47 protein-coding genes and 1 pseudogene are annotated in these 49,730 nt (G+C 70.0%); 21 read left to right on the forward strand and 27 right to left on the reverse strand.

The features are described 5' to 3' along the window. The 10 genes from VF592_RS02910 to VF592_RS02955 all read left to right on the forward strand — a co-directional run. The coding region (locus tag VF592_RS02910; RefSeq protein ID WP_331004147.1) for a 4Fe-4S binding protein at positions 1 to 179 on the forward strand (179 nt) is incomplete at its 5' end. A gap of 64 nt (positions 180 to 243) precedes the next feature. Continuing rightward, complete coding sequence (locus VF592_RS02915; protein WP_331004103.1) at positions 244 to 855, forward strand: NADH-quinone oxidoreductase subunit J; 612 nt, start codon at positions 244 to 246, stop codon at positions 853 to 855. After that, positions 852 to 1,157, forward strand: coding sequence for an NADH-quinone oxidoreductase subunit NuoK (gene nuoK / locus VF592_RS02920; protein ID WP_331004104.1), 306 nt, complete (start codon positions 852 to 854; stop codon positions 1,155 to 1,157). Before VF592_RS02915 ends, nuoK begins: the two co-directional genes overlap by 4 nt. Positions 1,158 to 1,161: 4 nt before the next feature. Next, positions 1,162 to 3,222 (forward strand): NADH-quinone oxidoreductase subunit L, encoded by a 2,061-nt coding sequence (nuoL, locus tag VF592_RS02925; RefSeq protein ID WP_331004105.1) that lies wholly within the window; start codon positions 1,162 to 1,164, stop codon positions 3,220 to 3,222. Positions 3,223 to 3,256: 34 nt separating this feature from the next. After that, the gene (locus tag VF592_RS02930) at positions 3,257 to 4,765 is read left to right on the forward strand and encodes an NADH-quinone oxidoreductase subunit M (RefSeq protein WP_414714142.1); all 1,509 of its coding nucleotides are present in this window, start codon (positions 3,257 to 3,259) and stop codon (positions 4,763 to 4,765) included. Continuing rightward, positions 4,765 to 6,228 carry an NADH-quinone oxidoreductase subunit NuoN gene (nuoN, locus tag VF592_RS02935; RefSeq protein ID WP_331004107.1) on the forward strand — a complete coding sequence of 488 codons (1,464 nt, stop codon included), beginning with the start codon at positions 4,765 to 4,767 and terminating at the stop codon, positions 6,226 to 6,228. The genes VF592_RS02930 and nuoN overlap by 1 nt, the downstream gene beginning before the upstream one ends. 5 nt (positions 6,229 to 6,233) lie before the next feature. After that, the gene (locus VF592_RS02940) at positions 6,234 to 6,932 is read left to right on the forward strand and encodes a biotin--[acetyl-CoA-carboxylase] ligase (RefSeq protein WP_331004148.1); all 699 of its coding nucleotides are present in this window, start codon (positions 6,234 to 6,236) and stop codon (positions 6,930 to 6,932) included. Between the two features lie 8 nt (positions 6,933 to 6,940). Next, positions 6,941 to 7,723: a type III pantothenate kinase gene (locus tag VF592_RS02945; protein WP_331004108.1), complete on the forward strand. Its 783-nt coding sequence runs from the start codon at positions 6,941 to 6,943 to the stop codon at positions 7,721 to 7,723. Between the two features lie 49 nt (positions 7,724 to 7,772). Further along, positions 7,773 to 9,410, forward strand: coding sequence for a ribonuclease J (locus VF592_RS02950; RefSeq protein WP_331004109.1), 1,638 nt, complete (start codon positions 7,773 to 7,775; stop codon positions 9,408 to 9,410). Positions 9,411 to 9,427: 17 nt separating this feature from the next. Next, the gene (locus VF592_RS02955) at positions 9,428 to 9,709 is read left to right on the forward strand and encodes a DUF1467 family protein (RefSeq protein ID WP_331004110.1); all 282 of its coding nucleotides are present in this window, start codon (positions 9,428 to 9,430) and stop codon (positions 9,707 to 9,709) included. A gap of 40 nt (positions 9,710 to 9,749) precedes the next feature. On the opposite strand, the gene VF592_RS02960 is transcribed toward VF592_RS02955, so the two are convergent. Then, on the reverse strand, positions 9,750 to 11,990 hold the full coding sequence (locus tag VF592_RS02960; RefSeq protein ID WP_331004111.1) for a hypothetical protein: 2,241 nt from the start codon (positions 11,988 to 11,990) through the stop codon (positions 9,750 to 9,752). Positions 11,991 to 12,095: 105 nt separating this feature from the next. On the opposite strand from VF592_RS02960, the gene VF592_RS02965 reads away from it, so the two are divergent. Genes VF592_RS02965 through VF592_RS02980 form a run of 4 tightly spaced genes read left to right on the forward strand, consistent with a single transcriptional unit; the run spans position 12,096 to position 16,108 of the window. Continuing rightward, entirely contained in the window at positions 12,096 to 12,392 is a 297-nt protein-coding gene (locus VF592_RS02965) for an Hpt domain-containing protein (protein ID WP_331004112.1), read from the forward strand. Positions 12,393 to 12,452: 60 nt separating this feature from the next. Continuing rightward, entirely contained in the window at positions 12,453 to 13,634 is a 1,182-nt protein-coding gene (locus VF592_RS02970; protein WP_331004113.1) for a hypothetical protein, read from the forward strand. A gap of 36 nt (positions 13,635 to 13,670) precedes the next feature. Next, entirely contained in the window at positions 13,671 to 14,774 is a 1,104-nt protein-coding gene (locus VF592_RS02975; protein WP_331004114.1) for a DUF2336 domain-containing protein, read from the forward strand. After that, a complete protein-coding gene (locus tag VF592_RS02980; protein WP_331004115.1) occupies positions 14,771 to 16,108 on the forward strand; it encodes a HAMP domain-containing sensor histidine kinase in 1,338 nt (445 codons plus the stop codon). Before VF592_RS02975 ends, VF592_RS02980 begins: the two co-directional genes overlap by 4 nt. Here VF592_RS02980 and VF592_RS02985 read toward each other — a convergent pair. The 3 genes from VF592_RS02985 to gltX are packed head-to-tail and all read right to left on the reverse strand — an operon-like array spanning position 16,085 to position 18,997. Continuing rightward, complete coding sequence (locus VF592_RS02985) at positions 16,085 to 16,276, reverse strand: hypothetical protein (RefSeq protein ID WP_331004116.1); 192 nt, start codon at positions 16,274 to 16,276, stop codon at positions 16,085 to 16,087. The two genes, VF592_RS02980 and VF592_RS02985, sit on opposite strands and share 24 nt — an antisense overlap. A gap of 4 nt (positions 16,277 to 16,280) precedes the next feature. Then, a complete protein-coding gene (locus tag VF592_RS02990) occupies positions 16,281 to 17,564 on the reverse strand; it encodes a citrate synthase (protein ID WP_331004117.1) in 1,284 nt (427 codons plus the stop codon). A gap of 20 nt (positions 17,565 to 17,584) precedes the next feature. Further along, positions 17,585 to 18,997, reverse strand: coding sequence for a glutamate--tRNA ligase (gltX, locus tag VF592_RS02995; protein WP_414714141.1), 1,413 nt, complete (start codon positions 18,995 to 18,997; stop codon positions 17,585 to 17,587). Between the two features lie 225 nt (positions 18,998 to 19,222). On the opposite strand from gltX, the pseudogene VF592_RS03000 reads away from it, so the two are divergent. Beyond that, positions 19,223 to 20,563 (forward strand): annotated as a pseudogene (locus VF592_RS03000) (ComEC/Rec2 family competence protein); the annotation flags it as partial. 559 nt (positions 20,564 to 21,122) lie between these two features. Here the strand turns inward: VF592_RS03000 and lexA are convergent. From lexA to VF592_RS03020, 4 genes are all read right to left on the reverse strand, one after another. Beyond that, positions 21,123 to 21,791, reverse strand: coding sequence for a transcriptional repressor LexA (gene lexA, locus VF592_RS03005; protein WP_331004119.1), 669 nt, complete (start codon positions 21,789 to 21,791; stop codon positions 21,123 to 21,125). A 68-nt stretch (positions 21,792 to 21,859) separates the two neighbouring features. Then, entirely contained in the window at positions 21,860 to 23,071 is a 1,212-nt protein-coding gene (locus VF592_RS03010; RefSeq protein ID WP_331004120.1) for a molybdopterin molybdotransferase MoeA, read from the reverse strand. Further along, positions 23,064 to 23,795 (reverse strand): fatty acid desaturase, encoded by a 732-nt coding sequence (locus tag VF592_RS03015; protein ID WP_331004121.1) that lies wholly within the window; start codon positions 23,793 to 23,795, stop codon positions 23,064 to 23,066. The genes VF592_RS03010 and VF592_RS03015 overlap by 8 nt, the downstream gene beginning before the upstream one ends. Beyond that, positions 23,792 to 24,289, reverse strand: coding sequence for a beta-carotene hydroxylase (locus tag VF592_RS03020; RefSeq protein ID WP_331004122.1), 498 nt, complete (start codon positions 24,287 to 24,289; stop codon positions 23,792 to 23,794). Before VF592_RS03020 ends, VF592_RS03015 begins: the two co-directional genes overlap by 4 nt. A gap of 126 nt (positions 24,290 to 24,415) precedes the next feature. Between VF592_RS03020 and VF592_RS03025 the strand changes: the two genes are divergently transcribed. Further along, positions 24,416 to 26,620 (forward strand): TonB-dependent receptor, encoded by a 2,205-nt coding sequence (locus VF592_RS03025; RefSeq protein ID WP_331004123.1) that lies wholly within the window; start codon positions 24,416 to 24,418, stop codon positions 26,618 to 26,620. A 7-nt stretch (positions 26,621 to 26,627) separates the two neighbouring features. On the opposite strand, the gene moaC is transcribed toward VF592_RS03025, so the two are convergent. From moaC to VF592_RS03045, 4 genes are read right to left on the reverse strand one after another with little or no spacing between them, the layout of a single operon-like run. Then, positions 26,628 to 27,098 (reverse strand): cyclic pyranopterin monophosphate synthase MoaC, encoded by a 471-nt coding sequence (gene moaC / locus VF592_RS03030; protein WP_331004124.1) that lies wholly within the window; start codon positions 27,096 to 27,098, stop codon positions 26,628 to 26,630. Continuing rightward, positions 27,095 to 27,877: an indole-3-glycerol phosphate synthase TrpC gene (gene trpC / locus VF592_RS03035; protein WP_331004125.1), complete on the reverse strand. Its 783-nt coding sequence runs from the start codon at positions 27,875 to 27,877 to the stop codon at positions 27,095 to 27,097. The genes moaC and trpC overlap by 4 nt, the downstream gene beginning before the upstream one ends. After that, entirely contained in the window at positions 27,874 to 28,869 is a 996-nt protein-coding gene (trpD, locus tag VF592_RS03040) for an anthranilate phosphoribosyltransferase (RefSeq protein WP_331004126.1), read from the reverse strand. Before trpD ends, trpC begins: the two co-directional genes overlap by 4 nt. Next, on the reverse strand, positions 28,866 to 29,468 hold the full coding sequence (locus tag VF592_RS03045) for an aminodeoxychorismate/anthranilate synthase component II (RefSeq protein WP_331004127.1): 603 nt from the start codon (positions 29,466 to 29,468) through the stop codon (positions 28,866 to 28,868). Before VF592_RS03045 ends, trpD begins: the two co-directional genes overlap by 4 nt. Positions 29,469 to 29,597: 129 nt before the next feature. Here VF592_RS03045 and VF592_RS03050 point away from each other — a divergent pair, with 129 nt between their 5' ends. Continuing rightward, the gene (locus VF592_RS03050) at positions 29,598 to 30,017 is read left to right on the forward strand and encodes a hypothetical protein (protein ID WP_331004128.1); all 420 of its coding nucleotides are present in this window, start codon (positions 29,598 to 29,600) and stop codon (positions 30,015 to 30,017) included. Positions 30,018 to 30,091: 74 nt separating this feature from the next. On the opposite strand, the gene trpE is transcribed toward VF592_RS03050, so the two are convergent. Further along, complete coding sequence (trpE, locus tag VF592_RS03055) at positions 30,092 to 31,612, reverse strand: anthranilate synthase component I (protein ID WP_331004149.1); 1,521 nt, start codon at positions 31,610 to 31,612, stop codon at positions 30,092 to 30,094. Continuing rightward, a complete protein-coding gene (locus VF592_RS03060; protein WP_331004129.1) occupies positions 31,609 to 33,546 on the reverse strand; it encodes a peptidylprolyl isomerase in 1,938 nt (645 codons plus the stop codon). Before VF592_RS03060 ends, trpE begins: the two co-directional genes overlap by 4 nt. Before the next feature lie 129 nt (positions 33,547 to 33,675). Here VF592_RS03060 and tpiA point away from each other — a divergent pair, with 129 nt between their 5' ends. Continuing rightward, the gene (gene tpiA, locus VF592_RS03065; RefSeq protein WP_331004130.1) at positions 33,676 to 34,422 is read left to right on the forward strand and encodes a triose-phosphate isomerase; all 747 of its coding nucleotides are present in this window, start codon (positions 33,676 to 33,678) and stop codon (positions 34,420 to 34,422) included. 209 nt (positions 34,423 to 34,631) lie between these two features. On the opposite strand, the gene VF592_RS03070 is transcribed toward tpiA, so the two are convergent. From VF592_RS03070 to rimO, 3 genes are read right to left on the reverse strand one after another with little or no spacing between them, the layout of a single operon-like run. Continuing rightward, complete coding sequence (locus VF592_RS03070; RefSeq protein ID WP_331004131.1) at positions 34,632 to 35,999, reverse strand: leucyl aminopeptidase family protein; 1,368 nt, start codon at positions 35,997 to 35,999, stop codon at positions 34,632 to 34,634. An 8-nt stretch (positions 36,000 to 36,007) separates the two neighbouring features. Continuing rightward, positions 36,008 to 37,390 carry a serine hydrolase domain-containing protein gene (locus VF592_RS03075; protein WP_331004132.1) on the reverse strand — a complete coding sequence of 461 codons (1,383 nt, stop codon included), beginning with the start codon at positions 37,388 to 37,390 and terminating at the stop codon, positions 36,008 to 36,010. A gap of 41 nt (positions 37,391 to 37,431) precedes the next feature. Beyond that, complete coding sequence (gene rimO / locus VF592_RS03080; RefSeq protein ID WP_331004133.1) at positions 37,432 to 38,781, reverse strand: 30S ribosomal protein S12 methylthiotransferase RimO; 1,350 nt, start codon at positions 38,779 to 38,781, stop codon at positions 37,432 to 37,434. 143 nt (positions 38,782 to 38,924) lie between these two features. Between rimO and VF592_RS03085 the strand changes: the two genes are divergently transcribed. Continuing rightward, positions 38,925 to 40,013: an anhydro-N-acetylmuramic acid kinase gene (locus VF592_RS03085; protein WP_331004134.1), complete on the forward strand. Its 1,089-nt coding sequence runs from the start codon at positions 38,925 to 38,927 to the stop codon at positions 40,011 to 40,013. 3 nt (positions 40,014 to 40,016) lie between these two features. On the opposite strand, the gene VF592_RS03090 is transcribed toward VF592_RS03085, so the two are convergent. Beyond that, positions 40,017 to 40,412, reverse strand: a complete 396-nt coding sequence (locus VF592_RS03090) for a hypothetical protein (protein ID WP_331004135.1) — start codon at positions 40,410 to 40,412, stop codon at positions 40,017 to 40,019. A 207-nt stretch (positions 40,413 to 40,619) separates the two neighbouring features. Here VF592_RS03090 and VF592_RS03095 point away from each other — a divergent pair, with 207 nt between their 5' ends. Next, positions 40,620 to 40,751, forward strand: a complete 132-nt coding sequence (locus tag VF592_RS03095; RefSeq protein WP_331004136.1) for a hypothetical protein — start codon at positions 40,620 to 40,622, stop codon at positions 40,749 to 40,751. Here VF592_RS03095 and VF592_RS03100 read toward each other — a convergent pair. From VF592_RS03100 to VF592_RS03110, 3 genes are all read right to left on the reverse strand, one after another. After that, entirely contained in the window at positions 40,741 to 41,010 is a 270-nt protein-coding gene (locus VF592_RS03100) for a hypothetical protein (RefSeq protein ID WP_331004137.1), read from the reverse strand. The two genes, VF592_RS03095 and VF592_RS03100, sit on opposite strands and share 11 nt — an antisense overlap. A 51-nt stretch (positions 41,011 to 41,061) precedes the next feature. Then, positions 41,062 to 42,240, reverse strand: a complete 1,179-nt coding sequence (locus VF592_RS03105) for a vWA domain-containing protein (RefSeq protein WP_331004138.1) — start codon at positions 42,238 to 42,240, stop codon at positions 41,062 to 41,064. A 130-nt stretch (positions 42,241 to 42,370) separates the two neighbouring features. Next, positions 42,371 to 43,462, reverse strand: a complete 1,092-nt coding sequence (locus tag VF592_RS03110; protein WP_331004139.1) for a hypothetical protein — start codon at positions 43,460 to 43,462, stop codon at positions 42,371 to 42,373. A gap of 120 nt (positions 43,463 to 43,582) precedes the next feature. Between VF592_RS03110 and VF592_RS03115 the strand changes: the two genes are divergently transcribed. Next, positions 43,583 to 43,849 carry a hypothetical protein gene (locus VF592_RS03115; RefSeq protein ID WP_331004140.1) on the forward strand — a complete coding sequence of 89 codons (267 nt, stop codon included), beginning with the start codon at positions 43,583 to 43,585 and terminating at the stop codon, positions 43,847 to 43,849. Between the two features lie 23 nt (positions 43,850 to 43,872). On the opposite strand, the gene VF592_RS03120 is transcribed toward VF592_RS03115, so the two are convergent. The 6 genes from VF592_RS03120 to VF592_RS03145 form a co-directional block, all read right to left on the reverse strand. Then, positions 43,873 to 45,174, reverse strand: coding sequence for a hypothetical protein (locus VF592_RS03120; protein WP_331004141.1), 1,302 nt, complete (start codon positions 45,172 to 45,174; stop codon positions 43,873 to 43,875). 101 nt (positions 45,175 to 45,275) lie between these two features. Then, positions 45,276 to 45,830, reverse strand: a complete 555-nt coding sequence (locus VF592_RS03125) for a CHAP domain-containing protein (RefSeq protein WP_331004142.1) — start codon at positions 45,828 to 45,830, stop codon at positions 45,276 to 45,278. An 86-nt stretch (positions 45,831 to 45,916) separates the two neighbouring features. After that, a complete protein-coding gene (locus VF592_RS03130) occupies positions 45,917 to 46,771 on the reverse strand; it encodes a MoxR family ATPase (protein ID WP_331004143.1) in 855 nt (284 codons plus the stop codon). An 80-nt stretch (positions 46,772 to 46,851) separates the two neighbouring features. Beyond that, positions 46,852 to 47,613, reverse strand: coding sequence for a DUF6975 family protein (locus tag VF592_RS03135; protein ID WP_331004144.1), 762 nt, complete (start codon positions 47,611 to 47,613; stop codon positions 46,852 to 46,854). A gap of 278 nt (positions 47,614 to 47,891) precedes the next feature. Beyond that, the gene (locus VF592_RS03140) at positions 47,892 to 48,599 is read right to left on the reverse strand and encodes a hypothetical protein (RefSeq protein WP_331004145.1); all 708 of its coding nucleotides are present in this window, start codon (positions 48,597 to 48,599) and stop codon (positions 47,892 to 47,894) included. Positions 48,600 to 48,702: 103 nt separating this feature from the next. Further along, the coding region (locus VF592_RS03145) for a TonB-dependent receptor domain-containing protein (RefSeq protein ID WP_331004146.1) at positions 48,703 to 49,730 on the reverse strand (1,028 nt) is incomplete at its 5' end.

The following is a 49,730-nucleotide window of genomic DNA, read 5'->3' on the forward strand; positions in this document are numbered from 1 at the left end:
ATTGCGGCCTCTGCCAGGAAGCCTGCCCGGTCGACGCTATCGTCGAGGGGCCGAATTTCGAATATGCGACCGAGACCCGGGAGGAATTGCTCTACGATAAGGCGAAGCTGCTCGCCAACGGCGACAAATGGGAGCGGGCGCTCGCGGCCAACCTTGCCGCCGATGCCCCCTACCGGTAGGCGCAGGCCGTCACGATGAGCAGCCGATTCATTTCCGTCATTCCCGCGAAAACGGGGCTCGTCGTTGATCCAGGCCATCGCCTTTTATCTGTTCGCGACCGTCGTGATCGCGTCCGCCGCGATGACGATATCGTCGCGCAACCCGGTCCATTCGGTGCTGTGGCTGATCCTGGCCTTCTTCAACGCCGCAGGGCTGATGGTGCTCGTCGGGGCGGAGTTCATCGCGATGCTGCTCGTCATCGTGTATGTGGGCGCGGTCGCGGTGTTGTTCCTGTTCGTGGTCATGATGCTCGACATCGACCTGGCGGAGATGCGCCGGGGCGTCGTGCGCTACCTGCCGCTGGGCCTCGCGCTGGCGGCGGCGTTGCTGGCGGAGATCATCATCGGCCTGGGTGCCTATGGCGCGGGCGGGATCGAGCTGGCCCGGCGGACCGCGCCGACGGTGGCCGGTATTCCCAATATCCAGGCGATCGGCGGGCTGCTCTACACCCGCTACCTGTTCATCTTCGAGGCGGCGGGGCTGGTGCTGCTGGTCGCGATGATCGGCGCGATCGTGCTGACGCACCGCCAGCGCGGGGGCGTGCGCGCGCAGAACGTATCGCGCCAGAACGCCCGGCGCCCGCAGGACGCAACGCGCAACACCAATCCGCCGATCGGGCAGGGAGTGCGACTGTGATCGGGTTGATCCACTATCTCGTCGTCGGGGCGATCCTGTTCACCATGGGGGTGCTGGGCATCTTCCTGAACCGCAAGAACCTGATCGTCATCCTGATGGCGATCGAGCTGATCCTGCTGGCGGTGAACATCAACCTGGTCGCCTTCGCCGCGCATCTGAACGACCTGGTCGGCCAGGTGTTCGCGATGTTCGTGCTGACCGTCGCGGCGGGCGAGGCGGCGATCGGGCTCGCCATTCTCGTCATCTATTTCCGCGGTCGCGGCACCATCGCGGTCGATGATGTCGACCGGATGAAGGGTTGAGCGCTTGATCCACCTGATCGTCTTCCTGCCGCTGCTCGCGGCCGTCATCGCCGGACTCGGCAACCGCAAATTCGGCGGGGTCGTGCCCAAGCTGTTGACTACGGGCGCGCTGTTCGCGTCGTGCCTGTTGTCCTGGCCGATCTTCCTGGGTTTCCTGGGTGGCGAGACGCCCTCCTATGTCGCCCCCGTCATGTCCTGGATCGTGTCGGGCGAGATGGACGTCAGCTGGGGCCTGCGCGTCGACGCGCTGACCTCGGTCATGCTGGTCGTCATCACCTCGGTTTCGGCGCTCGTCCACCTGTATAGCTGGGGCTATATGGACGAGGATCCGGACCAGCCGCGCTTCTTCGCCTATCTGTCGCTCTTCACCTTCGCGATGCTGATGCTGGTGACGGCGGACAACCTGGTCCAGATGTTCTTCGGCTGGGAGGGCGTCGGGCTCGCCTCCTACCTGCTGATCGGATTCTGGTACAAGAAGCCGTCCGCCAACGCCGCCGCGATCAAGGCGTTCGTCGTCAACCGCGTCGGCGATCTGGGCTTCATGCTCGGGATCTTCGGCGTCTATCTCGTCTTCCGCACCGTCTCGATCCCGGAGGTCCTGGCCGCGGCGCCGGGGATGAGCGGGTCGACGATCGGCTTTCTGGGGATGCGCGCGGACACGCTGACGGTGTTGTGCCTGTTGCTGTTCGTCGGCGCGATGGGGAAGTCGGCGCAATTGGGGCTCCACACCTGGCTTCCCGACGCCATGGAGGGGCCGACCCCGGTGTCGGCGCTGATCCATGCCGCCACGATGGTCACCGCGGGCGTGTTCATGGTCTGCCGCCTGAGCCCGTTGTTCGAGGCCGCGCCGGTAGCGCTCGGCGTCGTGACGGCGGTGGGCGCCGCGACCTGCCTGTTCGCCGCCAGCGTCGGGCTGGTCCAGACCGACATCAAGCGCGTGATCGCCTATTCGACCTGTTCGCAGCTCGGCTACATGTTCTTCGCGGCGGGCGTCGGCGCGTACGGCGCGGCGATGTTCCACCTGTTCACCCATGCCTTCTTCAAGGCGCTGCTGTTCCTAGGTGCGGGATCGGTGATCCATGCAATGCATCACGAGCAGGACATGCGCTTCTATGGCGGCCTGCGTAAGGCGATCCCGCTGACCTTCGCGGCCATGCTGATCGGCACGCTCGCGATCACCGGGGTCGGGCTGTACGGCGTGGGCGGTTTCGCGGGCTTCTATTCCAAGGACGCCATCATCGAGGCGAGCTGGGCGTCGGGCTGGCTGGGCGTGTCGATGGTGGGAATGCTCGTCGCCTTCATGACCAGCTTCTATTCGTGGCGGCTGATGTTCCTGACCTTCTGGGGCCAGCCGCGCTGGGCGGCGTCCGAGCATATCCAGCATGCGCTCCACGACGCGCACGGCCATGGCCATGACCAGCAGGCGCATCCCGCGGGCGAGGATAGCGGGCACACGCCGTCTACCCACGACGCCGCGCAAGGCCATGTCCCGCACGGCACCGGCGGCTATCATCCGCATGAAAGCCCCTGGTCGATGCTGGCGCCGCTGCTGGTCCTGTCGGTCGGCGCGATCGCGGCCGGTTTCGCCTTCCACCATTTCTTCATCGAGCCCGAGGCCGGGGCCGAGTTCTGGCGCAGCAGCATCGCCTTTCGCGAGCATTTGATGCACGAAATGCACGAGGTGCCGCTGCCGGTGAAGCTGTCGGCGACGATCGCGATGCTGGCCGGGCTGGCGCTCGCCTGGGCGATGTACATCCGCTCGGCCGACGCGCCCGCCCGGACGGCGGACACCTTCCGCGTCGTCTATGACTTCGTTCTCCACAAATGGTATTTCGACGAGTTGTACCACCTCATCTTCGTCCGCCCCGCCTTCGCGCTCGGCCGCTTGTTCTGGCACCGCGGCGACGAGAAGACGATCGACCGTTTCGGCCCCAACGGGTCGGCCTGGGTCGTGCAGGCGGGCACGCGCGCGGCGGCGAGACTTCAGACTGGACACATCTATACCTATGCCTTCGTCATGCTGATCGGGCTCACCGCCGCGGTGACCTGGGCCATCGCGGGTTGACCCGGTGACCGGAGGCTATCCCATCCTGTCGCTGATGCTCGGCGTGCCCACGCTCGCCGCGGTCGCCTGCCTGTTCGTGTCCGCGCGCGAGGCGCGCTGGCTGGCGCTGGCCGCCACGCTGGTCGACCTCCTGCTCGGCATCCTGCTCTGGACGGGGTTCGAGACCGGCGGGGCGCAGTGGCAGTTCGTCGAATATCAGCCGGCCTTCGGGCGCTTCGCCTGGGCGCTGGGCATCGACGGCTTCGCGCTGCTGCTGATCATGCTCAGCGTCTTCCTGATGCCGATCTGCATCGGCGCGAGCTGGAACGCGATCGAGAAGCGCGTGCCCGAATATATGTCCGCCTTCCTGCTGACCGAGGTGCTGATGATCGGCACCTTCGCGGCGCAGGACATCTTCCTGTTCTACATCTTCTTCGAAGCCGGTCTGATCCCGATGTTCCTGATCATCGGTATCTGGGGCGGCGCGAACCGCATCTACGCCAGCTACAAGTTCTTTCTTTACACGCTGCTCGGCTCGCTCGTGATGCTGATCGCGATGCTGTACATGACGCGCGCGGCGGGGACGACCTACATCCCGCAGCTGATGGCGCACGACTTCGACCGCCAAGCCCAGACCTGGCTGTGGCTCGCCTTTTTCGCGTCCTTCGCGGTCAAGATGCCGATGTGGCCCGTCCATACGTGGCTGCCCGACGCCCACGTCCAGGCGCCGACCGCCGGGTCGGTCATCCTGGCGGGCGTGTTGCTGAAGCTGGGCGGCTATGGTTTCCTGCGCTTCTCGCTACCGATGTTTCCCGAAGCGTCGGGGCAGCTCGCCTGGATCGTGTTCGCGCTGTCGGCGGTCGCCGTGATCTACACCTCGCTCGTGGCGCTGGTGCAGGCCGACATGAAGAAGCTGATCGCCTATTCGTCGGTCGCGCACATGGCGATCGTGACGATCGGGCTGTTCGCGTTCAACCGGCAGGGGATCGAGGGCGCGATGATCGTCATGCTCTCGCACGGCCTCGTCTCGGCGGCATTGTTCCTGTGCGTGGGCGTCATCTACGACCGGCTCCACACGCGCGAGATCGCGGCCTATGGCGGCGTCGCGAGCGTGATGCCGACCTTCGCGGTATTTTTCCTGCTCTTCACCATGGCCACGATCGGCCTGCCGGGGACCAGCGGCTTCGTCGGCGAGTTCCTCAGCCTGCTCGGCAGTTATCAGGTATCGACCTGGACCGCCTTGCTTTGCACCACCGGCATCATCCTGGGCGCGGCCTATTCGCTCTATCTCTATCGCCGCGTCGCCTACGGTGAGATCGGGTCGGACGCCGTGCGCGCCATGCCCGATCTCAGCCGCCGCGAGCTGTGGCTGCTCGCGCCCATCGCGGGCGTAGTGTTGTGGATGGGCGTCTATCCCGAGAGTTTCATGGCGCCGATGCGCGACGATGTCGGCCGGCTGCTGGCGCGGATCGAGCGCGCGACTCCGGTCAGCGACTCCCGCCCGACCGCCGGGCGACCCGTGGCCGTGACCGCGCCCGCCGCGGCGCATGAGGGCGCGCATTGATGACCTATGCCGACAACCTGTTGATGACCCTGCCCGAACTGGTGCTGTCGCTCGGCGCGATCGCGCTGATGCTGGTCGGCGCCTGGGGCGGGCAGAAATCGACCCGCGCCGTATCGTGGACCGCGATCGCGATCATCGGCGGCGCGGCAGTGGCGCTCGCCGGTCCGGCCTCGGGCGGGGGCACGGCGTTCGGCGGGCTCTACCGCGCCGACGCCTTCGCCGCCTTCGCCAAGGTGCTGATCTATCTCGCGTCGGCGGTCGCCATCGTCATGGCGTCCGGTTTTTTCGAGCGGACCTCGGGCGACGATCTGCGTCCCGAATATCCGGTGCTGATCCTGCTCTCCACCGCGGGCGCGGGGATGATGGTGTCGGCGGGCGACCTGCTGACGCTCTATGTCGGACTCGAGCTGCAGAGCCTGTCCTCCTATGTGCTGGCGAGCTTCATGCGGCGCGACACGCGCTCGGCGGAGGCGGGGCTGAAATATTTCGTGCTGGGCGCGCTCGCCTCGGGCATCCTGCTCTACGGCATATCGCTGGTTTACGGGTTCAGCGGCACGACGCTCTTCACCGGCATCGCCGACGCCTATTCCGTGCCGCGCGCCGAGCTGTCGACGGGGCTGCTGTTCGGGCTGGTCTTCGTCTTCGCCGGCATCGCGTTCAAGATCGCCGCCGTCCCGTTCCACATGTGGACCCCCGACGTGTACGAGGGAGCGCCGACGCCCGTGACCGCGCTGTTCGCGACCGCGCAGAAGGTCGCCGCCGTCGCGCTGGCGGTCAGGGTCGCGATGGAGGCGATGGGGCCGGCGGTGTTCCAGTGGCGCCAGATCGTCATCTTCGCCGCGCTCGCCTCGATCGCGCTCGGCGCGGTGGCGGCGATCGGCCAGACCAACATCAAGCGGCTGCTCGCCTATTCGTCGATCAACAATGTCGGTTTCGCGCTGATCGGGCTGGCCGCCGGATCGGTCGAGGGCGTGTCGTCGGTGCTGACCTATATGGCCATCTATATCGCGATGACGATGGGCAGCTTCCTGGTCGTGCTCCAGATGCGCGAGCCGGACGGCACGCCCGTCGAGAGCATCGCGTCGCTGGCGGGCATGTCGCGCACCCGTCCCGCGCTGGCGGCGGCGCTGGCGATCTTCATGCTGTCGCTGGCCGGCATTCCGCCCTTGTTCGGCTTTTGGGCCAAGTTCGTCGTGTTCGACGCGGCGGTCCAGGCGGGGTTGTTCCCGCTGGCGGTGATCGGCATCGCGCTGTCCACCGTCGGCGCCTATTACTACCTGCGCATCGTCAAGCTGATGTATTTCGACGAGCCGGCGGGCAGCTTTCCCCCGATCACCAGCCGGATCGAGGGTGGGCTGATCGCCGCGACCGCGTTGTTCGTGTCGCCGATCGGCTATTTCGCGATCGTGCCGCTGGGCGTCTGGACGATGGCGGCGGCGCGGTCGCTGCTCCCGCTACCCTGACGGCGATCCGTACCGTCGCGGAGACGGGATCGACCAATGCGGACATGGCGGCGCTGGCCCGGAGCGGGCTGGGCGAGGGGGTGTGGCTGCGCGCCGAACGCCAGACCGCCGGGCGTGGGCGCCAGGGGCGGAACTGGGCATCGCCGCCCGGCAACCTATATGCGAGCACGCTGGTGCGGTTGCGCCCCACCGACCCGTCGCCGGCCACGCTGGGGCTAGTCGCGGCGGTCGCGCTCGACGAGGCGGTGCGCGTCCATGCGCGTGACGTGCCGCTGGCGATCAAATGGCCCAACGACCTGCTGCTGGGCGGCGCCAAGCTGTCGGGCATCCTGCTGGAGCGGGTAGAGGACGCCGTGGTGCTCGGCATCGGCGTCAACCTGGCGCATCATCCCGACCTCGCCGATCGGCCGACGACCAGCCTCGCCGAGCACGGCGCCGTCGTCGACCCCGGTGATTTCGCCGACACGCTGGCGGAGGCGGTCGCGCGCTGGCTGGCGACGTGGCGCGGGGGTGGGCTCGCGCCGATCCGCGCCCGCTGGCTCGACCGCGCGCATCCGCCTGGCACCGCGCTCGCCGCGCGCCTACCCGATGGAAGCGTGCTGGAGGGGCTGTTCGCGGGGCTGGACGGCGACGGCGCGTTGACCCTGCGCTTGGCGAGCGGCGGCACCCGTGTCATTCACGCGGCCGACGTGTTCCAGGTTTAGGACGGAAGATGCTGCTCGCCATCGACGCCGGCAATACCAATGTCGTCTTCGCGCTCGTCGAGGGGCGGCGGATCAGGGCGCGGTGGCGGATCGCGACCGATCCCCGGCGCACCGCCGACGAATATGCAGTGTGGCTGAGCCAGCTGCTCCAGATCGAGGGCTATCAGCGCGGCGACGTGCGCGCCGTGATCGTCGCGACGGTGGTGCCGCGCGCGCTCCACAACCTCCAGGTGCTGGCCCAGAAATATTTCGGCACCGACGCGCTGATCGCGGGCCGCGCGCCGCTCGAATGGGGGATCGCGATCGATGTCGACGAGCCGCAATCGCTCGGCGCCGACCGTGCGGTCAACACGATCGCCGCGCACGAACTTCATGCCGGCGACCTGATCGTGATCGATTTCGGAACGGCGACGACCTTCGACGTCAGCGATTATAACGGCGCCTACAAGGGCGGCATCATCGCGCCGGGGATCAACCTGTCGCTCGACGCGCTCGTTACCGCCGCCGCCAAGCTCCCGCGCATCGCGGTCGAGGCGCCCGCAAGGCCCGGCGTGATCGGGCGCAACACCGTCGACCAGATGCAGATCGGCATCTTCTGGGGTTATGTCGCGATGATCGAGGGACTGGTCGCGCGCCTCAAGGCCGAGGTCGGGCGGCCCGCCAAGGTCATCGCCACGGGCGGGCTGGCGACCCTGTTTCAGCCGCATACGGCGCTATTCGACGCGATCGAACCCGACCTGACCATACAGGGGCTGGCGATCATGGCCGAACGCGCCCATATCCACCCCTGACATCTCCGCGCCCCGAAACGGCGCCTCCAGTATAAACCGAAAGAACTGAATGACTCCGGCAAACGAACTACTTTTCTGCGCCCTCGGTGGATCGGGCGAGATCGGCATGAACGTCAATCTCTACGGCGCGAACGGCAAATGGGTGATGGTCGATTGCGGCATCACCTTCGCCGATGCGGGCTATCCCGGCATCGACGTGATCCTGCCCGACCTGTCCTTCATCGAGGACCGGCGCGAAAGCCTGGTCGGCGTCGTGCTGACTCATGGGCATGAGGACCATATCGGCGCGCTGCCCTATCTGGCCGAGGATCTGGGTGTCCCGCTCTACGCCACCCCGTTCACCGCCGGGCTGATCCGCGGCAAGCTGGAGGAGGAGGGGATCGCGAACCGCGTCAAGCTGCGCGTGATCCAGCCCGACCAGCAATTCGACGTGGGGCCGTTCGGCTTCCGCTTCGTGCCGCTGTCGCACTCCATCCCGGAGGCGAACGCGCTGCTGATCGATACGCCGTACGGCCGTGTCTTCCACACGGGTGATTGGAAGCTCGACAGCGATCCCGTGATCGGCACGCCGGCGACGCCCGAGCAGCTCCAGGCGATCGGCGACGAGGGCGTGGACGTGATGGTCTGCGACTCGACCAACGTGTTCAACGACACGGCGTCGGGGTCGGAGGCGAGCGTGTTCGGCGGGATGCTGGAGGCGGTCGACGCCGCGCGCGGACGCGTGGTCGTGACCAGTTTCGCGTCCAACGTCGCCCGGCTGTCGACGATCGCCAAGGTCGCGGTCGAGACGGGGCGCTCGCTCTGCGTCGCGGGCCGGTCGCTCGACCGCATCCTCAAGGTCGCGCGCCAGTGCGGGTATCTCAAGGACTTCCCGAACACCGTCTCGCCCGAGGAGGCGATGCGGCTGCCGCCCAAGCAGGTATTGGTCGTGGCGACGGGCGGGCAGGGCGAACCGCGCGCCGCGCTCGGCCGCATCGTCGATGGCAGTCACCCGCTCGCGCTCTCCGCTGGCGACAGCGTGATATTCTCGTCGCGTCAGATCCCCGGCAACGAGGTCGCGATCGGTCGCATCCAGAACATCCTGGCGGCCAAGGGCGTGTCGATGATCACCGAGCGTCAGGCGCATGTCCATGTGTCGGGCCATCCGGGTCGCCCCGAGCTCGCCCAGATGTACCAGTGGATCCGCCCCAAGCTGCTCGTGCCGGTGCACGGCGAGGCGCGGCACCTGATGGAACATGGGCGCTTCGGCCTGTCGGAGGGTGTGCCCGAGACGATCGTCCAGACGAACGGCGACATCGTGCGGCTGACGCCCGGCTCGGCCAAGAAGGTCGGCCATGCGCCCGTCGGGCGGCTGGTGCTCGACGGCGACGTGATCCTGCCCGCCGACGGCACGACGATCAACGAGCGCCGCAAGATCGCGATCAACGGCCAGATCTCGGTCGCGATCGCGATCGGCCGCAACGGCGCGCTAATGGGCAGCCCCCAAGTCCGCATCCAGGGCATCCCCGTCGAGGAGGACCGCGTACCGTTCATCGAGGACACGGTCGCCGCCGTCGCCGCGGCGGTGAAGGGCGGCAAGCGCCAGCCCGACCGCGTCCGGGAGGATGTGCGCCTGGCGGTCCGCAAGATCGCCACGCGCTGGACCGGCAAGAAGCCGATCGTCGACGTGCTGCTGATCCAGGCCTGATCGGGGGCTGATCCGCGATGCAATGGACCTCGGCGCTCGCGATCTACCTGCTTTTCTGGTCGTTCTCCGTGTTCGTCGTCCTGCCCTTCGGGGTCAGGACGACGCATGAGGTCGGGGGGCAGCATGTCCCGGGCCAGGCCGAAAGCGCCCCGCATGAATTCGACCTGCGCCGCCTGTTGCTGCGCGCCACCGTCGTCGCGACGGTGACGTTCGCGGCCTATTATCTGAACTACGTCAATGGCTGGATCACGCCTGAATCGGTGAACCTGTTCCTGCGCAGGCGGGCCGATCTGGACTGACGGTCGATCTGGATCGACGGGAAAGGGGCGGGGCCGCGCCTTATCGCAGCCGTTCGATCGCCTGCGCCAGCGCGACGTACAGCTTGCCCATGTCCGACGACAACAGGGTGATACTCAGCGACGACCCATCCGCCTGTTGCAGGATGGTGCGCAGCATCGCCTCGAAGTCATGGATATACCGGTTGACCGACTCGCGGAACGCCGCGTCCGCGTCGTAGAGCCGCGCCACGTCGCGCGCGTCGCCGCCGTCCAGCAGCCGCACCGCCCGCCGGGTGAACACCCCCCGATCGCCCTTCAGATAAGCCGCCCAGGCGCTGTCCGACACATCGGGGCCGAGCATCTTAGTGACGTCGATCGAGGCCGAGTTGAGCGCCTCGATCAGCCCGGCGACCCGCCGGGACAGCGTGTCGCGATCGCCCTTTTCCCGCTCGTCACGCGCTTGTTCGATCCGGGCTTCGACGATCGCGGTCTGGTCGGCGATCGCCTGGCACTCGCGCGCGACGCGCTCGGCGGCGTGGGTGGCGGCGGCGACCGCTGCCTCGGTGGCCGTGCCGAGCGCCTCTACCTGGCGCTCGACGGTCGACGAGGCGGCACGGCGCAGCGCGTCGGTTCCCGCCGCCTCCAGTCGGGCGACCGCGTCGGGCACGATCGCGGCCAGCGTCTCGCGCGCATGATCGGCGGTGGCGGCGGCGCTGTCGCGCACGCGGAGCAGCGCCTGGACGAGCTGGGGCGCCGCCTCGTCGGCGAAACGCTGCGTGCGGGCGATCGCCTCGTCCACCGTATGCCCCAGCGCATCCGCCTTGGCGCGGCCCGTCGACAGCGTGTCGAGCAGCTGTCCCGACAATTGGTCCAGCGTCCGGCGCTGCTCGGCGATCACGCCCGCGATGGCCTCGATCGCGTCATGGGTGCTTTCGGCGGCGGTGACGAGCGCGAACAGCTCGGGCTTGGCCTCGCCGATGATCCGCTTGCTTCCCGCGATCCGGGCGTCGAGTCGCGTCAGCGCCTCGGGCAGCGTTTCGTCGATCTCGCGCGATGCGGAGTCGAGCGCGATCAGCAGCGACTCGGTGGTGCCGATCGTGTGGGTCGCCATGGCGTCGCCCGCCCGGAGCGCCTCCGTCATCGCGTCGGCCGATCCGCCCAGCACGCTGATCGACGCCGCCAGCGTCTGCGCGCGCTCCGATCCTTGTTCGTGCAGCCGGTCGAGCTGGACCTCGACGTCCGCGATCCCCGTCTGGAGCCGGTCGACGATCAGGTCGCCCGAAGCGCGCTGCGCGTCGAGCCGGCCCGATACGCGCTCGATCAGCGCCTCGATCGATCCGATCCGCGCGGCCAGCGCGTCGGCGCTGTCGCGCGCCGCACCGTCGAGCCGCGACTGGTGCGCCGCGACCGTCGCGACCATCGCCTCGCCCTGCGCGGCGATGCCTTGACGCGCGCCGTCGACGGTCGCGGTGGTGCGCGCGATCAGCTCCTCGACGGTGTGCGACAATTGGGCGCCGACCGTTTCCAACCGCGCGCCCGCCGTGTCGCTGCGCGCTTCCATCTCCGCGAGATGCTGGGCAAGACTGCGCGCGGCGTCCCGTGCCAGCGCGTCCGCCTCGCGCCCGCGCTCCGCCAGCGCGGTGACCCGCATATCGAGGTCGGCCGCATGTTCCGCGGCCGAATAGCCGGTGCGGTCGAGCAGCCGCGCCGCTTCCTCCACCCCCGCCTGGGTGGCCGGCAAGGTGGCGAGCAGCGCGTCGACGCTCCCGCGCGCAGCCGTCGCGGCATCGGCCAGCCCGCGCGCATGGGCGTCGATCCGCGCGACCTCGGCGCCCACGTCGCGCTCGATCCCGCCGAGCCGGGCATGGGCCGCGTCGCCCATCGCCAGCAACGCGTTCACCTGCTCGGTCAGCTTGGCACGATTGGCGTCGATCGCGCGCGACAGGCCCGCCACCGTCCGTTCCAGCTGAGCCGCCTCGTGGCGCATCGCCCGCGCGGTCTCGCCGAAGCGGCGGCCCTCGGCGCGGCTGGTACGCTGGGCGAGCAGCCAGATCGCCGCGATCAGGATCGGCACGACGCACAAGGCGGCGATGAACTGCAGGATCTGGACGGCGTCCATGCCGCCCAGCCGGGGCCAGGCGAGCCATAACGATAGCACAAGCCATGCGAGCACCGAGCCGCCGGCCACATAGGGCCAGACCGAGCGCGACGGCTCGGGCTCGTACGCGTCCGGTGTCTCGGCGTGATCGCTCCAGCCAGCGGCCGCAGCGAAGCCCTCCTCGGCGCGTAGTTCCACGGTCATTCCCCCTGTTGCGTGCCGGTTTACCATGTTTCGGACGCGCGACAATGCGTCGGCGCGGCACGCGGGTTACCGGGCGTTAACCCGTTCGGCGCTACTTCCCCGTTCATGGCATATGACCCGGGAGCGATCGAGGCGGCACTGGCGGCGGCGGTGGGCGACGAGCCCGGACTGATCGCGGAACTGCGCCTGGCTTTTCACGACAGCGCCGACCGCGCGCTGAATGCCCTGACGCAGGCGGGTGACGAGCCCGCATGGCGCGAGGCGTGCTGGCGACTCAAGGGGTTGGCGGCCAGCTTCGGCGCGGTCCGGTTGATGGTGCTCGCCTCCGACGCGGCCGATCAGCCCCCCGGCGACGCGGTCAGCCTGCGTCGACTGCGTCGGGCGGTCGAACGCCTGGCCTGACGCCCCGGAGCGAGGCCGCGCGGCTAGACGGGACGTACCGCCCGCGCCTAACAGCGGCCCATGCTCGCCGGATTATTGTTCGCCATCCGTGACGCGGAGGACCGGCCCGATCGGCTTACCGCCACCCTGCCGTTCGCCGGAACCAGCCTGATCGAATATCAGGCGCGGCTGCTGATCGCGGCGGGCGCGTCGCAGATCGTCGTCGTTGTCACCCGCCTGACCCCCGACCTGCTCGGCGCGATCAGCCGGATCGGCCGGCGCGGCGTCGCCGTCGATGCGGTGCGCGGCGCGGCCGAGGCGGCGGAAAAGCTGCATCCGCTGTCCCGCGTGCTGGTTCTCGCCGACGGGCTGGTCACGACCGAGGCGCTGCTCTGGCCGCTTGCCGGAGACGGGCCCGACACCTTGCTGGTCCTCGGCGAGCAGGAGGCCGGATCGGCCCATGAGCGGATCGGCGGGCGAATGGCCTGGGCCGGGATCGCGCGGCTCGGCCCCGCGCGCCTGCGCGACGTGGCGGCGATGCCGCGCGACTGGGACATGCAGTCGGCGCTGCTGCGCGCGGCGTCGCAGGGTGGCGCGGCGCATCTGTTGCTGCCCGCCAATGCAACGGCCGAGGGACATGGGATCGAGCATCGCGCCGCCACGCTGGACGCGCGGGGCCGCGTGGTGCTGTCGGGGGCGATCGCCGACCGGCAAGGGTGGTTCGATCGCTGGATCGCCGCTCCGGTGGGCCGGCTCGCGCTGCCCGTGCTGGTCGCGCGCGGCGTGTCGGCGGGCGCGGTCGCGATCGGGGGCGGTGTGCTGGGAATGGGCGGGCTCGCGGCGATCCACGCCGAGTGGATCGTGAGCGGCCTGTTTCTCACCCTGTGCGCCGTCGTCGCCTGGACGGTGGGGGGAACGCTTGCCGCGCTGCGCGACGAGGCGACGCTCGCGCGGGGTCAGGTAGGGGCGGCGTTGCTGATGCCCGCGCTGTCGGCGCTGTTGCTCGCGCTCGGCATCGGCACCCGCTCGGGCGAGCCGAGCGCGCTGGTCGTCACGATCGCGCTGTTGACGCTCGCCGGCCTTGGCGAGCGCACGATCCTGGGCCGGGAACGGCGTCTGTTCTGGGGCGGCGCGGGCGCCTATCTCCTACTGGTGCTCGCGGGCGCCGCGTTCGGCGTTCCGGCGGTCGGGCTCGCGATCGCGGCGGTTTACGCGGCGGCGACGCTGGGCGCCGCGATCGAGGTCCTCCGCCGAAAGGCTTAGTTCGCCCTTAACCGTGAAGCGGATAAAGGGGGCCGAATGGCGTGCGAACTTCCCCCCGGCGAATTCTCCCCTGGCGGCGATGAGGTGTCTCGGTCGGGTCATGCCCGCGCGGCGGCGGCGGATGCCGATACCGACCGGCGGCTGCATCACGCGATCGGCGACTTGTTCCTGCCCGAAGCGGCACGGCTGGACGAACGCACCCGCGCCACCATCCACCATCTGCTCGCCGGCATCGTCGCCGGGGCGGAAGCCGAGATGCGCCGCCATGCCGCGCGGCTCCTCACCGCGCGCGGCGCGATCCGGGCCGCCGAAACGCTGCTCGGCGGGCCGCCCGTGCTCGCACGGCTGACCGACGCCGGGTTGCTTCGCGATCCCGAGCTGATGGAGGAACTGATCGCGCGGGTCGAACTCGACCTGTTGTTCGACGCGCTGCCGCCGTCGGTCGCGACGCCCGACCGCGCAAGCCTGTTGGTCCGCTGGGCGGACGCGCCCGACGGCGTGGTCGCGGACGCGTCGCTGGCGCTGATGGCGGCCGATAACCGCCGGCGCGGGGCCAGCGCGGGCACGGGGCCGATCCGGAACGAGCTCCCCGCCGAACTTCACCAGCGCCTGCTCTGGTGGGTCGCCGCCGCGCTCCGCGACCAAGCCACGGAGTCCGACGGCATGGCCGAACGCGACCGCGCGCTGGCCGATGCGACGCTGCGCAGCCTGGGCGCCCATGACGAAGGCGACCGATCCGAGGCCGTCGCCGCTCGGCTGGCGAACGCGGTCGACGCGCAAGCGGGCGAACTCGGCCCGCTTCTGGTCGAGGCGGTCGCGGACCGCCGCGCCGCCCTGTTCGTGGCCCTTCTGGCCCGTGCCGGCGGCATCGATCAGGAACAGGTGCGTCACCTGACCGTCGACCCGCGCGGCGACCTGCTGATCCTGTTGCTTCACGCGGTCGGCGTCGAGCGCGATCGGATCGCCCGGATCGGGGTGGCGCTTGCCGGGGCCGATTCGCGGCGCGACCTCGATCGACTCGCCGACGCGATCGACTGGGCGGTCGCCCATGATCCGCGCCAGGCCCGCGCGGCGCTCGCTCCGCTCGCCCTCAACCGCGATTTCCGCGCCGCGGTGCGTCTGCTGGCGCGCGGACGATGAGCGTGGCGGAGATCGCGCACGGCGTCGTCGATGGCGAGGGTCGCCTGGTCGAGGCGGACGACGCGCTGCTCGGCCTGGTCATGCGCGCGGGCGGCGGGCTGGGCCAGCTGCTCGCCGTGCCGCAGCTGGCGACGCTGGCGCGGCTGGCGCGGCGGCTCGCCGTGCCGATCGCGCGCGGCGTGATCGTCGCCGACCGGGATGCCGATATCGAGCTGTTCGTCCGCGCCCAGATCGACGGCGCGACCGTGCGGCTGTCCGTCGCGGGCTGGACCGAGCGCCAGCCCTGGCGCCCGGCGGGCGAGCGCGCGCGCTTCGACCTGTTCGTCGCCGATGCGGAATGGCGCTGGGAATGCGACGCGGCGCTGCGCTTGGGGGCGGTGTCGATCGAGGCGGGGGCGCGGCACGGTTTCGACGCGGTCGGGCTGCTCGGCCGTCCGATCACCGACCTGTTCGGGTTCGAGCCCGACGGCAATGAGCGCCTGCCGATCCTGGAAGCCCTGGCGGAGCGTCGCCCCTTTTCCATGCAGCCCGCCAAGTTGCGCCCGTCCGGGGCGCCCGTGCTCGTATCGGCGCTCGCGCGGCGCGATGCGGCGGGCGAGTTCGCCGGGTTCACCGGCGGCGTCCGCTCGATCGACCTTCCCGAAAGCGGGACCGCGCCCTCGGTCGCGGTGACGCTCGGGGATCGCCTCGAACGCGCGTTGCGGCGTCCGCTCGGCCAGATCATCGCCAATGCCGACAGCATCGGCGCGGAAGGCGAGGGCGCGCTGAGCACCGACTATGCGGGCTATGCCGCCGATATCGCCAGCGCCGGGCGTCACCTGATGGCGTTGATCGACGATCTGGCCGATCTCGAGGCGGTGGAACGTCCCGACTTCATGCCGATGATCGAGCCGATCGACCTGGCCGATGTCGCGCGCCGGGCAGCCGGGCTGTTGTCGGTGCGCGCCGCCAATGCCGGCGTGACGATCACCCGGCCGCCATCGGACCGGCATGTGCCGGTGCGGGGCGATTTCCGCCGCGTGCTCCAGATCCTGGTGAACCTCGTCGGCAATGCCGTGCGCTATTCGCCGAGCGGGAGCAGCGTCGTCGTGTCGGTCGACGAGCAGGGCCGCGCAACCGTCGCCGACACCGGCAGGGGGATCGCGCCCGGGGATCAGGCCCGCGTGTTCGAGAAATTCGAACGCGTCGACGTGACCGAGCCGGGCGGGAGCGGGCTGGGCCTGTACATCGCCCGCCGCCTCGCCCGCGCCATGGGCGGGGACATCGCGGTGGAGAGCACGCCCGGACAGGGTGCGCGCTTCACCCTCTCGCTACCGCCGGACCCGCCGCGCTAGCAGGATCAGCACCAGCCCGACCACCGCGAGCACCGCGCCGCGCGTGATCCAGACGTCGACGCCGATCATCGGGCTGGGTAGGAAGGTGACGATCCCCAGCCCCTGGCCGATCCACAACAGCCCCATCAGCGTGGCGAGCACGCCGACGATCAACAGCGCGGTGCGCACCCGCTCAGCGCTCGCCGACGGGGAGGTAGGTGCGCTGCGTCGGACCCGAATAAAGCTGGCGCGGGCGGCCGATCTTCTGGTCGGGATCGGTGATCATCTCGTTCCACTGCGCCACCCAGCCGACGGTGCGCGCGAGCGCGAACAAGGCGGTGAACATCGAGGTCGGGAAACCGATCGCCGACAGGATCACCCCCGAATAGAAATCGACGTTCGGGAACAGCTTCTTGTCGACGAAATACGGATCGTTCAGCGCCATCTCCTCCAACTGGAGCGCCACGTCGAACACGGGGTCGGAGACCTTGAGCGCGTCGAACACCTCGCGCACGGTCTTCTGCATGACGGTCGCGCGCGGGTCGTAATTCTTGTACACGCGGTGGCCGAAGCCCATCAGCCGGAACGGGTCGTTCTTGTCCTTGGCGCGCGCGATGAACTCGGGAATGCGGTCGGGCGTCCCGATCTCGCGCAGCATGTTGAGCGCGGCCTCGTTGGCGCCGCCATGCGCCGGACCCCAGAGGCACGCGATCCCCGCCGCGATGCACGCGAAGGGATTGGCGCCCGACGATCCCGCGAGCCGCACGGTCGAGGTCGACGCGTTCTGCTCGTGATCGGCGTGGAGGATGAAAATGCGGTCCATCGCGCGCTCGACGACCGGGTTCACCTCATAGGGCTCGGCCGGCACGCCGAAGGTCATGCGGAGGAAATTACCCGTGTAGCTGAGCGAATTGTCGGGATAGAGGAAGGGCTGGCCGACGCTGTACTTATACGCCATCGCCGCGATCGTCGGCATCTTGGCGAGCAGCCGGTGGCTGGCGATGGTGCGCTGGACCGGGTCGTGGATGTCGGTCGAATCATGGTAGAAGGCCGACAGCGCGCCTACCACGCCGCACATGATCGCCATGGGATGCGCGTCGCGCCGGAACCCGCGAAAGAAGGTCGCGAGCTGCTCGTGGACCATGGTGTGGCGGGTGATGGTGGTCGAGAATTTCGTGAGCTCGTCGGCGCTGGGCAGCTCGCCGTTGAGCAGCAGGTACGACACTTCCATGAAGGTCGACTGTTCGGCCAGCTCGCCGATCGGATAGCCGCGGTGGAGCAGCACGCCCTGGTCACCGTCGATATAGGTGATCTTGGACTGGCAGCTCGCGGTCGAGGTGAAGCCGGGATCGTAGGTGAAGGCGTCGGTATCGGCATAAAGCTTGCGGATATCGACCACGTCGGGCCCGACCGTGCCGGACATGACCGGATAGTCGAATTGCTTGCCGCCGAGGTCGAACTTGGCCGTGTCGCTCATTCCCGTAACTCCCAAAAAATTCAGGCGGCCATCCGGTCCGCGATCCGCGCCAGGCTTTCCTCCCGGCCGAGCAGGACCAGGACGTCGAAGATGCCGGGCGAGGTCTTGCGACCCGTCAGCGCGGCGCGAAGCGGCTGGGCGACTTGGCCGAGCTTGACGCCCCGCTCTTCGGCCACGCGCCGTACCGCGCCTTCGAGCAACTCCGTATCCCAGGACGGCGCGGCGTCAAGCGCGTCGTGCACCGCAGCAAGAAGCGCCGGCGCGTCGCCCGCCAGCAGGGTCCGCGCCGCGTCGTCATAGTCGAGCGGGCGGGTCGCGAACAGGAAGCGCGCGCCCTCGCCCAGATCGTTCAGATTGGCCGCGCGCACCTTGAGCACCGGCATGGCGCGCGCGAGCAGCGCGACATCGTCGGACCCGATCCGGGGTGCCACCAGATCGGCCAGCCGCGCGTCGTCCGCCTCGCGCAGATAATGGCCGTTGAGGTTCTCCAGCTTCTTGGTGTCGAAGCGCGAGGGCGACTTGCCGACCGCGGCCAGGTCGAACCAGCGCACCGCATCGTCGCGCGATATGATCTCGGCGTCGCCATGCCCCCAGCCGAGCCTGAGCAGATAATTGCCCAGCGCTTCGGGCAGGATGCCCAGCTCGTCGCGATAGGCTTCCACGCCGACCGCGCCGTGGCGCTTGGACAGCTTGGCGCCGTCCGCGCCGTGGATCAGCGGGATATGCGCATAGACCGGCTCGGGCCAGTCCATCGCCCTGTAGATGGGCAGCTGGCGAAAGGCGTTGTTGAGGTGGTCGTCCCCGCGGATGACATGCGTCACGCCCATGTCGTGGTCGTCGACGACGACCGCGAGCATATAGGTGGGCGTCCCGTCCGACCGCAGCAGCACCATGTCGTCCAGCTCGGCATTCCGGACGGTGACGGGGCCCTGCACCCGGTCGTCGATCGTCGTCGCCCCCTCGCGCGGGGCCTTCAACCGCACGACGAAGGGCTGCCCTGCGGGGGCACCGTCGGCGCGGTCGCGCCATGGGCTGCCCGCGCGCACGGGACGCTTCTCCGCCTCGGCCTCGGCGCGCTGGGCCGCGAGTTCCTCGGCGGTCATGTAGCAGCGATAGGCGTGGCCGTTCGACACCATGTGATGCGCGACCTCGGCATGGCGATCGGCGCGCGCGAACTGGAAAACAGGTTCGCGGTCGGGCTTCAGCCCCAGCCAATCCATGCCGGCCAGGATGGCGTCGATGGCCGCCTGGGTCGAACGGGCGCGGTCGGTATCCTCGATCCTGAGCAGGAACTCGCCGCCATGATGACGCGCGAACAGCCAATTGAAGAGCGCGGTACGCGCCCCGCCGAGATGGAGGAACCCGGTCGGTGACGGCGCGAAGCGAGTCACCACGCGGCCGGTATTGGTTTCCGTTGCGCTCAACCGCGCCACCTCCCAGAATGCTCGACGATGGCCAGCTCAGCCGCTCGCGCCCCTAGCATGCCCTTTCCGCGGCGAACAATGGGCGAGTGGCGGCGCGATCTCGGCATGGCCGTCGAGCACGCGCTGGAAGCGGAGCGCGAACAGCTCGCCTTGTGGGTGCCGGTTGCGATCATGGCAGGCATCACGATCTGGTTCCTGCTCCCCGACGAGCGCGCCTGGGGCGCGGTGCTGCTGATGCTCGTCTCGGCGGCCGGGCTCGGTGCCGCGCGCGCGCGAGGTGGCCGCGCGGCGGCCGTGGTGGCGTGCGGCGCGCTCGCGGTGGCGTTGGGACTGGGCCTGATCTGGTGGCGTGCGGAGCGGGTCGCCGCGCCGGTCCTGTCGCGCCCCGCGATCGCCGCCTTCACCGCCCGCGTCGAGCGCGTCGAGCGCGTCGAGCCGCTGCCGGCCCGTGCGTTGGTGCGGCTGACCTTGGCCCCCGAAGCGATCGCTGGCCTGCCGCCGCGGGTGCGGGTGAATCTTGCTAGAGACGACGCGCCGGCCAGGCTGACCCGTGGTGCCGTGGTGCGCCTGCGCGCGCGGTTGATGCCGCCGCCCGAGGCCGCGCTGCCGGGTGCCTATGATTATGCGCGGGTGGCCTGGTTCGCGGGGGTGGGCGCGACGGGGCGGGGCTTCGCGCCGGTAACGGTGCTGCGCGCCGGGGACGACGCGTCGACGCTGCGCGAGCGCCTCACCCGCCATATCGAGGGACGGCTGGAAGGGAGCGTCGGTGGGATCGCCTCGGCGCTCGCGACCGGCGACGAGGGCGCGATCGCCGAGGACGACGCGGAGGCGATGCGCCGCGCCGGGCTCGCGCATCTCCTGTCGGTCAGCGGGCTCCACATCACCGCCGTGGTCGCGGCGACGATGGTCATCGCGCTGCGGCTGCCGGCGCTCAGCCCCTGGCTCGCGCTCAATCTCAGGCTACCCGTCACCGCCGCCGGTGCCGGCGCGGTGACGGCGATCGCCTATACTTGGCTGACGGGCGCGGAGGTGCCGACGATCCGGTCCTGCGTGGCCGCGCTGCTGGTGCTCGCGGCGCTGGCGATGGGTCGTCAGGCTCTGACGCTTCGCCTGGTCGCGGTTGGAGCGCTGGCCGTCATGCTCGCCTGGCCCGAGGCGGTGGCGGGGCCGAGCTTTCAGCTCTCCTTCGCGGCGATCGTCGCGATCGTGGCGCTTCACGAGCAGCCGGTGATACGGGCCTGGTTCGCACCCGGGGATGAGCGTTGGACCCGGCGGTTCGGCCGCAATGTCCTGTCGCTCCTGTTGACGGGCATCGCGGTAGAGGTCGCGCTGATGCCGATCGCCGTTTTCCATTTCCATCAGGCGGGGCTCTACGGCGCGCTGGCCAATATCGTCGCCATCCCGTTCACGACCTTCGTCATCATGCCGTTGGAAGCCGCCGCCCTGCTGCTCGATCCGCTCGGGTTGAGTGGACCTGTCTGGTGGCTGGTCGGCCACGCGATCGGCCTGTTACTTGGCAGTGCGCAGTGGGTCGCGGCGGCACCGGGTGCGGTCGCGGCGCTGCCGGCGATGCCGAGCGGCGCCTTCGGGCTGATGGTAGCGGGTGGGCTGTGGATCGCGTTGTGGCGGACGCGGTGGCGGCGATGGGGCGTCGTGCCGGTGCTGGCGGGCGCGGTCTGGGCGCTCTCGACACCGGCGCCCGAGCTGCTGGTCACCGGCGACGGGCGCCATGTCGCGATACGGTTGGGAGACGGGCGGCTGGCGATGCTGCGCGACCGCGCGGGCGATTATGTCCGGGACATGCTCGCCGAGAATGGCGGCGTCGATGGCGAGCCCATACTGCTCGCCGAACAGGCGGAAGCGGACTGCAACCGCGACCTGTGCGCGGTGCGGGTCGCGGGCTACCGCGTGGCGGCGACCCGGAGCGCCTATCTAATGCCGATCAACGAGGTGACGGCACTGTGCCGTACGGTCGATATCATCATCAGCGAGCGAAGACTGCCGCGAACCTGCCGACCGACATGGCTCAAGCTCGATCGCCCGGTGCTGGCGCGGACCGGCGGGGTAGCAGTCAGCCTAGCGACGGGCCGGATCGCCACCGTCCGGTCGTCCGGCGACCGGCATCCGTGGCGGGTCAGTCGTATCGGCGCAGGATTCCCGACAGCTTACCCTGTACCCGCACCTGCGACGGGGCGTAACGCTGAGGATCATAGGCGCGGTTTGCCGGATCGAGCCGGACCATCGCCCCCTCGCGGCGGAAATATTTGAGCGTCGCTTCCGAATCCTCGATCAACGCCACGACGATCTCACCGTCGCGTGCATCTTCGGTCCGGCGGATCAGCGCGTAATCGCCGTCGAGGATCCCCGCCTCGACCATCGAGTCGCCCGACACCTCCAGCGCGTAATGCTCGCCCTGGCCCAGCAGCGCGGCCGGGACGGAGAGCATTGTCGATCCCTCGAACGCCTCGATCGGCACACCGGCGGCGATACGACCGTGCAGCGGGATCTCGACCACGTCGTTGGCGGGGCGGGGAAGCGGGACGGCCTCGCGGATCGGCGCCTTGGCACGCGCCGGCTTCTTTTCCGACCGCTCGGGCATCCGCAATATCTCGAGCGCGCGGGCCCGGTTGGGCAGGCGGCGGATGAACTGTCGCTCCTCCAGCGCGGAGATCAGGCGATGGACCCCGGATTTGGACTTGAGGTCGAGCGCGTCCTTCATCTCCTCGAACGAGGGGGAGATGCCCGTATCGTTCAGCCGGTCGTTGATGAAGCAGACTAGTTCGTGCTGCTTGCGCGTGAGCATGGTGGTCCTCCGCTGGGAACAGACTCTCAGAACAGACTGGGAACCAATATGGAACACATTCTGCCTTGTCAACCGAGGTCGAGGATTTCCGCCGAGTCGCCGGCGCTGGCCGGGGGAGCATGGGGGGCGCGCACGATCAGGCAGGTCGCGCGCGCCAAGGTCAGCAGCATCGAGCTGTCCTGGATCGTCGAGGCATAGGCCCGGCCGTCGCGCAGCTCGGCCCGCAGATAGTCGGTGCGCTCGCCATTGGCGGGCAGATACTCGCCCAGCACCGCGGGCGCCGGCCGGGGCAGCGGATCGGCCGCGCCCGCCAGTCGCGCGATCACCGGGCGGACGAACAGCAGGGCGGTGACGAAGGCCGATACCGGGTTGCCGGGCAGCCCGAGCACGAGCGCCCTGCCGAGCCGTCCCGCCATCATCGGCTTGCCCGGCCTGAGCGCGATCCGCCAGAAATCGATCGCCCCTCCTGCCGCCTCCAGCGCGGGACGGACGAGATCATGATCGCCGACCGAGGCACCGCCTGTGGTGACGATCAGGTCGGCGCAAACACCGGCAAAGGCGTCGCGCATCGTTGGCAGGTCGTCGGGCACGACACCCAGATCGACGACCTCGACCGGGAGGTCGCGAAGCATCGCCGCCAGCATCACGCCGTTCGATTCCGGCAGAGCGGCGGACGCGGCCGACCAGTCGCGCGATCCGGGCGCGACCAGTTCGTCCCCAGTCGCGGCGATGGCGACGCGGACCGGGCGGCGGACGGGCAGGGCGGCATGACCCCCAATCGCCGCCACCGCGACGCGCGCCGGGGTCAGGCGCTCGCCCGCCGCGATCAGCCGGTCGCCGGCATGGAAGTCGAGCCCGCGGGCGCGGGTGTTGCGGCCCCGATCGGCCGGGCCTTCGCCGGTCAGCCGGAGGAGCGACGCCTCGCGCCCGGCCTCTTCTTGGACCAGCACGCTGTCCGCGCCGTCCGGCATCACCGCTCCGGTGAATATCCGCGTCGCCTCGCCCATGCCGATGCTTCCGGCAAAGGCCCGCCCGGCCGTGCTCTCGCCGATCACCGTCCAGGGGCCGGGCAGGTCGGCGAAGCGGATCGCATAACCGTCCATGGCCGACAACGCGACCGCGGGCTGGGTACGCAGCGCCGTGACGTCTTCCGCCGCCCAGCGTCCCGCAGCCTCGGCAAGCTCTACCCATTCGACCGCGACCGGCCGCGCGAGCGCGAGCAGCCGTGCCTGCGCCTTGGCGACGGGGAGGAGGCTCACCGCGCGGTCAGGATCAGGCATTCACCGGCCGCAGGCGGGGCAGCGCCCACCAGGGGGTGTTCGGCGACAGGTGATGCTCATGGTGATAGCCGCCGAAATGATAGCAGGTCAGGAGCGAAAGCAGCGGCCCGACCCTTGTCGATCGCGCGCGGTGGCGGTCGGCGAAGGGCTCGTCCTCGTGCCGGTGGGGCAGATAGGTGCCGAACAGGAACAACTGCCCGAGCGCCAGGAATGCGGGCACCGCCCAGAAGACCGCGATATCGAGGAGCGAGGCACCCAGCAGCATGTAGACGAGCGCCACCACGGTGATGCGCGCGATCTGCGCATGCGAATAATAGCTGCGGAAAAAGGCCAGAAACCAGCGCAGCGCCGATCGCGGGTGGTCCGCGCTGAAATCGGGGTCGTCCGCGGTCCCAACATGGCGGTGATGGAGGTGGTGCTTGGGTTCGAGCCGGCCATAGGAGAGCCCGGCATAAAGGGCGAGACACATCGTCCCGACGGTTCGATTCACGCCCGGCCGCCCGGGGGCGAGCGCACCGTGCATCGCGTCGTGCGAGACGATGAACAGCCCCGTGCTCAACCACGCCTGGACGATCACCAGCACCGCCGCCACTGCCGCGCTCGTCGGCGTCCAGGTCCAGAAGAAGATGCCGGCGACATGGATCGCGATCCACGCGCCGGAGATCAGCGCGGCGAGGGTCAGCCCGACCCGCGTCTGCCGCTCTCTCGGGGTCGCCAGCGTCAAGCGTCCGCCGCCTGGTCGAGCCGCGTCCGGTCCCCGCTCGCGCGCAGCTGTTCCTTGAGCCTTGCCGGGGAGGCGGCGAAGAGGAAGCCGTGGCTGACCGTGCCCTCGCGGCCCTTGACCGCATGGTGGAGGCGATGTGCCTGGAGCAGCCGCTTGGCGTAGCCGCGCTTGGGCACCCAGCGGAACCCGAACCGCTGATGCACCAGCATGTCGTGGACGAAGAAGTAGATGAGCCCGTAAACGGTGACGCCCAGCGCCGCCCACCAGATGCGCTCATACCAGATGCCCGCCGTGAACATCGCGGTGACGATGACGGAGAAGACGACCGCATACAGGTCGTTCTTCTCGTACAATCCGTCATGCGGTTCGTGATGCGACCGGTGCCAGCCCCAGCCGAGCCGCCCGTGCATGACGTAGCGGTGGGTGCCCCAGGCGAAACACTCCATGAACACGACCATCCCGACCACCCAGGCGGCCTTTTCAACCCAGCTCATGCGCGAACCCTTCCACAACCACCATCATAGGGACGGCGGGCAGGAATCGCGAGACCATGAACCGACTACGCTTGTAGTACACAGCCGCCTGTGTATTGGTGCAGTACGACAGTGGAGGGCGTGAGAATGGGGTTGATCGGTCAGGTGGCGGCGCTCGGCTTGAACGCATTGAGCCCGGTCATGCCCGCGCAACAGGTCGACCGGCCGGCCTCTCCTGCCGCCGATCCGGCGACGACGCGCTCCGACGAGCCCGCGCCGACCGCACCGGCCGACGACCCGGCGACCGCGCCGATCAGCGACACGGTCCCGAGCCCGAGCCAGACCCCGGTCGCGGGACGTGTGGCGGGGGCGGGGAGTGGGGGGGACGGGCGACTAACCTATGATGCGGCGTTTTTCCGTGCCTTCTCGCCCGCCAACGCGTTGCAGATCGTCGAGCGGACGCCCGGCTTCCAGCTGGAGATCGGCGACGAGGAGGTGCGCGGCTTCGGCAATGCGGCGGGCAATGTCGTCGTCAACGGCCAGCGCCCGAGCAGCAAGAGCGACACGCTCGACACCATCCTGCAACGCATCCCCGCCAGCCGGGTGCTGCGCGTCGAGGTCGGGCGCGGCGACCTGTTCGGGGCGGAGTTCGCGGGCAGGCCGCAGGTGCTGAACCTGGTGCTCAGCGCAGGCGGCGGGCTGGCCGGATCGGTCGAAGCAAGCCTGCGCCGCGATTTCACGGGGCGCGTGCTGCCCGAGGGAAGCGCGTCGGCCCTGGTCCGGCGCGGGCGATCGAGCCTGAACCTGGCGGTCGGTTTCGACAACGACCAGACGTCGGAAGAGGGATTCGACCGGCTCACGCGGCTGTCGGACGGGGCGGAGCTGGAATTCCGGCGCAAGTTCAACCGTATCGCCAACCCCAATGGCTATCTGTCGGGGGCGTATGAATGGAATGGCGGCGCCAACGACACCGCCCATCTGAACGCGCGGATCGCCCGCGACCGGTTCGACCTTCGCCAGACGAACGACGTGTCGCTGCTCGGCGGCGCGGTGCGCGACGACCGATTGGCCCAGCTGTACAAGCTCGACAGCTATGAGCTGGGCGGCGACTATACCAAGCCCTTCGCCGGGGGCGGGTTGAAGCTGATCGGGCTCGCCACGCGCAAGCGGCGCGACAATCAGGACGAATCCTTTCTGCGCGTCACCGGCGACGTGATCGGCGGGTTCACCCAGTCCCGCCAGGACCGGCGCGACGAGACGGTGGTCCGCGTGGTGTGGAACCGTTCCGACCTGGGCGGCTGGAGCGTCGAGACGGGGGTCGAAGGCGCGCTCAACAAGCTCGTGAGCGATGTCGACCTGTTCGGGCTCGGGGCCGGCGGGGTGGCGACGCGCATCGACCTGCCCGTCGACCAGGCCGTGGTGGAGGAATATCGCGGCGAGGCGTTCGTCAACGCCGGACGGCCGATCACCGGCAAGCTGCGCGTCGACCTGGGTGCGACCTTCGAGGCGTCCGAGCTGACGGTGAGCGGCGATGCGAGCGCGAACCGCGCGCTGCGCTTCATCAAGCCGCGCGCGACGCTCGACTGGCGCTTCGGCAAGGGCTGGCACGCGCAGGGTTCGATCAAGCGCACCGTGGCGCAACTCCAGTTCGAGGATTTCATCAGCGTCGCCGAGCTGGCGAGCGAGCGCGTCAACGGCGGCAACGCCGAACTGCTTCCGCAACGCGCCTGGGAGGCGACCGCGTTCGTCGAGCGGCCGATCCTGGGCGACGGGCTCGCGCGGCTGGAGGCGGGCTATCACCGGATCGCGCTGGTCCAGGACCGCGTGCCGACGCCCGAGGGGTTCGACGCGCCGGGCAATCTGGGCGATGGCGAGCTGTTCCTGCTGCGCGGGCGTCTCGACGCGCCGCTCGCCCGCTACGGGATCAAGGGTGGGCGGGCGACCTTCTACGCTTCCTATGTCCGCGCCCGGGTCGAGGACCCCTATACGGGCGAGCGCCGGCCCTTTTCGGGGAATTCGCCGCTGATCGTCACCGGCAGCTTTCGCCAGGACGGCCGGAAATTCGCCTGGGGCGTCGATGTCGAGGGCGGGGCGCCGACGATCTTCTATCGTCGGAATGAGCTGGACCGGAATTACCAGAACACCCCCTATGTCAGCGCCTTCGCCGAATATCGGCCCACGCCGCGCACGACGATCACCGCCGGGCTGGACAATGCGACCGCGCGCCCCGCCTTTCGCCGCCGCACCTTTTTCGAGCCCGACCGACGGACGCGCGAGGCGTCGGTAGTCGAGCTGCGCAAGCGCAACCAGCAGGTCGTGCCCTATCTGACGGTGAAGCACAGCTTCGGCTGAACGGGCCCTAGCCGGCGGTCCAGTCGCCCGAGCGGCCGCCCGATTTCGCGAGCAGGCGGACCCCGTCGATCGTCATCGCGCGGTCGAGCGCCTTGGCCATGTCGTACACGGTCAGCAGCGCGACCGTGGCGGCGGTGAGCGCTTCCATCTCGACCCCGGTCCTGCCGTCGGTGCCGACGGTCGCGGTCGCGGTGACGCCCCGGTCGTCCAGGTCGAGGTCGAGCGCGACCCTGGTGATCGGCAACGGATGGCAGAGCGGGATCAACTCACTGGTGCGCTTGGCCGCCATGATCCCGGCGACCCGCGCGACCGCCAGCACGTCACCCTTCCTGACCGCGCCCGCCCGGATCGCGGCGGCGGCGGTAGTGGACATGGCGATGCGGCCGGTGGCGGTCGCCTGGCGCGCGGTGACCGATTTGGCGCCGATATCGACCATGTGCGCGGCGCCCTGCGCGTCCAGATGGGTGAGGTCGCTCATCCGACCAGCGCGCGGGTGGCGGCGGCGATGTCGGGCCGGCGCATCAGCGACTCGCCGATCAGGAAACAGCGAATGCCATGGTCCGCCATCGCGTCGAGATCGGCGCGGGTGGACAGGCCGGACTCGGCGACGAAAGTGCATCCCGCTGGGGCGTGGTCGACGAGTTCATAGGTGCGCGCGAAATCGACGCTGAAGTCGCGCAGATCGCGGTTGTTCACCCCGATCAGCCGCGACCGGAGACGCGCCGCGCGGTCGAGCTCGGCACGGTCATGCACCTCGACGAGCACGTCCATGCCCAGATCGAGCGCCACCGCCTCGATCTCGGCAGCCGCCGCGTCGTCCAGCGCCGCCATGATGAGCAGTACGGCGTCGGCGCCCAAGGCGCGCGACTCGGCGACCTGCCAGGGATCGATCAGGAAATCCTTGCGGATCGCGGGCAGCGCCACGGCCGCGCGGGCCGCGACGAGATGGTCGTCGGACCCCTGGAAATAGTCGACGTCGGTCAGCACCGACAGGCAGGCGGCACCGCCCTCCGCATAGGCGCGGGCATGGGCGGGCGGGTCGAAATCGGCGCGGATGACGCCCTTGGACGGGCTGGCGCGCTTGATCTCGGCGATCAGCGCATAGCCGTCGGCGCCACGCCGATCGAGCGCCGCCTTGAAACCGCGCGGGGGCGCCTGCGCGGCGATGCGGCCGTCGAGATCGGACAGGGTGGTCGCGGCGCGGCGTGCGGCGACTTCCTGCCGCTTGGTCGCGAGGATCCGGTCGAGCACGGTCATGGATAGGCGATCCACGCGTCGAGCAGCCGCGCGGCGGCACCGCCGTCCAGCGCCTCGGCCGCGACCGCCGCTCCAGCGCGCAGCCCGCTCGCCTGGCCGGCGACGAGCAGCGCGGCGGCGGCGTTGAGCAGCACCGCGTCGCGATAGGCGCCCTTCGCACCGCCGAGCAGCGCGCGGAGCGCCGCCGCGTTCGCCGCCGAGTCGCCGCCGCGGATCGCGCTGATCGGGTGGCGGGGCAGGCCCGCGTCTTCGGGCGTGACGGTGGCGTGCAGGGTCACGCCGCCCACCGCGACGACCTTGCTCGGCCCGGCGCAGGACAATTCGTCGATTGCCTCTTTCCCCGAGACGACCAGCGCGGCCTCGGTGCCGAGCTGGGCGAGCGCCTCGGCGTAGAGGGTCGCGTAATCCGGGCGGGCGATGCCCAGCAACTGCCGCGTGACATGCGCGGGATTGGCGAGCGGGCCCATGAGGTTGAAGATCGTTCGCCGCCCGAGCCGCTGCCGGATCGGCTGGATGCGCTTCATCGCCGGATGGTGATTGGCCGCGAACAGGAAACAGATACCCAGGTCGCGCAGGCTCGCCTCCGCGCTCGCGCCGGCCCGGTCCATGTCGAGGCCCAATGCCTCCAGCGTGTCCGCCGCCCCCGCCTTGGACGAGGCGGCACGGTTGCCGTGCTTGGCGACGGGCACCCCCGCCGCCGCGACGACGAGCGCGACCGCGGTCGATACGTTGAGCGTGTGATGGCCGTCGCCCCCCGTCCCGCACACGTCGATCGCGCCCGGCGGCGCGTCGATCGGGATCAGCCGCTCGCGCAGGGAACGCGCCGCCTCGGCGATCTCCAGCGACGTCTCGCCGCGATCGGACAGCGCGACGAGGAAGGCGCCGATCGCCGCCTCGCTCGCGCGGCCGTCGAGGATGTCGGCGAACGCCGCGCGCGCCGTCTCGCGCGACAAGGGCGAGATCGGGTCGGGCAGCAGGGCCAGCCCGGTCACGCCTGCACCCGGTCGAGGGGGTGCGGCGCGACCGCGATGCCGGCCGCGCGCAGGAAATTGGCGAGCATCGCATGGCCGTGCTCGGTGGCGATCGATTCGGGGTGGAACTGGACCCCGTGGATCGGCAGGTCGCGGTGGCGGACCCCCATGACGGTGCCGTCGGCGGTGCGCGCGTTGACGACCAGCTCGTCCGGCACGTCGCGCACGATCAGCGAATGATAGCGCGTCGCGTGGAAGGGGGAAGGCAGGTCGGCGAACAGACCGGTGCCGTCATGCTCGATCAGGCTGGTCTTGCCGTGCATCAGCCCGCCGCGCCCGACGCGCCCGCCGAAATATTGCCCGATCGCCTGGTGCCCCAGGCATACGCCGAGCAAGGGGCGGCGCTGGTCGACACAGGCGGCCACGAGGTCGAGGCTGACCCCCGCATCGTCGGGCGTGCGCGGCCCCGGCGAGATCAGGAACGCGTCCGCCCCACTCGACAGGGCCTGGCCCGCCGAGATGGCGTCGTTGCGCACGACCACGACCTCCACGCCCAGCTCCTGGAGATAGTGGACGAGGTTCCAGGTGAAGCTGTCGTAATTGTCGATCACGAGGATCATGGTGGGGCGGCTTTAGCGACTATGGGCGGGCACGCAAATATTCGTTGCGCGCCGTTCAGCCGGGAGCAACGAGAGATGGCGGACGTTGAAGCGCACGCGGACGTTGAGGCGTACAAGGAGAATGGACCCATGCGGTATCTGGTGATGGCGGCGGCGTTGATGGCATCGGGTGTCGCTGTGGCCCAAAGCACCCTTCAGGCGGAAACCGGCCAGCCGCCGCAGCGCATCCGCAGCGTGACCCTGGCGGCGGGCGAGCGCTGCCCGCCGTCGAGCGGCGACGAGGTCGTGGTCTGCTATCAGGGCGGCAACCCGTATCGCATTCCCCCGGCGCTCCGCGAGACCGCGCCCAGCGCCGCCAACCAGAGCTGGGTCAACCGCGCCGCCAGCATGGACCAGGCGAGTCGGGTCGCGGGCGGGTTGCCCGACACCTGCTCCGCGATCGGCACCGGCGGCCAGACCGGCTGCGCGCTGGCGCTGAACCGCGCCTATGCGGCGGACAAGCGGGCGCGGGCGGCGGAGGAGCGGGTGACCCCGGGCGGCGAGGAGTAAGGCGCGGGGCGAGTCTTGCGCCGCCCCGGCGCCTTCTCACGCCCCGCCGCGGCGAAGCCGCGTCGTCGGACGGGCTAGGCCCGCCGGCCGTGCTTGGGCGAGTCTTGCGCCGGGGCGGCGCAAGCCGCCCTGCGCACCGCATCGTGTGCCGCGGCCAGAATCGCCCCCGCCTTGGCCTCGCACTCGCGTTGCTCGGCCGCGGGGTCGCTGTCGGCCACGATCCCGGCGCCCGCCTGGGCGTGGATCATCCCATCCTTCACCACGGCGGTCCTGAGCACGATGCACGAATCCATCGATCCGTCGGGCGAGAAATAGCCGACCCCGCCCGCATAGGGGCCGCGCCGCTCGCCCTCCAGCTCGGCGATGATCTGGCAGGCGCGGACCTTGGGGGCGCCGGACACGGTGCCGGCCGGAAAGCCCGCGAACAGCGCATCGAGCGCGTCTTTCGCGGGATCGAGCGCGCCGACGACGTTGGAGACGATGTGCATGACATGGCTGTACAGCTCGACCGTATAGCTGTCGGTCACCCGTACGCTGCCCGGCACCGCCGCGCGGCCGGCATCGTTGCGGCCCAGATCGAGCAGCATCAGATGCTCGGCGCGTTCCTTGGGATCGGCGAGCAGGTCGGCGCGATTGGCCGCGTCCTCGGCGGCGGTGCGGCCGCGCGGGCGGGTGCCGGCGATCGGGCGGATCGTCACCTCGCCATCGCGTGCGCGCACCAAAATCTCGGGCGATGAGCCGATCAGCGCGAAACCGGGCAGGTCGAGATGGTAGAGAAAGGGCGACGGGTTGATCCGGCGCAGCGAACGGTAGAGCTCGAAGGGCGGCAGCGCGAAGGGGGCCGAGAAACGCTGGGCGAGCACCACCTGGAAGATATCGCCCGCCGCGATATATTCCTTCGCGCTCGCCACCATCGCGGCGTAGCGCTCGGGCGCGAGCGCGGGGGTGTAGTCGGGCTCGATCGCGTCGACGCGTACGGGCGGCGGAATGGCGGCGGACGCTAGCCGCGCCGCGACGACGTCCAGCCGCTCCTCGGCCTCCGCCACGATGGCGGCCGGATCGCGCAGCGGATCGGGCCAGGCGGGCGCCACCAGATACAATGCGTCGGCCAGCCGATCGAAGACCAGGATCACCGTAGGGCGCACGAACATCATGTCGGGCAAGCCGAGCGGATCGGCCGCGAGTTCGGGCAGCGTCTCGACCAGCCGCACCGTCTCATAGCCGAAATAGCCGACGAGGCAGGCCAGCGCGCGGGGCAGCTCGGCGGGAATCTCGGCCCGGCATTCGGCGACGAGCCGGCGCAACGCGTCGAGCGTCGGTGTCGGGCAGGGGGCGAAGCCCTCGCGGTCGTTCAGCCAGTCGCGGTTGACCTCCGCGCGCCCGCCATGCGCGCGGAACACCAGGTCGGGCGCGAGGCCCAGCAGCGAATGCCGCCCGCGCGTCGCGCCGCCCTCCACCGATTCGAGCAGAAAGTCGCCGCGCCCGGGCTCGAACAGCTTGAGCGCCGCCGCGACCGGGGTCTCGGTGTCGGCCACCTGCCGACGCCAGACCAGTGCCGGGCGGCCGGCCGTCAGCTGCGCCGAGGCGGTGCTTATCGCGCCTGTCCCTGCAGCTCGGCGCGGACGCGCGCCACGGCGTCGCGGTCGACCTCGACCCCCACGGCGTTGCGTGCGGCGCGGACGAACTGTTCGGCATATTCGCGGCCCACGACGCGGCCCAGATCGGCGCGGGTGGCGTTGATCAGCCCCTGATTGCCGCGCGCGTCGCCGGGCTGGACCCGGTCGAGCTTGATCACCAGCCAGCCGTCGCGCCCGGGCGGTTCGAGCAGCTTGGCGGTGCCCGGCGCCATCGAGAACAGAAGCGCCAAGGCGGGTTCGGTGCCGCGGGGGTTGGCGGCGATCTGCGAACGCGCGATGTCGAGCGGGCGTGGCGCGGGCAGGCGCAACCCCGTCGCGTCGAGCGCGCGGGGAAGGGGCGTGCCCTTGCCCGCCTGGGCGACGACCTGCGCGGCGATGCGGCGGGCCGCCTGACGCCGGCGATCCGCGATCAGGTCGCGCCCGACCTGATCCCCGATGGCCGCGAGAGGGCGCGGCGCGGCGGGCACGACATTGCCCAGCGCCACCAGCGCGAAGCCGCCATCCGTGCCGATCGGCACCAGCTGCGGCGCGTCGCCCGGCTCCACCGCGAAAGCCGCCTGCAGGATCGGCGCGAGCGCCGGGTCGGGGCGCGCGGCCGGGTTCTCGGGATCGGCGCCGCTGGCCAGCAGCGGCCGTGTCGAGCGGGCCTGGAGCTTACGGTCGGCGACCACCTCGTCGAAGGTCGCGTTGCCCGTCAACGCTTCGTCGATCGCGCCCTGCGCTTCGGACAACGCCTCGGCCGTTTTGCGTCTGGTCAGCGCGGCGACGATTTCCGGGCGAACCTGGGCCAGGGTGCGGCCGGCCGACAGCGTCACGTCCTCGACCCGCGCCACGACGAAACCGATCGGCCCCCGCACGGGACCGATCAGCGTACCCTTGGTGGCGGCGAAGGCGGCCGTGGCGGCGGCCTCCCCGGCGGTCGCGGCATAGGCGGCGCGGTCGACGGCGGCGCGCGTGGTCGCCTCCAGTCCGGCGGCGCGCGCGGCGTCCGCCACGCTCGCCCCCGCGCGCACCCGCGCGGCGAGCGCGTTCGCGCCGCCCTGGTCCGCGGCGACGACCTGCGCGATCGTGCGCCGCTCGCTGGGCGCATAACGGGCGCGATCGCGCCGATAAGCGGCGGCGATCTCGGCGTCGGTCGGCTGTGCCTGTGCCCCGACCGAGGCGGGCGTGACCAGCGCATAGCGGACCGTGCGCCGTTCGGGGACCGTGTAGCGCGCCAGGTTGCGGCCGTAAAAGGTCTGGAGTTCGGCCGGCGTCGGCGCCGCGCCCGCGGGAACCGACGAGGCGGGTATGAACCCGATCTGCCCCGCGCGACGCTCCAGCAGCAGCGAGGCATAGGGCAGGGCAAGCAGCGCGGGCACCTGGCTGGCGCCGACCTGGGGCGCGGTCAGGCGCTGCGCCATCAGTTCCTGCGCGAAATCCTTGCGAACCTCGGCATCGGTCAGCCGGCGTTGGGTGAGCAGGCTTTGGTACAGATTGGGGTCGAACTGGCCCGTCGGGCCCAGAAAGGCGGGAATGCTCGCGATCTCGCCGTCGATCGACCGCTTGCTGACGACCACGTCCTGCGTCTCGCCGAAACGCCACAGCGCCTGGCCGTTGACCAGCCGCTCGACGGCCTGATCGAGCCCGCCCGCTCCCAGATATTGCGCGATGTCGAAGCTGGGCTGGCTGCGACGGGCCGCTTCCACCTCGCTTTCGGCGGCCTGGCGCAGCTCGTTCGCGGTGATGCCTTCGCCGCCCACCTCCGCGATGTCGCCGCTCGCCACCGCGCCGCCCGGCGTCAGGTCGCCCACGTCGGCGGCGGCGAAGGCGAGCGCGATGGCGCCCAGCACCAGGAACGATATGATGATCCCCGCCCGCGACTTGGTGAAACGCCGAAACATCTGGAGCATGGGCTGGACGGGACCGATCGCGCTGAAAGAAGTGACCCGGACCCTTACGGGCGCGGTCGCGCTCCTTCAAGCGGGCGGTTGCGCGGGCGGGCAGGCACGCTATCGACGGCGCAAATCGAGGGAGCGGATATGCGACGCAAGCTGATCGCGGGAAATTGGAAGATGAACGGCAGCATGGCGGCGCTGGTCGAGCTGGACGCGATCGCGACGGCGGCTACCCGGTCGCCGGGCGTCGATGTCGCGGTCGCCGTTCCCGCGACGCTGATCGCCCCCGCGACCGCGCGCGCGCCGACGCTCGCGATCGGGGCGCAGGACGTGCATCACGGCGATTGCGGCGCGCATACCGGCTGCGTCTCGGCGGCGATGGTCCGCGAGGTCGGGGCGCGCTTCTCGCTCGTCGGCCATTCCGAACGCCGCGCCGATCAGGCCGAGAGCGACGCGCATGTCCGGGACAAGGCGACCGCCGCGCGCCGGGCCGGGCTGGACGTGATCCTGTGCGTCGGCGAGACATCGGAGGAACGCGATGCCGGCCGTGCCGAGGCGGTCGTTACCGCCCAACTCGCCGCCTCCTTGCCCGACGATGCGGCGGGCCCGTGGCTGTCGGTGGCCTATGAGCCCATCTGGGCGATCGGCACCGGCCGCACGCCGACCACCGCGGATGTCGCGGCGATGCACGGCGCGCTCAGGGCCCGGCTCCGCGACCTGCTGGGCGTCGAGGCGGAGGCGATCCGGCTTCTGTACGGCGGTTCGGTGAACGACGCGAACGCCGGCGAGCTGCTGGGCGCGGGCGATGTCGACGGCGCGCTGGTGGGCGGCGCGAGCCTGACGGCGGCCAAGTTCGTGCCGATCATCGAGGCGGCGGCGCGGCTCGGCTGAACCGCGCCGGGGAGCGGGATGCTAGAGCGGTTTCCGACCATGTCGCGCCACCGTCATCGCCCTGCGGGCGCCCGCAGGGCGGCGCGGCGCTTTCGGCCCGGCGCGGCGTTGTTCGTCGGTTACGATGCTCAGGCATCGCGCCGGCCTCGCGCCTGGCGCCGAACCGAAATCACCAGCGTGCCGATGACGCCACATGATCGGAAACCGCTCTAGCGCGGGTAGCGCTTGCGCAGCATCGCCCAGGCCGCGCGCAGCCCGAGCGCCTCGCCGCCCTTGGGCCGGCCGGGTTTGGCCGTCGACCGCCACGCGAAGGTGTCGAGATGCGCCCAGGGCGTACCCGCCGGCACGAAGCGGCGCAGGAACAGGGCGGCGGTGATCGCGCCCGCCAGCCCGCCCTCGGGCGCGTTCACCATGTCCGCCACGTCGGATTTGAGCATGTCGTCATAGCCGTCCCACAGCGGCAGCCGCCACAACGGATCGCCCGCCGCGGTCCCGGCGGCCAGCAGATCGGCGGCGAGCGCCTCGTCGTTGCTGAAGGTCGCGGGCAGGTCCGGCCCCAACGCGACCCGCGCGGCCCCGGTCAGCGTCGCGAAGTCGAGGATCAGCGCGGGCGAGCCCTCCGCCGCCCGGGCGAGGGCGTCGCCCAGGATCAGCCGTCCCTCCGCATCGGTATTGGTGTTCTCGACGGTCGACCCCAGCCGGGTGCGCAGCACGTCGCCCGGCCGGAAGGACGATGCCGAGACCGCATTCTCGACCGCGGGGATCAGCAGGTGCAGCCGCACCGGCAACCGCGCCGCCATGACCAGCCGCGCCAGCGACAGCGCATGGGCCGCGCCGCCCATGTCCTTCTTCATCAGCCGCATTCCCGCCGACGGTTTCAGGTCGAGCCCGCCCGTGTCGAAGCACACGCCCTTGCCGACGATCGCGATCCGGGGGTGCGCCGGATCGCCCCATTCGAGTTCGATCAGCCGAGGAGCGCGCTCGCGCGTCGCGGCCCGGCCGACCGCGTGGATCATGGGATAGCCCTGCTCCAGCAGGTCGCCGCGCGTCACGGTCAGCGTCGCGGCGCAGTCCCGCGCCAGCCGCTCCGCTTCCTCCTCCAGTTCGGCGGGGCCCAGGTCGGCGGCGGGGACATTCACCAGATCGCGCACCCGCGCGGTCGCGTCCGCCATTCGGACGGCGTCGTCGATGGCGGCCGCATCGCCGGTCAGCAGCACGCGCGGCTCGCTGTCCTCGGCCTGCTTGTACCGGGTGAAGCGGTGCTGGGCGAGCAGCCAGCCCAGCGCGCCGTCATGCGCGCCCTCCGCCCGGTAGGTCCCCGGCGGCACCAGCCCCGGAAGCCGGGCGAGGCTCCAGGGCGAGGCCGGGTCGGCGCAGGCCAGCACCACGCGCCATGTGTCTCCCGGCGCGAACAGGTGGGTTCCGTCCTTACCGGTGAAGCGATGCATCGCCGCGGCCTCGCGCACCCGGTCGGGCTGGCGCGCGAGCCACGCGTCGAACCCGTCGGGCGCGATCAGCTCGATCATACGCGCGGGCTCGCCGCGATCGGGGCGAAGCAGGGCGGCGAAATCGGTCATTCTGATACTCACGAAGCGGGCTGGACGAGGAACTGCTCGTAACGCCCGGCGGCACCCGGCTCGGCATAGGTGACGATGCGCAGTTTCCGGGTCGGATAGGTGACGAGGTAATTGCGGTTCACGAACCCACCGCGCAATCGTGGTTCCCGCGCGGGCTCGAACGCGGTCGGGGTCCCGAGCGCCGCCAGGCTGGTCCGGTAATCCGCCAGCGCGGTCGGGGTGAAATAGCCATTGGCGTTTTGGGTCAGCCGTGCGCGATCGGGGGCTCCCGCGACCAGGCTTTCGAACATCTGCCGTGCGCGCGCGGTCACCTTGGCCTCGTCGGGCGCGTGCAGCACGATCTTCGCTATTCCGGCCGCGATCGTCGCCTGGGCGTCGGAGAAATCGCCGTTGATGATCACCGTCACCGCCGCACGGTCGTCGGGATAGACGATGTTCTGCGTCAGGAACCCGACCGCCGCCCCGTCATGCGCGACGAAGCGCCGCCCGTCGCGCGTTCCCACGAACACGCCCAGCCCATATCCGCTGCTCGTCCCATCGGCGAGCAGCACGGGGGTTTCCTGCGCCTCCCAGTCCTCGGCGGGCATGATCGCGCGGTCGAGCCGGGCGATGTTCCACCGCGCCAGGTCGGCCGCCGACATGGCGAGCCCGCCCGCCGCGTAGAGCCAGCCGCGCGCGGGCGGGGGCGCGGCGCGGACCGGGCCGAGCGCGAATCGCTCGTAACCGATCGGATAGGCCGCGCCGACCGCCACGTCCTGGTCGATCACCTTGAGCGACAGCGGCCTGAAGAAGCGCCGCTCCAGAAACCTCATGAGCGGCTCGCTCGACAGCTTCTCCACGATCAGCCCGGCGGCGACATAGCCGGTGTTCGAATATTGCCACTGGGTGCCCGGCTGGAAGTCGAGCGGCTTCCTGGCCCAGCGGCCGAGGATGCCCTGCGGTGAGGTCGGCCGCTTCATCGCATCGAAGCTGTAATCCTGCGGCCAGTAATCCTGCAGTCCCGACGTGTGGCTGACCAGCTGACGCAGCGTGATCCCGTCGCCGCCGGTAATGCCGGGCAGGTGCTTCGATACCGTGTCGTCGAGGCTGAGCTTGCCCTCGTCCTCCAGCAGCAACAGCGCGGCGGCGGTGAACTGCTTCGACACCGATGCAACGGGCAGGATCGCGTTCGCGTCGGCCACGCCCGCGCGGTCGAACTGTTTTCCATAGGCGCGGGCAAAGACCAGCTTGCCTCCGCGCACTACTGCCACGGAGGCGGAGGGCACGCCCGTATCGGCGAGGGTGGTTTCGACGACCCGACCGACCTGCGCGACCTCGTCGCGGCTGAGCTCCTGCGCGGCGGCGGGCGCCGCGAGGAAGCAAAGGGCGAAGGTGAGGCGCGTCGGGATCATGCGGCTTTGTGCGACGAAAGGCGCGTCGTCGCAACCAAGCGTCACCCCGCCAGCGGCACCCCGTACAGGTCGTGCTCGTCGGCGTCCTCGATCGTGACGCGCACGATGTCGCCGGGTGCTAGATGCGCCGCATCGCGCAGAAACACCTGGCCGTCGATGTCGGGGGCGTCGGCCTCGCTCCGACCGGTCGCGCCTTCCTCGCCCACCTCGTCGATGATGACGGGCAGCGTCCGCCCGATCTTCGCCTGGAGCTTGGCGGCGGAGATGGCGGCGCTACGCTCCATCAGGCGGGCATAGCGTTCCTCCTTCAGCGCCTCCGGCACATGGTCGGGCAGCGCGTTGGCCGCGGCGCCCTGGACGGGTTCGAAGCGGAAGGCGCCGACCCGGTCGAGCTGCGCCTCGTCGAGCCAGTCGAGGAGATAGTCGAAATCGGCCTCGGTCTCGCCGGGAAAGCCGACCACGAAGCTCGAGCGGATGGTGATGTCGGGGCAGACTTCCCGCCAGCCGCGGATGCGCTCGAGTACGCGGGCGTCGTTGGCGGGCCGCTTCATCCGCCGCAGCACCGGCGGCGCGGCGTGCTGGAAGGGAATGTCGAGATAGGGGAGCACCAGCCCCTCGGCCATCAGCGGGATGACATGGTCGACGTGAGGATAGGGGTAGACGTAATGCAGCCGCACCCAGGGCGCGATGCGGCCCAGTTCGCGCGCCAGGTCGGTCATGTGCGCGCGGACTTCGCCGCCGCCCTTCAGCGGCCAGCGCGCATGGCGCAGGTCGACGCCGTAAGCCGAGGTGTCCTGGCTGATGACCAGCAGTTCCTTCGTGCCCGCCGCGACCAGCTTCTCCGCTTCGCGCAGGATCGCGTCGGGGCGGCGGCTGGCGAGATCGCCGCGCAGCGAGGGGATGATGCAGAAGGCGCAGCGGTGGTTGCACCCCTCCGAAATCTTCAGATAGCCGTAATGGCGCGGGGTGAGCTTGAGCTCGGTATCCTCGACCGCGCCGCCGGGGACGAGGTCGAGATAGGGCGAGCGCGCGACGGGTGCCGCCGCGTGGACCGCGTCGACGACCTGCTCATATTGGTGCGCCCCCGTCACGGCAAGCACTTGCGGAAAGCGCGCCCGGATGGCCTCCGCTTCCTGGCCCATGCAACCCGTCACGATCACCCGGCCATTTTCGGCGATCGCCTCGCCGATCGCCTCCAGGCTTTCCTCCTTGGCGCTGTCCAGGAAACCGCAGGTGTTGACGAGCACCACGTCGGCACCCTGATAATCGGCGGACATGGCATAGCCCTGCGCGCGGAGCCGGCTCAGGATGCGCTCGCTGTCGACCAGGTTCTTCGGACAGCCGAGCGAAACCATGCCCACGCGGGGCGGTGAAGGGAGGATGGTCGCCATGGAAGGGCGCGCATGTAGGCGAAGTCGACCGGAAATTCCAGTTGCGTCGCTCCCGCGCTCCCGCGAAGGCGGAAATCCAGGAATATGGAGCAGGAGGCGGGGCTCCGGGTTCCCGCCCGCTTGGGAATGAAAGGAACCCTCGGATGCTCGCGATCGGCCTGATGTCCGGCACCTCGCTCGACGGCGTCGACGCCGCATTGATCGACACTGATGGCGTGGAACGCGTCCGAGCCATCGCCTTTCGCGGCGAGGATTATTCCGACGCGGCCCACACCGAGCTCGCCGGGGCCACCGCGGCGGCGCTGACCTATGATCGCCCGCGCGCCAGTCCGGTGATCGCCGCCGCCACCGACCTCATCACCCGGACCCACACTATAGCGGTCCAGGAGCTGCTCCGTCAGGCCGGGGTCCCGGCCCGCGACGTGGGCGTGATCGGCTTTCACGGCCAGACGGTCGCGCACCGGCCCGATCGCGGCTGGACGTGGCAGATCGGCGACGGCGCGGCGCTGGCGGCGGCGACGGGGATCGACGTCGTCGCCGACTTCCGCTCGGCCGATGTCGCGGCGGGCGGGCAGGGGGCGCCTTTGCTCCCCGTCTATCACCAGGCGCTGGCGGGCGGGCTGGGCGGCCCCGTCGCGGTGCTCAACCTGGGGGGCGTCGCCAATGTGACGCTGGTCGGCGCGGGCGCGCTGATCGCCTTCGACACCGGCCCCGCCAACGGGCTCGTCGACAGCTGGGTGGAACAGGCGACGGGCAGGCGCTTCGACGAGGGCGGCGCGCTCGCCGCTTCGGGGCAGGTCCATCCCGACGTGCTCGACACGTTGCTCGACCACCCGTTCTTCGACCAGCCCGCGCCGAAATCGCTCGACCGGGCCGATTTCACGATCCAGCCCGCGCGCGGATTGTCGGCGGCGGACGGAGCGGCGACGCTGACGGCCTTTACCGCCGCGACGGTCGCGATCGCGCTCGACCAGCTACCGATCCGGCCCACCAGGCTGATCGTGGCGGGCGGCGGGCGGCGCAACCCGGTGATGCTGGGGATGATCGCCGAGCGGACCGGGCTGGCCCCGGAACCCGCCGAGGCGCTGGGCTGGAACGGCGACGCGGTCGAGGCGGAGGGTTTCGCCTATATGGCCGTGCGCAGCCTGAACGGGCTGCCGATCAGCTTTCCGGGCACGACGGGCGTTCCCCGGCCGCTGACCGGGGGCACTTTCCACCGCGCCCATCGATAGCGGTCAGCCGTCCTTGCGCTTCTTGCGCTTCTTCGACTTGGGTTCCTCCTTGGGCGCGAGCAGCGGCAGCAACACCGCCACCATCCCGCCGATCGCCGCGATGCCGCCGATCACCAGCGCCGTGATAGCGATCGTCGAACGGTCGTCGGCGTCGCGCGCCGAGGGGCCGTTCGTCGGCGCGGCGGCCGCATCATTCGGGCCGGACGAGGTCTCCGACCCGCCCAAGGTCATATGGTCGGGCTTGTTCGCATCCTCGGACACGCCGCTCGCCGCGGCGGGGGGCACCGCCGTGGTCGGCGCCGGGTCGGGCTGGCCCTGTTCGGCCTGAGGAGGCTGGCCGTCGATCTGGTCTTCATGCGCGTGGGCATGGGGCATACGGGAAGCGGGAATGTGCGACATCGGGTCGATGAACTCCTGGAATAACGTCCGATGGGTAACCGTTGCCGCGCGGTGCGGTTCCGGCGCCCATCGCCGCCTATCCATTCGCCGTGTGGGGCACTCCTACCGACGCATTGTTAATCTGAATTGGATAGAATGTCCGCACCGGACCCTCTAGGCGGTGATCGGGGACTTCGGGGGCGGGGATCGGCGAGCATGGAATCCGACTTGAGATATTATACGCGGCGCATCGACGCGGAGCGGGCCGCGGCGTCGCGCGCGATCACGACCGCCGCGCGCGAACGGCGAATGCAGCTGGTCGCGAGCTATCTTCGCAAGATCGAGGCGCTCAGCGTCTGAAGACGGGCCGCCGGTCGGGGATCCCGGCCGGCTCCTCGACGATCCGGGTGCCGTCCCTGATGCGCAGCACCGCGCAGCCATCGACCTGGGCATAGACGGCCAGTACCGACCGCGCGGGCGGCATCTCGTTCAACGGCCGCGCACGGGCCGGCGCCGCCGGGCGGGCGGCGACACGGTCGGCGCCGGGCAGGGCGCATCGGTCGCCCGCCCCGACCGAGCCCGGAGCCGCGATCAGCAGCATCAAGGTGGTTGGGAACATCGTCGCTCCTTATCCTTCGGGCGCACCAGATTAGTTCGTCCGCCCCCGCCGTCAACGCTTGCGCGTCAGCTCGCGCATCGCGTCGTCCAGCCCGCCCAGCGTCAGCGGGTACATGCGGTCCGTCAGCAGCTCGCGCACGATCCTGACCGACTGCGAATAGCCCCATTGCGCCTCCGGCACCGGGTTCAGCCACACCGCCGCCGGATAGGTCGTCGTCAGCCGGTGTAGCCAGGCCGATCCCGCCTCCTCGTTGAAATGCTCCACCGACCCGCCGGGATGCGTCAGTTCATAGGGGCTCATCGACGCGTCGCCGACGAAGACCAGCTTGTAATCGTGCCCGAACTTGTGGAGCACGTCCCAGGTCGGCGTCCGCTCGGTGAAGCGGCGGCTATTGTCCTTCCACACGCCCTCATAGGGGCAGTTGTGGAAGTAGAAGAATTCGAGGTTCTTGAACTCGCTCGTCGCCGCCGAGAACAGCTCCTCGCACAGCTTCACCCAGGGATCCATCGACCCGCCCACGTCAAGGAACAGCAGCAGCTTGACCGCATTATGCCGCTCGGGGCGCATGACCACGTCGAGCCAGCCCTGGCGCGCGGTGCCGTCGATCGTCGCGTCGATGTCCAACTCGTCGGCCGCGCCCTCGCGGGCGAAGCGCCGCAGCCGGCGGAGCGCGATCTTGATGTTGCGCGTTCCCAACTCGCGCGTGTTGTCGAGGTTCTTGAAGTCGCGCTGATCCCACACCTTGATCGCGCGACCATGCTTCGATTCGCCCCCGATCCGCACGCCTTCGGGGTTGTAGCCGCCATTGCCGAAGGGCGAAGTGCCGCCCGTGCCGATCCATTTCGACCCGCCCTGATGACGCCCCTCCTGCTCCTCCAGCCGCTTCTTGAGCGTGTCCATGATCTCGTCCCAGGAGCCGAGCGCCTTGACGCGCTCCATTTCCTCCGCGCTCAGATATTTCTCCGCCACGGCCTTGAGCCATTCGTCGGGAATGTCGGCAGGCGCTTGGCCGAAGGTCGTGGCGACGCCCCGGAAAACCTTGGCGAAGACCTGGTCGAACCGGTCGAGCAGCCCCTCGTCTTTCACATAGGTCGCGCGCGCCAGGAAATAGAAATCCTCCGGCGTCCGCTCGATCACCTCCCGGTCGAGCGCCTCCAGCAGCACCAGATGCTCCTTGATGGAGGCCGGGATGCCGGCGGATCGAAGCTCGTCGAGGAAGTTTAGAAACATGGGGGAGCCGATCCGAACCTGAACAAGTCGGGGGGAAATACAGGGGTGAACGCGCCACCGCCAGAGGCGTCCCCGAGCCACCCGGCTCCGGCGGCCTATTCCTGCCGGCCCGGCGGTTCGCGGGACGATTCTAACGAAGCGTCGCCGAGTTCAACTCGACCGTAGAGTTGCCGTCGGCGCCGAAGCTCGTGCGCGATCGCGCGGCGAGCGGCGAACGGTCGGGGTTCCGGAACCAGCCCTCCATCTGCGCCACCGCCGGCAACCGGTCGAGCGTGGTGCCGGTCGTGACCTCGGCGATGCCATAGGTCTTCACGGTATATCCCCTGGCCGGAGGATCGCCTTCGATCGCGATCACCGTGCCCGCGTCGGTGACCACGCCCAGGATCACCGCCGGTTCGGCGACGCCGGCGGGTTGCAGCAGGTCGATCGCGCGCGGGCCCAGCGATACGCTGCCGCGCACGCACACCGGCGTCGCGCCGTTCGCGGGAAAGGCCGCCTGTGCCGTCGCGGAAGGTATGCCGCTGCCGCCGCTCAGGCCGCCGAGCAGCGCCATCCCCTTGGCGACCTCGCCGCGCATCGGCCTGGCGTCTCGCCCCCGTACGGCCGGGCACGGCGCGGCGAAACGGAGCGGCTGGGCGGCGAATATCCTAGCGCCCGGCCGGATCGCCAGCCCGGCGATCAGCGCGTCGAGGGCCGCGGTCACCTCGCCCCGGCGCTCGGCCGGGCCGCTGGCGCGCAGCTTGACGATCCAGCTGTCGACGCGGACAAAGGCCGCGGCGGTGGTCGTCGCCGCCCCGTCCAGCACCGCACCGTCATACACGGACCGGATCGCCGCCCCGGCCTGTCCGCCGGCCGTCACCGCGCCCTGCTCGGCGACCCGGATCGCGGAACCGAACCGGCCGCGGATCGCCCTATCGGTGCCGTAGGCGGCCAGCGCCGCGTCGGCATAGGCGGCGCGGTAGACATAGGCGGTGGCGAAGACTTGGCGGTCGCCGCTCTCATATTGCGCATGGTTGTCGACGCCCGTGCCCGGTCTGGAGAACTCGCCCGTCCTCGCCAGCGCGGTGACGCCCGCCCTGGCCGGCAGCGTCACCCCGGCGGCAGCGAGCACGACAGTGTCGGGCGTCACGGCCCAAGCGCCGGCGGCAGGCGGCCCCGCGACCTGCGAATAGGCCGGCGACGCGACGCTCATGACGATGGTGAACAGGCAGGCCGGTCTCATATGCTTTCCCCCAGAAGGGGCGCTATGGTCGCCGCATCGGTGCGCCGCAACCCGATGCGCACGGCGCACGGCGCGCGGGCCCGCTTTGGACTCGGCGGCAGTTCCGGCTAAGGGCGGCCGATGGACTTCGACCGCCTGCTCATCCGCTTCTTCGGCACCGACGACATCGCGACGCTTCCGCCGGCACGGATCGGCGAGGGAATGGAGCGGCTGCGGCTCCAGTTCGGGCTGGAACAGGATAACGGCCGGCGCTTTGCCCTGTGGTGCCTGCTCTACATGCTCGGCGATGCCCCGGACGTCGACGACGCCTTTGACGACCGCGACGACCGCGAGGCCGCGCGCGACTTCATGGACATGACCGACCGCGAGCTGGAAGGCGACGACTAGCCGGACCCGTCGCCTTCCGGCCGCTATAGCAGGAAGCCGTCCGCGCCCAACTGGCCGAGCGCGACGCCGCGCAACAGCAGGTCATGGGTGGCGTCCAGCGTGATGAGAACGTCGGTCCCCCCGTCCAGGGTCGTAATCTCGCGCGCGCGCGCCGGATCGAGCGGGTCGATCCCCGTCAGCCCGAGCGCACGCAGGTCGATCCGGTCCAGGAACGGATCGAACCCGTCGATCGCCAGGTGACGCTCGCCCGACGCGAAGGCGAAGACATCGGCGCCGCTCGTCCCCAGATCCTTGTCGACCCGCCCGTCGCTGCCGCCGTCGAAGGTCAGTACCGATCGCGCCGCGTCCAGCGTGAAGCCGTCGCGGAACAGTTCGTGCCACACATCCTGCTCGCCCAGTCCCGCGTTGCGCCCGAACAGCTCGGTATAAAGACCCGACAGCGCGGATCGCGTATGGGTCGTACCCAGCGCGTCGCCCAGAACGGCTTCGCGCACCGCCAAAAAGTCCGATCCCGCCCGTATCTCGCCGCGCCAGAAGGCGATCTCGCCGACGGATGCCGCGCGCCCGCCATAGTCGCGATAGATGGTGTCGATCTGACCGGCCGCCAACGCACGTCCCGAAGGATCGTCGAGGAGCGCGGCGCGTACCTCCGCGAAACTGGTGCCGATCCGAACCTCGTTGGTCCAGAAGCTTACCTCGCCCGCGCCCGCGGCGCGTCCCAGATACTCGGTGTAAAGCGCGGCGATCCGGTCGGCGGCGAAGTTCTGGCCGGCGGGGTCGAGAATGATGCCCTCGCGCACCTGCGCGAAGGCGACGCCGGCGCGGACCTGACCGTGCCAATAGGCCAGCTCCTCCGCGCCCGCCCTCCTGCCCAGATAGTCGCGGTACAACTCGCCCAACACCGCATCGGTGTTCGCCCGGCCGAGCGGATCGTCGAGGATCGCCGCCCGGACCTTGGCCAGATCGGTCCGTTCCGCCGACAGCTCGCCCGTCCAATAGGCGAGCTCCGCCCCCGACGCGCCGCGCCCGCCGAAGGTGGCGTAAAGACCGTTGACCGACGACGCGGTGGCCACCGCGATCATTCCGTCGGCGAAGCGTATCCGTTCGATCCCCCGAAGCTGGTCCGACCCCTCGGGACCGGTGACGGTCACGACGCCACCGTCGGAAAAGGCGAAGCCGCTCATCTGCAGCGTTCCACCGAAGGTGGCGGTGTCGACGCCTTCTCCCCCGTCGATCCGGTCGTCGCCGAGCCCGCCGAAGATCACGTCGTCGCCCTCGCTGCCCGTGATGAGGTCCGGTCCGGATGTCCCGATGAATTGCGCCATGTCGTCTATCCTCTTTTTCCGGCTATTCAGATTGGCGGGCGGAACGCGACCGATACCGCGCGGGAGCGCCGCGGGCCGCGCCGGCGGCCCCGGGCGTGCTTCTATCGCGCACGGATTCCCGGCACATAGGAGTCGATCAGCGCCCCGACATAATCGGGGTCCGTCCCCGTCAGCTCGCGCGCGGGCTTGCCGCCATGGATGAAACCCTTGACCGGATAGATCCCGCCGCCCAGCCCCTCATTGTCGCGATACCAGACCTTGACCGCGCTCCAGTCATTGTCGTCCGACACGTCGTGAAGCGTCACATCCTGCTCGGCACGGCCGCGCTGGCCATTCTGGCGTGACCAATTCGCATGGGTCAGCATCACGGTGCGCCGCTCCACCACGCGGCTGACGACCGCGACATGGCCATAAGGCAGGCGCGCGGTCTTGCTGAACACGATCACCGATCCGACGCGCGGCCTGCTGCCCCGGTCATAGCGTCCCTCCGCCTGGTCCCACCAGGTCCAGGCGTCGCCGAAGATCTGGATGCCCGACGCCGCCCGCGCGAAGGGAACGCACTGGCCGACATAGTCGAGCAGCGACGAGGCCGGTGCCGCCGCCGTGGAAACCAGGCCGCCGATCAGGACCCCGGCCTTGAGGAACGCCTTCCGCATGTCGCGGGTCTAGCGCGGACAGGGTGAGCAAAGCGTTACCGCGGGACCTTCGGTGCAACCGGCCCGTCCGTCCGGCTAAGAGGAAGTCAGCCCCGGTTCGCCTGCCGTTTGGCCATGAAGGCCAGTCGCTCGAACAGCATCACGTCCTGCTCGTTCTTCAGCAGCGCGCCGTGAAGCGGCGGGATCGCCTTGGTCGGATCGCGATTCTGGAGCACGTCGAGCGGCATGTCCTCGTGGAGGAGCAGTTTCAGCCAGTCGAGCAGTTCGGAGGTCGACGGCTTCTTCTTCAGGCCGGGCACGTCGCGCATGTCGTAGAACATGTCCATCGCCTTGGCGACGAGCATCCGCTGAACGCCGGGGAAGTGGACATCGACGATCGCCTGCATCGTGTCGCGGTCGGGGAATTTGATATAGTGGAAGAAGCAGCGACGCAGAAAGGCGTCGGGCAGCTCCTTTTCGTTGTTGGAGGTGATGACGACGACCGGCCGCTCGACCGCGCGCACCGTCTCGCCGGTTTCGTACACATGGAATTCCATGCGATCGAGTTCCTGGAGCAGGTCGTTGGGAAATTCGATGTCGGCCTTGTCGATCTCGTCGATCAGAAGGACGGGCGGGGTCGGGTGGGTGAAGGCGTCCCACAGCTTGCCCCGCCGGATGTAATTGCCGATGTCGTGAACCCGCGGATCGCCGAGCTGCCCGTCGCGCAGCCGGCCCACCGCGTCATATTCGTACAGGCCCTGCTGCGCCTTGGTCGTCGACTTGACGTTCCACTCGATCAGGTCCGCGCCCAGCGCCGCGGCGATCTCCTGCGCCAACACCGTCTTGCCCGTGCCCGGCTCGCCCTTGACCAGGAGCGGGCGACGAAGCGTCACCGCCGCGTTGACCGCGACCTTCAGGTCGTCGGTCGCGACATAGCTGCTCGTACCCTCGAAGCGTTTCATGTAGGCCCGTCCCATCCTTGGTGATCGGGCCGGGCGATGCGTCATTCGTCGTCGGGTGGCAAGCGGGCGGATGCGGTCCCTCAGCCCTCGCGCGCGATCGCGCGCGCTTCCAAGAGGCTCCACAACGCCCGGTGCTGGTCGAGCAGCGCGCGCGCGCCGAACATCATCGCCCGCTCCAGCCCGGCGCCGTCGGCCAGGCGGCCGAGCAGCGCCGCGGTGTCGGCGGGCGCAGGCAGGGTCAGGGGAGGCAGCGCCACCCCATAAGCCTCCGCCGCGCGCGCGATCACCGCGCGGATCATGACCCAGTCCAGCGCCAGCGCGGCCGCCGCGCCGGTCGCCACGCCCGCCCGGTCCGAGCGGGCCAGCATCCGAAAGGCGTGGCGCTGCGTCACGAACGCCGCATCGGTCGCCGCCTGTCCGGGCGTCGAGGGCAGCGGACCCGCCGCCGCCACCGTGCGCGACAGCAGCGCGCGCTCCGCCGCCATCCCGGCCGCCACCTCGTCCAGCCAGGCCGCCGCCGGCCCGACCGCGGGATGAACGCGCGCCTCGTCCGCCAGACCCCGGTGGACGCCGTGCACCGCGCATAGCGCATGGATCGCATCGGCCAGGTCGATGCGCCGTGCCATCGGCATGTGGCCGGCGGGCCGGGCCGGCTGCGCCAGGCGGCGTTCCACCCAATCGGCCGCGCCGCGTTCGGTTCCCCGACGGTCGCCGCCGCTTCGGCGGTCGGCCGCGCACAGCCGGCGAGACTGGTGATGCGCGCCGCTACCCTCGGCGGCGACCAGCGCGCCGACACCGTCCCACATATGTCCGTCGGCGTCGGCGACGAGGTGAAGAGCCATGCCCGTATTCCCATTGGTGAGCGGCCTGCGCCTGAGGCGACATGCGGGCTCCGTTCTCCCGGCTCGCTGTAAAGGCCGTGCGTAAAGGCGCGGTGTGCAGCGCGTTAAGCAACCGGCAACCCTATGCCGCCCGGCGGCGCGGTTCTGCCGGTCTTCCGCGCCTGCGCGACACCGGTCGGGCTGAAGAGGCCGCCTCGGCAGGCGAGCGGGATCCGAGGCGCGGCCGGAGTCATATCGGGTACGCCCAGGCCGAAGCAGGTTCGGGTGAGCGGGCCGTGTCAGCCCGTCCGTCCGCCGGGCGGGGGATCTTCGATGCCTCCCATCCCGCCGCCCGTGCCGCTCCCCATGCCGCCGCCAGTCCCTCCGCCGCCCCGGCCTCCGCCGCTGGCGTCTTCACGGCCCTTGCCACGCGCGGCCGAGCCCGAGGGTCGCGTCGGGCCCTGCGCCGGGATGACGAGGTCGGCGGGGATCGCGTCCAGATCGAGCGCCTCGCGTACAAAGGCGCGCAGGCTGCGCACAAGCTCATGGGTATGGACGGGTCGCCCCGCCGCCAGCTCGCGCGCGGCGACCGCGGCCAGGCGCACCTGTTCCTCCGTGCCCAGCAGGATGATATCCGACAGCGCGGCCTCCACGGCGTCGCGGATGCGGCGTGCGCGATCCGATCCGGCGATGCTCGCCACGGTCAGGTCAAGCCCTGGCTCGGTGGTGTCGTTCGTCGCGGTCCCGCCCGCTCCGGCGCGACGCCGCAGGTCGCCCAGATGGGTGGGATCGACCTGGAGCTCGCCGGTGAACGATCCCCCCAGCACCTTGTACGCCGCGATCAACGTGCGCAGCCGTTCGTTGATCTGCCGGTTCAGCCGTTCGCGCCGCTGCTGGACGGTGACCATCGCCAGCAACCGCACGCCCACCCCGATCAGCGCGAACAGCGCAAGGCCGATCAGCGTGGTGAGGACGCTTTGCCAGGAAGAGAAATCGAGTGCGCGCACGAGGAACCTCCACCGCGCCTAACGCCCGGGAAGGGCGGGCGGACGCGTCAGTCCGGGCCGCGGGGGGAACGGAGCGTCGGCATCGCTCCGCCCCCGTTCGCCCTCAGAACTGCGCGGTGAAGCGTCCATAAAGGAAACGGCCGTTGAAGCCGAACGGCGAAAACGTGCTGTACGGCTGGTAATAGGCGTCGACCGGATAGCTGCCCCCGACGGAGGCGGGCCGGAGCCCGGTCGGACGACGGGTCGGATAGACGTCGAACAGGTTGTTGGCGCCGATCGCGAACGTCGCATGTTCCTTGAATGTGTAGCGAAGCTCCAGGTCGGTGATCCATTTGGGCGCCAGCCGCAGATCGTCGGGACCGAGGGCGGTCAGGCTGGTCGGCTCCGTGATCGGCACCGTGGCGCCGGGCGAGATCACCTCGCCATAGCGTGTCGTGCGCGCCGAGATCCCGAACGCGCCGACCGTACCGTCGGCGGACAGGACGAGCTTGTCCTCCGGCTGGCCGTCCGTGAAGCGGATGCCCTCGAGCCGGCCGAACAGCACGAGCCTGGGGATCTGCGCCAACGGTCCGAGCGCGTCGAGCCTCCGATCGATCTTGTTCTGGTTGTAGTTGTACGCCGCGGTCAGCGACCAGCGGCCCAATCCGCCCAATCCGAACCGGTACACGCCGACGATGTCGACACCGCGCGTCGTCGTATCGAGTCCGTTGATGAAAAAGCGTGCCGCGCCGACGGACTGGAAACCGTTGGCGTCCAGGATCGCCTTCACCGCGGTATTGACCGCGGTTTGATCGGCCGCGAGCAGCCCCGTCGCGGCCGCACCGAGATTTTCGGTCAGGACGATACGGTCCTTGATCTTGATCTGGTAGATGTCGGCGGTGATGCTGAGGCCGCGAAAGGGATTGAGCGCCGCACCGAGACTGATGTTGACGGATTTTTCGGCTTCGAGCGGTTTGGCGCCGAGTGCCTGGGCGACCGGGCTGTCGACCGCCACCGTGCTGATCTCGACCGGCACCCCGCTGATGAAATTGGTGGAGGTGGTGGTGAAGAATTGCTGTTGCAGCGACGGAGCCCGGAACCCGTTCGATATGGACCCGCGGATCGCCGCGCCGTCGACCAGTTCGTATCGCG

It is taken from the genome of Sphingomonas sp., assembly GCF_036388435.1.
Classification (GTDB): domain Bacteria; phylum Pseudomonadota; class Alphaproteobacteria; order Sphingomonadales; family Sphingomonadaceae; genus Sphingomonas.

Coding starts and splice junctions, on each gene's coding strand:
- VF592_RS02930 (WP_414714142.1), top strand. CDS start 3,257: ATGCTCGGCGTGCCCACGCTCGCCGCGGTCGCCTGCCTGTTCGTGTCC.
- nuoN (WP_331004107.1), top strand. CDS start 4,765: ATGACCTATGCCGACAACCTGTTGATGACCCTGCCCGAACTGGTGCTG.
- VF592_RS02945 (WP_331004108.1), top strand. CDS start 6,941: ATGCTGCTCGCCATCGACGCCGGCAATACCAATGTCGTCTTCGCGCTC.
- VF592_RS02950 (WP_331004109.1), top strand. CDS start 7,773: ATGACTCCGGCAAACGAACTACTTTTCTGCGCCCTCGGTGGATCGGGC.
- VF592_RS02955 (WP_331004110.1), top strand. CDS start 9,428: ATGCAATGGACCTCGGCGCTCGCGATCTACCTGCTTTTCTGGTCGTTC.
- VF592_RS02960 (WP_331004111.1), bottom strand. CDS start 11,990: ATGACCGTGGAACTACGCGCCGAGGAGGGCTTCGCTGCGGCCGCTGGC.
- VF592_RS02965 (WP_331004112.1), top strand. CDS start 12,096: ATGGCATATGACCCGGGAGCGATCGAGGCGGCACTGGCGGCGGCGGTG.
- VF592_RS02970 (WP_331004113.1), top strand. CDS start 12,453: ATGCTCGCCGGATTATTGTTCGCCATCCGTGACGCGGAGGACCGGCCC.
- VF592_RS02975 (WP_331004114.1), top strand. CDS start 13,671: ATGGCGTGCGAACTTCCCCCCGGCGAATTCTCCCCTGGCGGCGATGAG.
- VF592_RS02980 (WP_331004115.1), top strand. CDS start 14,771: ATGAGCGTGGCGGAGATCGCGCACGGCGTCGTCGATGGCGAGGGTCGC.
- VF592_RS02990 (WP_331004117.1), bottom strand. CDS start 17,564: ATGAGCGACACGGCCAAGTTCGACCTCGGCGGCAAGCAATTCGACTAT.
- lexA (WP_331004119.1), bottom strand. CDS start 21,791: ATGCTCACGCGCAAGCAGCACGAACTAGTCTGCTTCATCAACGACCGG.
- VF592_RS03010 (WP_331004120.1), bottom strand. CDS start 23,071: ATGCCTGATCCTGACCGCGCGGTGAGCCTCCTCCCCGTCGCCAAGGCG.
- VF592_RS03020 (WP_331004122.1), bottom strand. CDS start 24,289: ATGAGCTGGGTTGAAAAGGCCGCCTGGGTGGTCGGGATGGTCGTGTTC.
- VF592_RS03025 (WP_331004123.1), top strand. CDS start 24,416: ATGGGGTTGATCGGTCAGGTGGCGGCGCTCGGCTTGAACGCATTGAGC.
- moaC (WP_331004124.1), bottom strand. CDS start 27,098: ATGAGCGACCTCACCCATCTGGACGCGCAGGGCGCCGCGCACATGGTC.
- trpC (WP_331004125.1), bottom strand. CDS start 27,877: ATGACCGTGCTCGACCGGATCCTCGCGACCAAGCGGCAGGAAGTCGCC.
- VF592_RS03045 (WP_331004127.1), bottom strand. CDS start 29,468: ATGATCCTCGTGATCGACAATTACGACAGCTTCACCTGGAACCTCGTC.
- VF592_RS03050 (WP_331004128.1), top strand. CDS start 29,598: ATGCGGTATCTGGTGATGGCGGCGGCGTTGATGGCATCGGGTGTCGCT.
- VF592_RS03060 (WP_331004129.1), bottom strand. CDS start 33,546: ATGCTCCAGATGTTTCGGCGTTTCACCAAGTCGCGGGCGGGGATCATC.
- tpiA (WP_331004130.1), top strand. CDS start 33,676: ATGCGACGCAAGCTGATCGCGGGAAATTGGAAGATGAACGGCAGCATG.
- VF592_RS03070 (WP_331004131.1), bottom strand. CDS start 35,999: ATGACCGATTTCGCCGCCCTGCTTCGCCCCGATCGCGGCGAGCCCGCG.
- VF592_RS03075 (WP_331004132.1), bottom strand. CDS start 37,390: ATGATCCCGACGCGCCTCACCTTCGCCCTTTGCTTCCTCGCGGCGCCC.
- rimO (WP_331004133.1), bottom strand. CDS start 38,781: ATGGCGACCATCCTCCCTTCACCGCCCCGCGTGGGCATGGTTTCGCTC.
- VF592_RS03085 (WP_331004134.1), top strand. CDS start 38,925: ATGCTCGCGATCGGCCTGATGTCCGGCACCTCGCTCGACGGCGTCGAC.
- VF592_RS03090 (WP_331004135.1), bottom strand. CDS start 40,412: ATGTCGCACATTCCCGCTTCCCGTATGCCCCATGCCCACGCGCATGAA.
- VF592_RS03100 (WP_331004137.1), bottom strand. CDS start 41,010: ATGTTCCCAACCACCTTGATGCTGCTGATCGCGGCTCCGGGCTCGGTC.
- VF592_RS03105 (WP_331004138.1), bottom strand. CDS start 42,240: ATGTTTCTAAACTTCCTCGACGAGCTTCGATCCGCCGGCATCCCGGCC.
- VF592_RS03110 (WP_331004139.1), bottom strand. CDS start 43,462: ATGAGACCGGCCTGCCTGTTCACCATCGTCATGAGCGTCGCGTCGCCG.
- VF592_RS03115 (WP_331004140.1), top strand. CDS start 43,583: ATGGACTTCGACCGCCTGCTCATCCGCTTCTTCGGCACCGACGACATC.
- VF592_RS03120 (WP_331004141.1), bottom strand. CDS start 45,174: ATGGCGCAATTCATCGGGACATCCGGACCGGACCTCATCACGGGCAGC.
- VF592_RS03125 (WP_331004142.1), bottom strand. CDS start 45,830: ATGCGGAAGGCGTTCCTCAAGGCCGGGGTCCTGATCGGCGGCCTGGTT.
- VF592_RS03130 (WP_331004143.1), bottom strand. CDS start 46,771: ATGAAACGCTTCGAGGGTACGAGCAGCTATGTCGCGACCGACGACCTG.
- VF592_RS03135 (WP_331004144.1), bottom strand. CDS start 47,613: ATGGCTCTTCACCTCGTCGCCGACGCCGACGGACATATGTGGGACGGT.